Consider the following 57,671-nt stretch of genomic DNA (forward strand, 5'->3'; position numbering starts at 1 on the left):
ATAATACAATAAGACATATTTTTTTCATAATTCTTACACCCTTTTTTAGGTGTATGATTCCCAATCCCTCTTCAACTATCCTGCCACGTTAGTTTAAGTACAATCCTTCACAATCTTTTTCTTTCAACCAGTACCTGTAGGATACAACCATTGTGATTAATACAAAAAAAATGGAGACAAATTCAATCATTATGACTGTAATTCTCTCCATCATTTAAAGCAGTTGATTAATTAAGCATCAGTAACTGTTGGATCAACAAAACCAAAGGTAATCTTATTACTAAATCCACCTTGAAGTTCCTTCTTCTCAACAAAAGCACCGTTCGTTTTAGCAATATATTCCGATGCCTTTAATAGATCCTTAATATCAGCACCGGTATCCCTCATAATTTCTGTCCAAAACCGCTTTGTTTCCGTTATATCCGCAATGAATTCAACATCCAATTTTTCATTCCGCTCCTTAATATACTCCAAAACCTTAGCAGGCGGCTGGCGTTTACTTCGGCTGCATTCCCTTCGGCTTCGTAACCCGCTCTTAAATAACTCGCAGTGGCGTTGCCAGTCTCGATATAATAATCGGCAAATCTCTTTTGCTTAATATTTAACTCCCCCATTAGTAACACCACCCCAGTCGAATATCCAGAACGTATATTCCTAAAATTTTTATATCACACCATCACATAAAAAAATCTCTCTACACCGCAGACGTTTAAAGATAAAAAAATAAGCCTCCCTAAAATCAGGGAGACTGTTTTACACACGGCCACATTCATTTTATTCTTTCAATACTAGTAGTGAACAGCACTCCACATGTCTGGTCTGCTGAATGTAGAAAACAAAATTATTAATAGAAGTAGCTTTGTTCACCTTTAAATTACCAATATTTTGTGCAACTGCATTGCAATCATAACTAGAATCTCATCTTCCATTAATTTATGAATGTTATATCTGCTCCCAAAAGAAAGCCTTTTCCTCATATGAAAGACCTAAATGCTTACCTTCATTAATGGCAGCCTCTAATTCATCTCTAAATTTAATAAGCTCCTCAATTACCTTATAAACATCTTCATTGTCATTGCGGTTGTTGTATTTTTCATAGATTGCTTGGAATCGTTGTGAGAAGCTCTTGCTTATCGTACATATTTGTTTTCTTTATGCCATTTAGCTTTTCCTTCAGGACACGCATTAAAATATTAGTTGCAATATTTTTTTGAAGAATGGCTCTAAGTTTTCCTATATTCTCCTCATTTAATAGATCAAAGCTTTCAGATGATGTTGTTTCAGTTAGTACCATAACCTCATCCCCTAAAATTACATCTTTCAACATTTTGGGGATACGGTCATTAATTTCTTTTAAATCAGGAATACCTAGACGTTCAGATTTCAAAATAAATGAACGTACAGCTATAAAGTAAGCAATTTCTTCCTTTTGTCCTTCTGTAAGAAGTCCTGTAGAAATTTTATAAACATCCTTAAGCTTCTTTATCTCCGTCATAAACATTGACTTGCGCTTTTCTGTCACTTGAGCAATCTTCGCTCCATCACTTATTCCTACTCGGATGGGAAGTATGCAGGGATAATGGAACTTGGTGTTCCTTGTGAAGTAAGAAAGAAAGTGTACCAGATACCTAAAAAGGACGAGAATGATAAAAATATGTATTTATTGAACCCATATCGTGTTATGTAAAATATAGAAATATTACGAAAGCAGGTCTACTCAGACTCCCTACCTTTGTATCAATGAATGCATAATAGCCCTTTATTATTTAAGGGCTATTGGCCCTTTATTAGAGAGGATAGATCTCATATCGCATATTTGTCGCAACATTCCCTCTACCACATTCATTATTAATCCAGTACTTAGCTGCATCTGGACCGAGGATCTTCAAATCATAATCGTTAGGATATAGAACTGTATTGCTCCACCAAACACTTATAACGACCCCAGATTCGTCAATTTGATAGACAGCTTTTCTTAATTTTTTGGAACGTTCCATAAGGACCTCTTTAGGAGTCATTTGATTATATCGTGCTTTCGTATGGGTGGCATCAGCGATGATGGATTTACTCTTGATGATCTCTTTTTCAATCGCTATCTCTACAGTCTTATTGATAAGCATGTCCAGTAGGTTGACATCTTTGAGTCTGAGTTTCCGAAACTTGGTCAGAGTGCTCGGCTCAATCACTTCCTCTTCAGGGGCCATGTTTAGAAAATACTTGAAGGACATATCGTATTTTGAACGATCAACCACATCAACATCAGATAGGTCATAGATAGTTTTCAACAATAAATATTTGAACATACGAATCGGATCGATGGCGTTCCGACCATTATCCAAACAATATTTATCCTTTAGTTCTTCATAGACAAAGGAGAAGTCGACCAGACTATTAATTCTGCGTAACAGATTATCTTCTGGAACGATTAGATTATAGAGGTCCATATAGGGACTAAAAATCATTGTTTGTTGTTTTTGTATCACCTAAACCACCCACTTAAAATAGATACTTCAATTATAAAACAAAAAAGGGTAGAAACCCTCAATAATATGAGAGTTCTACCCTTTTTTGTTTTGTGGTACTTTTTCAGTGGCCTCAGTATTTCAACGGGCATTTTTTTATCATTACACCTTCATTATTTCCGACGTAAGAGTTCCTCCCTAAATTATTATAATTGAGTAGATTAACCCATAGATTTAATGAAATGAATACATTTATTAGGTAGAAGACCGTTTTATATAACGTTTATAAATAAAAAAGTGATCTTATTCTAAAGAATAGAATAAAACCACTTTTCGCTTTTCCTTTATGATAAATTCACACAAAATTCGGGAATGTCGATTTTTACTTCACTGCCCTGCTCTGCTGAACGTAATATCCCATCAATAATCGCTTGATTGATCACAATTTGTTCACCAGGAATTGGTGCAGGATTACCATTCTGAATCGCCAATACAAAGTCGCGCACCTTTTCATAAAAAATATTTAACTGATTATTTTGAACAGGAATGGCTGATTCTACATGGTGCCCTTTTATATCATGGAATAAGCTGATCGAGCCGATTCCCCCGTCCCACACACCACTCCATGGTCCGCTGCCCGCTGGCGTTAATTTCAAACCGGCATCCTTTCCAAGGAAGAGAGTTGGACCCAGAGAGTCCATATGCATCGCCCATGATATTTTAAAGTTTAATACAATACCGCCTTCTAAACGGATCATCGCCACACCAAAATCCTCGACTTCAAACTTATCCGCTTCCTTGTGGTATAGCGGATTTGTACCGAAATGATTAGACGTATAGGCGGATACGGTTAAGGGCTTAGGATAGCCCAGTGTATTTAAAGCTAGGTCTAATGAATAACAACCGATATCCGCCATCGCACCCGCACCTGCTAATTCTTTATTGATAAAGGTTCCTCCAGGCATTCCCCGCCGGCGTCCGCCACCTGTTTGAACATAATAGACATTCCCTAATTGACCCGATTGAACGATTTCTTTTACCGCTTTCATATTAGGATCATATCTTGGTTGAAATCCGACTGTCAGGATTTTATCTGCCTTTTTGGATGCTTCCACCATTTCAATCGCCTGTCCTAAGGTAACGGCCATCGGCTTTTCCACTAACACATGTTTGCCCTCTTTAAGGGAATCAATGCTTGTGTTATGATGGGCTACATTTGGCGTACAAATACTGACTCCATCGAGATCCATATGTAAAAGCTCGAGATGGTCATCAAAGGCTTTTGCCTCTTTTAATTCTAGCTGTTCAATAAATTGCTTAGCCCTACCTGGAATCACATCGGCAACAGCCACAATCCTTACATCTGGCATTTGCTTATAGGCTCTTGCATGGGCAGCTGCAATTCCGCCGCTGCCGATAATTCCGATATTGAGCGTATTTGCCATCTTTTTCCCTCCACCTTTTTATTTTCCGTTATTTACTGGAGTAATAGCTTGATAACCTGCCGCTTTATATATTCTTTCCGTAAGTGCGACGACTTCTTTAGCGAATTCGCCTCTCACCTTGACTTCGTGAACGCCTAAGATCGCATCGATAAAGCTTTTGTCCGAATTTGTTGTTTGCGAAGGAAGCTCAGGGACAATCGCTTCTTTTCCTAATAGGCGAAGAACAATCTTGCCATTGTCATAAAAAATCGCTCCATTTTCTCCGCAGAAAACGTAAGTTTCATGCCAGCATGGGGCATTCCCGACAATATTTAGACCTGCCACCACATTGTTTTCAAAGCGGATCGTTGTAAAGGAATCCTGCTCCACAGCCGTTTCATGCTGTTCTATTTTGGATTCCACTTCAAGCGGCTTTAATCCTGTCGTCCACAAAAGCACGTCGACAATGTGACTTCCAGAATCCATCAGCATTCCTCCGCCGGATAACGAAGGATTTTGCCGCCAGGTACCTGTGGTCAAGTGTTTCCAATCCTGGTATAAAGAAGCGGTGATCGATGTAAGCTTTCCAATTTTGCCGCTTGAAATCGCTTCCCGAATATAAAGAAAAGCCGGTTCAAAATGCCTTTGATAGGATACTTGAAGAACCTTATTTTCCTTTTTCGCCAAATCAATGAGCTGCTCTGCTTCTTCTAATGAACAAGCCATCGGTTTTTCGAGTAACACATGGCAATCATGATGAATGGAATCCACCACCTGTTGATAATGCAGGGTATGCGGCGAACAAATAAGCACCGCATCCATCGGGATCGTTTCCAGCATGTCTTGATGACGGTTAAATTCAACAATCTGCTCAAGGTTGAATTTTTCAATCAATTGTCTGCGATTTTCCTGACTTGGGTCAGCCACCGCAACAATCTGAGCATTCTTTATTTCCCTCAATTGTTGGACATGCAAATGAGAAATTCCGCCCGTTCCAATTATGCCCACTCTAACACTTTCCACTTCTTTCACCCCGCTTAACATCATTTACTATCTAAGCACACATTAATTCGTAACAAAGGAAGATTTCTCTTGAAAATAAACAGCTTTTCCTGTTTTAGCCGATTCATAGATTGCCTCTAAGATTTGCGTCACCACAAATGCTTGTTCCGGCTTTACCACAGGCCCTGTGTCATTGAGGATCGTATCAATCCAAAGCCTTGCTTCTAGATCGGCATCAGATTCTGAGTTTCCATCATAAAAGGCCACTCCCCCGGCACCAAGCTCAATATTGGTTGTATAAAGCTTTCCGAAATTTTCGCCGTTAATTCTAAGTCCATCCTTCATATCGGCTCCACCCTCAGTCCCGCTAAGTGAGCATTTTGCCTCGTCCTCATCGAGGGAGTTTAACGCCCAGCTTGTTTCGAGTACAATGGTAGCGCCATTTTCCATCGTAATAAAGCCAAAGGCAGAATCCTCAACGGTAAATTTTTCAGGGTCCCATGGTCCCCATGCATTGGCAGCATTTTTCTTTTGGCTTAATTTATGATACGTGTTACCCATAACGGATTTAGGTGTATAGTTATTCATCATCCATAACGTTAAATCAAGGGCATGGGTGCCGATATCAATTAGCGGGCCTCCGCCTTGCTTTTCTTCATCCAAAAACACACCCCATGTTGGAACGGCACGACGGCGAATGGCATGCGCCTTCGCAAAATAAACTTCCCCTAAATCCCCGCGTTCACATACTTGATGTAAATGCTGGCTATCTGGTCGGAAACGATTGTTATACCCGATTGTTAGTTTCTTACCAGAGCGTTTTGCCGCCTCAACCATGGTTCGTGCTTCAGCAGAAGTCTTCGCCATCGGTTTTTCACACATAACATGCTTTCCTGAATCCAGTGCAGCCACTGTTATTTCCGCATGGGAATCATTTGGAGTAAGGACATGGACCACCTCAATCGCTTCGTCCTGGATAAGCTCACGATAATCCTCATACACCTTTGCACCAGGAATTCCGTATTCCTCCGCCGCTTTTTCAGCTCTTTCAATCAGTACGTCACAAAAGGCCACTAATTCAACATGCTTCAGCTTAGATAAGCTTGGCATATGTTTTCCATTTGCGATTCCGCCACAACCAACAATCGCTACTTTCACAGTTCTTGTCATCTTCATTTCCTCCTCTGAATTTATTTAAAATATATAGCCAGATGTTCTTTAGCTTTGATAATTCCTTGCTGCTCCTTCTCTAAGGACCCCCAATAGCGATGATCTTCTAGTTCTATGCTGATTGGACCCTGATAACCGATCTTTTCTAAACGCACCGCTACCTTTGCCCAATCCACATCACCTTGTCCAGGGATGGTGTATCTCCATGGCCCTTCTGAAAAATCATAGTTTGCTCCAAAGGTAGCAGCAAGGTTACCGCATTCATATTGTTCATCATGTAAAATTTCTGTGTCTTTACCATGACAGTAATTAATTCTGTCACCAAATTCACTCAATACTCTTAAATGGTCAATCCCTAACCTTACTAAGTGGGAAGGATCATAATTGATCCCGAAATGTTTAGAAGGTACAACGTTGAACATCGCTTTTAGCATTTCAGGTGTGCATCCTAACGTTGGATAATAGGGAGCAGGCCCCGGCCACCCTTCTAAGGCAATATAAATGTTTTCTTGTTCAGCGTGCTTCACGATAGCAGGAAAGGTTTCTTTCCAGATTTCAAACGCCTTCTTTCTCGGCAAGGTTATATCATCCGGAACCAGACACATAAACATGACTTTCCCGCCAAGCTGAGAAATTTCTGTCATTTGCGTTTTTAGAGCAGTTACTGCTTCTTCACGACTTTTCTCATTTTCACTTAAGAGCTTTGTACTGCCAACGGCACCTACACCATCAATGGATCCGACTTCCAGCCCAGCATTTTCTAAAACGGCTTTCACCTCTTGGTTATAAACGGGAACATCGATGACATCCAAGCCAATACTAGCCGCGAATCTTGCCACAGACTCCATTCCCTCTGCACCGATTTTTGGTGATATTCTCATTCCTATTTTTTTATTCATATGAACAACCTCCTACTAGTTATAATTGATATTAATAGATTCCTATTTAATTCCACTGAAAGTGATTCCTTTAATAAATGTTTTTTGCAAAAAGAAGAATAGGATAACAACAGGAATCGTCATCATGGTCGATACAGCCATCATGAGTCCCCACTCAGAACCCTTCTGACTTTGGAATTGCTGCAAACCTAGAGATAAAGTGTATTGAACGGAATCCGTTAAATAGAGTAATGGTCCGATAAAGTCTGTCCAACTCGCCATAAATTGAAATAGTCCTACGGCCAATACCGCTGGTTTCGCTAGCGGAAGCATGATTTGCCAATAGATTCTGAATTCGCTGGCACCATCTATTTTCGCAGCCTCTCTTAAACTATCAGGTAAGCCCATAAAAAATTGCCTTAACAGGAAGATGTAAAAAGGGATTCCGAAAAATGCCGGGAGAATTAATGGATAGGGCGTACCTACCATCCCTAATTTTTCAAACAATAAAAATAATGGAATCATGGTCACTTGCCCTGGGATCATCATAACCCCAATGGTAATGATAAAAAGGATATTCCTCCCAGGCCACGTCAGTTTCGCGAAGCTATAAGCAACAATTGGACACGATAAAACAGCCCCAACGGTACTTAACACAGTAATAATGATGGTGTTTTTTAAATAAGTGAAAAACGGGATATAATTCATGGCATCAATATAATTGCTCCACTTGACTGGCTTTGGAATCCATTCAGGCGGAAACGTAAATACTTGTGTCAATGGTTTTAATGATGTTGATACCATCCAGATAAATGGAATCATAAAGAAAAATGATGCGATTATTAGGACAATATGTGCTGAAAAACGCGATACTTTCTTCTTCCTTGTTGCATCCATTTTTTCTCCTCCCTTATTTGCCCTGGTAGTGAACCCAGCGCTTGGATGTTATAAATACAAAGGCCGTTAAAGCCATAACAATCAAAAATAAAACCCATGCCATGGCAGAGGCATAGCCCATTTTAAAGAATTTGAAGCCGTTATCATATAAATACATCACATAAAATGTTAATGAATTGGCTGGTGTCCCTTTCCCTTGTGTCAATGTGTAAGGTAATGTGAATTGCTGGAAGGCCCCAATAATTCCCATGACCAAATTAAAAAAGATAACGGGTGTTAATAGAGGCAGGGTAATATGAAAGGTTTTTTGGAACCAGTTCGCTCCGTCTACATTTGCTGCATCATAATAATCTTCTGGAATATCTCCCAGCCCCGCTAAATAGATGACCACTGCCTGTCCTATTCCCCACAATGACATCAGGATTAATGAAGGCTTAGACCATGTCTCACTTCCAAGCCATGATGGCCCTTCAATACCGATCGTGCTTAAAATTCCGTTTACTAGCCCAAACCCTGGATTTAACAGCCACATCCATAAAACCGCTAGCGCTACATGCGGGACAAGAGTTGGCAGGAAGAAAATCGTTCGGTATACGGCCATCCCTTTTACCTTCATGTTCAGCATCATGGCCAGCGCCACACCAAAGATGATTCCTAATGGAACATAAAACACCGCAAAGTAAACGGTATTATAAACGGATTTCCAAAATAATTCATCATTCATTAATTCTTTATAATTCTGCAAACCTATGAATTCACCTGGCTGAAGAATGCTGTATGTAGTAAAGCTAAAATAAATGGATGAAACCAAGGGAATCGCATAAAAAACAAGTAAACCTATAATCCAAGGTGATGCAAATAAAAATCCGGTTTTGTATTTCCCCCAATTAGCCAGCCTTTTCTTAGCAGTGATGTTTATTTGATTGTTAGGCTCTGTTTTAGGAGAGTTCATATTTTCAGCCAATGGCATGTTACCTTTCACTTTAATCACCGCTCCTCCCGAACTTTGATTTTCCGGGAGGAGCAAAACTCCTCCCTTTCTTATCCAGTATGTTCTTATTTACTTAGTTCTTTATTTACTTTTTCATTCACTTTTGTTAAAAGCTCTTCTGGTGATCCATTTCCACGTGTTGCATTTTCTACCGCGCTCGCCAATTCATTCCAATATAAAGATCCTTGTGTCATAACAGGTCTATGGTGAGAAACAGGCAAGATCTTGACAAATTCTTTTAAGATTGGGTCTCCTTTATATCCTAGTTCTTCATTGACGGAATCAATGACGGAGAAGTCTCTTGCGATTCCACTAAAAACCTTTTGACCTTCTTCCCCGCCAAAGAACTTCATAAATTTCCATGCAGCGTCTTTATTTTCCGCACCTTTAGGGATCACAACTGACCATCCGCCTGACCATGTTGTATGATTTTCACCTGTTGGTGTTGGCAAAGGAAATACCCCATATTTCAAATCCGGTTTGAATTTCTTAATGGCGGAAACTTCCCATGGTCCGCTTACCTTCATGCTTAGCTGGCCAGTTAGGAATGGGTCCATTGCACCCTGGCCTTGTGAATCGGTAAAACCAGCGATATCCTCGACATTATATTTCTTTGCATAATCTGTAATCCATTGAAGAGCCTCCACAAGCTTTGGATCTTCGGCTGTTGCTTTATTTGTTTCAGGATTATAGAATTCTCCGCCGAACGACCAACCCCATCCATAAAACCAGCCTTGGCCAAACCATGGAATAAAGCCAATTCGTTCAAAGCGCTTTCCTTTTTTCTTAGTTAATTTTTCCGCCGCAGCTTCTAATTCAGCAATTGTTTTCGGAGGGTTCTCAGGGTCTAATCCCACTTCTTTGAAATGGTCTATATTAAAATACACGAGCCTTGAATCCGTAGTGGTAGGGATTCCGAATAGTTTACCTTGATAATTGGCCTCATCCCATGCAAAAGGATAATAGGTTTCCTTTGTAACGCCGCTGGATTCAGCTAATTGTGTCAAATCTTCCAATGATCCTTGCGCTGCCCAGGATCCAATCTCGAAACGGTCGAAGTAAGCGACATCAGGAGGATTTCCTCCGGAAATGGCCGTCATTAATTTTTCATTTTGTCCTTCACCTTGATTTGCTGTATAGACAGAATTGATTTTGATATCTGGATTTTGTTTCTCAAATTCCTTAATGACTGCATCCACCGCTTCACCCGTAACATCTGTCATTGGGTGCCAAAAAGTTACTGTCGTTTGATTTTTGTTTGCTTTCCCTGAAGAACTAGATTTCGAGGAGCAACCAGTGAGAATCATAGATAGAGTTAGCATGATCATTAATACTAAAGACCCAATTTTTTTTTGCTTTTGCTTCATGTTCATCCCCCTGCTTTTTTTAATATTTTTTTATTCCCCTTTTTATGTACTTCTGAGATGCTCCACTAATAAAAGCGCTTTCAATAGTTGTTAAAAAAATATCTCGTTAAAATGATATAACAACTATAACGTGTTGTTATTAATGGTATATTGATAGATTACCAACTGCACATAGACATGTCAACATACTTTTTGAAAATTCTTTCTTTTTATTTTTCGGGCATTTATAAATGCTGTTTTAGAGAGAAAAAAAAACAATCCTTACGCAAAGGATTGTTTTGGATTTATATTCGCTGATTTGGCACAGTCGATGTTCCTTCAATCAAAGTAAAATCTATCACAGTATGCTTGGGAATTGTTTCGCCCTTTAATTGCTTCATTAATAGATGAACGGCCTTTTTGCCCATTTCTTCCTCATGTTGATGAATATGAGTAAAGAGAGCCTGATTAAAACGGTCTTCTGGGCAGTCAAAACATACAACGGAATAATCTTCGGGAATTTTTTTCCCCAGCTTTATTAAAACATTCCTAAGTGTAAGGGCCAAATAATATTCACTCACAATAAAGGCTGTGACTTCAAGATTATTTTCAATAAAACCTTTGATTGCATGAAAGTCGGCTTGCATAGTATTTTCCGAGTGATCCGCGTAATTTTGCGGCAAGGAACTGATCAGCTCAATTAATAAAAATTCAGGATTCATTTTCAATCCTTGCTTTGAATAAGCAATATGAAACCCTTGGAGTCTCTCCTCTAACGTAGAATTCCCGCTTGGAGTCGGGGAAAGGAATGCGATTTCCTTATGACCTAACGTGAATAAATAATTCGTCAAGGTTTCAGAGGCTGTTTGATTATTTGTACAAACGGAGCTTGCGGGAATTCCCTTTAGGTAACGATCCACTAACACGATTGGAAAATCCTTTACTACTAGTTTTAAAATTTCTGTATTGTAATGTTCACCGTGGACGGGAAAGATGATGAGACCATCCACTCCACTATTTACAAGATCGATGATGGCATTTTCTTCTTCTTTGGTATTCCCTCCGGTACGCCGGATAATCAGGTTGCAATTATTTTCCATACAGACTTTTTCTATTGTTTTCACTAGATTCAACCCAAAAGCATTATCAAAGTCAGGTATGATTAGGGCGATTAATTTACTATTTGTAAGAGTGAAACGTTGCGTGTCATTTGGAGACCACTTCATATTTTCTTGCTGCTGTTGGGCGACAAATGAGCCTTTTCCTCTTATCCGCTCAATGATCTTATTTTGAGCAAGCAAATCTAAAGCTTTTTTTGATGTAATTCTGCTTACATCAAATTTTTCAACCAACTCCATTTCTGAAGGAACTCGATCTCCCTCCATTAAATGTCCTTGCTTAATTTGATCGATGATATAATCATATATTTTTTCATATAAGGGAGTACTCATTCGCTTCACCTTTTAAAGTTGATATATTTTTTATATACAAATATATCATCTTAAAGCTAAACAAGCAATATAGTTATTTATTACTAGTTAAAATGTTCTATTCTACCAATTGAGAATTAACTAAATTACTTGGCTCACTACTTCTACTTATCTAATTAATTGTTTCACTTTTATTGGCTTAATTTCCTTGCTTACTTTGATAATTTCCCCGATAATACAGATGGCAATTTCTTCTGTTGTTTCCGCGCCAATTTCCAATCCGATTGGAGAATGAACCTGCTCCAACTGTTCCTCCGATACTCCTTCACTTTTTAATTTTTCAAATATGGTTATGACCTTGCGCTTGCTGGCAACCATCCCAACATAGGCAATCGGAAATTGTAGTGCTGTTTTTAATACAATATCATCACAATCTTTTGTAACAATTACCACATATGACTTTTTATTTAAATTGGCTGCAAGTAAGGCCTTTCCAATATCCTCGTTCAAAAAAATGTTCGTCGCATTAGGAAAGCGTTCCTTCGTACAATAACCAACACGATCATCGACAATGCAATAAGGATATTCAAGGGAATCAGCAAGCTTTGCCAACGCATAGGCTAAATGACCGGCACCAGCCAGAACGAGTTCAGGCCTGCTTGTATAGACCTCAATAAACACCCTCAATGTTCCGCCACAACTCATTTGAATTCCATCTTTTGCATGTTTATTTAATTTGTATTCAACGATTTTCGATTGACCCATTTGGAGCGCCTTTACACTCTCTTCGATGACATAGTGCTCAGCCAAGCCCCCACCGACAGTGCCTTCAATCGTACCATCACGGAATACAATCATTTTTCCAACATGCCTGGGAGTCGAGCCCTTTGATTCTATAATCATGGCTAAAGCAAAGGTTTCGTTTTGACGATTCAGCATGGCGACTTTTTCCATCATTAGCATGAGAAGCTCCCTCCTTTTATATACATTGTTTGTCTTAAAAATTATGGTTGATTTTCTAACCCTGTTGATTGGAGCGGAAGACACGAGACTCCTGTGGGACTAGCAGGTAAGGGTGAGACCCCACAGGCGCGAATGCGCCGAGGAGGCTCACCGACCGCCCACGGAAAGCGAAGTGCCTGGAGCGGAAATAAACAGTCAAGTTTATCAGAGCCTTAACTTTAATTCGGTTGATATTGTTTCATGCTAAGAAAATAACGTAACAGATTTAATGCGACTGTTTTTCTGTATAAAGCAGTGGAGCGCTGATCGTCGATTGGTTTAATGATCTTATCGAAGGCTGCCACAATCTGAGCGATGTCTGCTGCGGCTAATGGTACGGTCTTTCCAAGCAACTTCTTCTCAATATCCATGGAACGAACCATTGTAGGTCCAACCGCGCCGAATGCAAAGCGAACATCATCGATTCGAGCACCATTTAACCGGATATAACCTGCAAACCCTACTTTGGCAATGGCATCTGCATTACGGTTGCCGACTTTCTCAAAAACGACATGGGAACCTCCTTCTAATATGGACGGCAAGATGATTTCAGCCAAAATTTCATTATGATCACGCTGCACCCGTCGTGGACCTTGAATAAAATCGCTAATCGCAACGATGCGATCACCTTTAACGGAGCGCAGCAATAGTTTTGCATTGTATATATATAATAATGGCAGTGTATCACCAGCCGGAGAAGCGTTGCAGATATTTCCTCCCAATGTCCCTCTGTTTCGAATGGCCGGTGCTGCAATCGTTTTGATTGCGTCTTTTAATGGGCTTGGAATGAACGGGTCTTCAAGTAATTCGCTATAGGTACAGCAGGCACCGATATGGAGATCCTTATCATTTTGATACACCCGCTTTAGCTCAGAAAGATGATCAATAAACACAATCGGTTTTGGGATTTTCGGGGGTACTCCCCTTCGACTTTTGTGAAGGACCATGACATCGGTGCCTCCGGCAATGATCACACAGTTTTCGTTATTCAATTGGCTCAACGTTTGGTCTAAGCGATCGAAACGATACGCGATTATTTTCTCTGCCATAAGCCGTCCCCTTTTTTAGCTGCCTTACTTATAGCATCAACAATCATATTGTAGCCCGTACATCGGCACAGATTTCCGGAAATACCTTCACGAATTTCAGCCTCGGAAGGATTAGGATTTTTGGTTAATAAAGCTGCACTTGCCATGACCATCCCAGGAATGCAGTAACCGCATTGCACTCCTCCGGCAATGGAATAGCTCTCATCTAAAATCTTAAATTGTTCTGTTTCCATGATTCCTTCTATCGTTACGATATCGGCACCCTCAATCGATCCAATTGGAATTAGGCAGCTGTTTTGCAGGAGGTTATTCACAAAAACACTGCAGGCTCCGCATTCTCCTTCTCCGCAGCCTTCCTTGGTTCCGATTAACAGGTGCTCCTCTCTTATTAAATCTAGTAATCTAGCTGTGGCAGGAGCATCTGTTTCTACTTTTCTTCCATTAAGTGTAAATTTAATCAACCTTCTTCACCTTCTCTCATCCAAAGACTCTCGATAATGACTTCAGGTGTAATCGGAATTTGCTGAAAAGAAGTTTGCAGTGCATCCTCGATTGCCGCTTGAACTGCCGGAGCGCCGCCGATTAATGTTAATTCCCCTGCACCCTTTGCCCCGTATGGACCATCCGCATAGGGATTATCAAAGACCTTGCTTTGAATTGTAACAACGTCCAATGAAGTCGGGGGTCCATAATCCGATATGCTTTTTTGTTGGATTTTGCCTTCTCTTGACGTCATTTTTTCAAGATACCCGTACGCTAATCCTTGGGCTAAACCACCGTCAATTTGGCCTTTCATAACCCGGTCATCAATGACCTTCCCCACTTCATAATTGGCGTATACTTTTTCAAGCTTTAGATTTCCTGTTAACGTATCAACTTCTACTTCAACGATATTGACGCCCCATGAATAAGCCGGGTAGGCATCTCCCGTGAAGGTTTTCTCGTCCCAAGGAATCATTTCACGGTGAACATAATGCTCAACTACTTCCTGTTCTACCCCTGATTGCCACTGATCCTTCAGTTTTTTTGCGGCCCGTTGAAGCAACTTGCCGACAATCATCGTCGTCCTGGAGGCTACGGTTGGACCGGAGTCGGGAACCTCTTTTGTATCGGGATCAGGGTACAAAACTTTTTCGTATAGGATGTCTAATTCCTTGGCGACAATTTTACTAAGAGTTGTATAAATGCCTTGTCCCATATCAGAATTTGAAATTTTTAATATAACCTTGCCGTCTTTTGATTTGACCAGTTTCACTGTTGCTTTTATATGATCTCTTTCGCCGCTGCCTGTAAATCCACAGCCGTGGAGAAACAGCGAAGTTCCAATGCCTTTTTTATAGCGTTGATTTTGCTGATTAAAAGTTTGAAACTCCACTTTTTTCTTTTTGTAATCGGACGCATTTAGCAAGTCCTCAATCATTTCTTCCATTAATATTGGGTCACGGAAATTTCCTTTGGTGATGGTGGGGTCTCCCTGTTTGACGAGGTATTTTCGTTTATATTCTATTGGGTCGATGTTTGCCAGTTTACTAAGATGGCCAATATGACTTTCGATTCCGGCAAAGCTTTGTGGAGCTCCAAAGCCTCTGAAGGCACCGTTCGGAACAGTATTGGTTTTTAAGACATAGCCTTTTGAATGAAAATGCGGAATTTTATAAACACCGGCACTGTTTATTAATGCCCGCTGTAGCACGACAGAACTCAATCCAACATTCGCTCCGCCATCAAGAAAAATCTCCACACACATGCTCAAAATATTTCCATCCTTATCAATCGCCGTTCGATACTTGAGTTTGGCCGGATGCCTTTTCGTCGTCACCACCATATCCTCAGAACGGTCAAACACGAGCATCACTGATTTTTTGACTGCTTTTGCCGCAACTGCTACGTGACACGCCATCATCGAAGGATAATCTTCTTTTCCGCCAAAACCTCCACCGGTAGGGCTTTGAACAACTCTGACGTCATCGTCACCACATGCTAAAGCGCTGAGCAATGCATTTTTTATATAATAAAGACATTGCATCGAACCCTGGACGACAATCTCATCTTCCTTATAAATGGCAAGCATTCCTTGTGGCTCAAGGTAAACATGCTCCTGATATCCCGTATCATATTCTTCTTCGATGATTTGATGGGCTTTCAGCTCAATAGCTGAAATGATTTCTAAGCTTTCCCCGAATTCATAGCTTGCCATATTAACCCCAGGTACTGATTTTTGTTTGATTGCTTTGTCTAATGTATAAATAGCCTGATGTTCTTCCAATTCAATCTTCACTTCATCTAACAAACTGTAAAGGATATTCAGATCTCCTCCAACGAGCATGAGAATCGGCTCACCAATATAATTGACCCAGTCATTGGCAAAAATCGGCTGATCTTCTTTGATAATTTTGACATAGTTCGGTCCGGGGATATCCTCTGCACCAACAGCTTCATATCCTTCAGGAAGGTTTGGTAATTGAATGGATATAATTTTCCCATAAGCAATGGGTGACCGATACAAAACCCCATAAACCATATTTTCCACTTTCACGTCACTAATATAAGCCAACTGACCAGATACTTTACCTTTATGGTCCTTTCTGGGCACTGAGGTGCTTATGTCTTTTAGATCCACATTCCAACAACACCCTTCGACTCATTTTTTATAGCGGACTCAATATTAATAGATGCCTCTTCCTACGATTTTATATATGAGAATGCTATTTTATGATTAATTTTTATTCATGAATGATAAAATAAACAACAATAAAAATGCAGCTTGATACGATCTGAAAGACTGATCGAATCAAGCTGCGTTAAAAAACGGAAAATTACATAGAAATTTAAGCTTTATTATAATAATCAACCGCTTTTCGGTATTCCTCCTGCGTATCAACATCCATGATTACTCCCGGGTCATCTACATTTATGTATTCCTTTTCGTAACCACCCAGGACCACACGCAAATTACTTTCCGGATTGGTTTCGAGAATTTTTTGTTTTACTTCACTTGATAATTTGATAGGGTGTCCACCTTTATAATGAAAGCTGGGAATAACTACGTTCCCTTCCTGTTCCGCTAGTAGCTGGATAGTCTCTTTTTTAACAAGCGGACAATCTCCGGGTGTTATTAAGAAGGTTGGGGCATTTACTTCGCTCACGCCCTTTTGAATGGAAGTAAACATTCCCTGATTAAAGCTTTCATTATAAACAAACTTTATCTGAAATGAAAAGGCATTTTTATTGCAGATTCTTACCATTTCCTCTTTGATGAGCTCCGCTTTAAACCCAGCTACGACGATGACCCTGCTGCATATTCCTTCAAATTTAGAAATCGTTTGCTCCAACACAGACATTTGCCCCAGTGGCAAAGTCATTTTAAATGCATTCGCTCTGATGGAATATCCAGCAGCTAGGACGATAGCTTCCATCTTTATCACCCCTTATCTGTCGTATAATCTTAATCATCTATTAGTCTTGTAACTTTATTTCCGTATCGTTTATATACACTATCCCGAGTAAATTTTAATGGCATTTTCGTTGAATATAATTATTAAATTAACGCTTTTGTAAAAAAAGTCTGTTTTGAAACCAACTATGAGTTTATGCTTCTCTATCATTCTCACCACTTTAGTCTCTTATCTGGTAGTAATTTTTAATATATTCATAATATTCTCATTATAACAATGGTCGATAACTGAAGTAAATACTAGATAATAATCTAACTATATTAATTTCGAAATATAAAGAATATATCGAATATTTTATTGAAATATTATACTATATTAATTTATACTTTAATTATCAGCTTGTTATACAACATCTTGAAAATGAAACCAAATTATACATAACAAAGGAGGAATACTTATGGTCGAGCAACTTGTTACTAGCATTAACGGTTATTTATGGAGCGCACCACTCATCATCTTTATTTGTGCAGTAGGGCTGTACTTTAGTGTGCGGACGAGATTTCTACAAATTCGTCATGTAAAAGAAATGATTCGTTTATTATTTTCTGGTAAAAGTTCCAATGAGGGTGTCTCTTCTTTTCAAGCATTGGCTATGTCTTTATCCGGCCGTATTGGAGTCGGGAATATTGCCGGAACGGCAACGGGGATTGCCTTTGGGGGGCCAGGAGCTGTATTTTGGATGTGGGTGATCACATTTATTGGTGCAGCATCTGCTTTTGTTGAGTCCACTCTTGCTCAAATCTATAAAGAAAAGCAAGATGGAGAATATCGAGGCGGTCCTGCCTTCTATATTGAAAAAGGACTTGGGTGGAAATGGTTCGCCGTTATTTTTGCCGTTGCAACTCTCCTCGCTATGGCTGTATTAATGCCAGGTATTCAGGCGAATTCAATTGCTGAGGGCGTAAGCAATGCTTTTGGCATTGAAAGTACGATTACTGGATTAGTAGTTGTTTTACTTATGGGACTTATTATCTTTGGCGGAGTTAAGCGTATTGCGAGAGTTGCGGAATTTCTTGTGCCTTTTATGGCCGCCGGATATTTACTCATTGCTATCGCGATCATTGCGGTTAATATTGACAGAATTCCAGAAGTATTTACTCTTATTTTTAAAAGTGCGTTCGGCGCTGAGGAAATGTTCGGTGGTATTCTCGGTTCAACCATTATGTGGGGTGTAAAACGTGGTCTATATGCGAATGAAGCAGGACAAGGGACAGGTGCTCACCCTGCAGCAGCCGCAGAAGTATCACACCCGGCAAAACAAGGACTAGTCCAAGCATTTTCTATTTATCTAGATGTGTTCTTAATCGTTACAGCGACTGCTTTCATGATTTTATTTACAAATTCCTACAATACAGTAAATGAAAAAACTGGGGAAGTCCTAGTTGAGAATCTTAAAGGAATAGAAACTGGTCCTGCTTACACTCAAGCGGCCGTTGATACCATCCTGCCAGGATTCGGATCAGGATTCATTGCGATAGCTCTATTCTGCTTTGCCTTTACAACGATTTTTGCATATTACTATATTGCAGAAACCAATCTTGCTTATTTAGTACAAGGCAAACACCGAAAATTAGCTATCACTTTGTTAAAATTTATCCTCTTAGGCTCCACTTTCTATGGAGCGGTAAAGGAAGCAGAGCTAGCGTGGGCAATGGGGGACATTGGACTTGGAATCATGGTATGGTTGAACTTGTTTGCAATTCTCTTATTATTCAAACCAGCGAATATCGCTTTAAAGGATTATGAAGAGCAATTGAAACAAGGTAAAGACCCTGAATTTAATTCTACTAAACTAGGTATTAAGAATGCGGAATTCTGGGCTAATGGTTATCAACAAGATGAACAAGATGAAAAAAAACGTGCTGCAAACTAATATTTGATCCATGTGTAAGGATCCGCAACTAGTTGCTTCAATTAGCAAAGGCTGATTCGTGGAGTAAAATAAAAGTGCCTGTCACCACCCCAAGATTTTCGAGGAGATTTCGACAATCTTAGGGTGGTGTCAGAGCACTTAGTTTAATTCCCGCATCGTTTACCTACTCTCAGATGTCACGTTATTCTACGGAAATGCCAGAACCATAGACAATGTAGCCTTTAGATGTAGACTTAATTAAAAGAGACCATAAAAATCAGATGTTCAAATGTTCATTGTTTCCATAGAAAAATCAGCAGGCGATTTATCACTACACAAATTCCATAAATCCATGCAAGCTGTGGTTTCCCTGCAGCATATAGTGCAATGGCAGGTATCCCAAATACAATGATTTCTATGAAAATATGCAATGTTATCGGGACCTCAATCATTGCTTTCGGTGATCCGAATACTCCCCATATCATCGCTAAGAAAATAGGAGCCCCAATTCCTAACACCCACTTCATCATTCCATTACCAGTTTGAAAACCCCAATATCCAACTGCTGCTAAAGCACATAATTCTAATAGGAATCTTACAGCTAAATTAAAATATTGTAGTATCATCATAAAAATCCCCCCTATGCCTTCTCCCATCTAACAGAGTGAAGTTAACCGATAGCCTATAATTTTTTAAAAATAGGACTCTCCAATTTCCTCCCTTACAACAATTATACAATTTTAAAAAACTGAGAATTAATAAGTGTTTGTAAATATATTCTTTAACAAAAAAAAGCTTCTTATTAATTATAGATCTTCTAGGAAAGCCCTCGTTAATGGAATAAAATTTTTATCATACATCGAAACGTTCCTTGCTTCTCATTAAACTTTATTTAATCTGTACACTAAATTTACAAGGCTTTAATATTCAGATGATATGATTGGTTTACCAACGAATGAGGAGGCAGTCAAGATGAATGTGCGTGCAATATTTATTGATATGGATGGTACACTACTAAAAGCGTCAAACACCATTTCCCGCCGAAATATGGAAGCCATTTATAGGCTCATTAATCAAGGAGTCAAAGTTTTTCTGGCTACTGGTCGACACTATGAAGTTACCACTCCCTACCATAAAGAAATTGGATTACGAACTCCTATGATTTGTTTGAACGGTGCCGCTATTCACGATGCAGAGACAGGAAAAGCTATGCAAATGAAAACAGTCAGACTGAATGAAGAACGATTCCATCATCTGACCGCTGAAAATCCTTGTAATGTTATTATCCATACAGCAAATGGGCTTTATTGTAAGGAAACAAATGAAGAAATCGATTATTGGACAAAAGTTGGGCAAATTCCACCAAGGTATATTGGAGATTTAAGACAGGCAAATTATCAAGATGTTCTTAAATATAGTGTTCGAACAGGAGTACCAAGTCCTGAAATATCCGCTTTGTTTAACAAGGAAGCAGAAGTCATCAATTGGAATGACGGGTTTGAACTGCTTGCTCCTAATGTTTCCAAATGGTCTGCCATAAAAAGCTTACTTCGCACATTTCGAATTAGTCCAAATGAAGTCGTAGCCATTGGAGACGGACCCAATGATATAGAAATGCTTCGTCATGTCGGTACTGGTGTGGCAATGGGGAACGCTAGCGAAGAGGTTAAAGCAGCAGCTGATTTTGTTACAGGACACAACGAAAATGATGGATTAGCTGAATTTATAGAACGTTATCTTCTTAAATCATATGAATCATATGTGATTTAGCAGAGCAAAGTGCCAGGCACCTTCCATATTATTGGATGGTGCCTGGCACTTTGTTTTGAAACTGCCCTAACATTTTGATGGTAAGTCTTTATGACCACTTTACTAGTGAATTAAGTAATAAACCCACGGCAAAAAGCATCAGCATGATATGTATGTAGTTTAACGAATTCTTTCGTTTATTTTGAAGAAACATCCATATCCAAAGAATAGCTAAAACGATATGAATAAAGTCCAATACATGTTCATCTCCTGCCATTAGCACCATCTCCTATGATCTTCGTTTACATGTTTTTCCGAAAATCCCCCGATACCAAATGATTATCTAAACAGGGCAATCACCTAATGAAATCAACTCATGCAAATACGATCGTTTTATTACCATGAACAAGTACTTTATCTTCAACATGCCAGGAAACGGCTTCGGCGAGAACTCTCTTTTCCACATGACGTCCCGCAGTCTTTAAATCGGCTACTGTATAGCGATGATTAATACGCTGGACATCTTGTTCAATAATTGGTCCTTCATCAAGATCATTCGTTACATAATGTGCAGTTGCTCCTATTAACTTCACCCCTCGGTTAAACGCTCTTACATAAGGATTTGCCCCAACAAAAGCTGGTAAGAAAGAGTGATGTATGTTAATGATTTGTTTAGGATAATGGGAAATGAAATTAGGTGAAAGAATTTGCATATACCTGGCCAGAACAATAAAATCTACTTTCCCTTTTAACAATTCTAAAACTTTCTGTTCGGCATCTTCTTTCGTTTCTTGAGACAGCGGGATATGATAAAAAGGGATGCCATAACCCTCAACCAATTCTTTTAAGTCAGGATGATTACTAATCACCATAGGGATTTCAACAGGAATTTCATTAGATTTCCACCGCCAAATAAGCTCAGTGAGACAGTGGTCCGCTTTGGAAACAAAGATTGCCATTCGCTTTCTTCTTTCTTTACTGCTCAACTGCCAATCCAAAGCATAATCCCGCGCCATCACATGTAGATCTTTTTCAAGTTTTTCATATGTAGAATCAAATTCTTCCAAATCAAACTCGATCCGCATAAAGAATATACCTGATTGTGGATCTGTTGTATGTTGGTCAAAATGTACTATATTCGCTTTGTGTTCTAATAAAAAATTCGTTACAGTCGAGATAATCCCTGGCTTTTCTGGACAAGAAATTAATAATTTTGCACGGTTCAGCTTTACCTTTTTATTCATTGATCTTCCACCATCCTTAGGTAATGATTTATGTTGTATTATGAATGTATTGCCTTTCCATCTACGGCAAGTGCGGCTTCACCAATTGCTTCAGCCAATGTCGGGTGAGGATGGATCGTATGAGCAATATCCATGGCGGTTGCGTTTAATACACGAGCGAGGCCTGCTTCTGTAATCATATCCGTTACATGCGGACCTACCATATGGGCTCCTAACAGCTTATTAGATCCTTCTTCAACAACCAGTTTGACAAAACCATCTGATTCACCAAAAACCAAAGCCTTTCCGATTGCACGGAATGAAAATTTACCAGTTTTTACTTGATACCCTTTTCCCCTTGCTTCTACTTCTGTGAGCCCAACACTTGCTACTTCTGGGCTGCTGTATACACATTTTGAAACAAGAGTCGAATCAAGTGGTACAGGATTTTTCCCTGCCATATGTTCAATCGCGATCATTCCTTCATGTGAAGCAACATGGGCAAGCTGCAGGCCGCCAATCACATCACCAATGGCGTATATGTTCGGTTCATTCGTTTGATAAAACTCATTTGTTTTAATAAAATCACGATCTAGATCAATCGTAGTATTTTCAAGCCCAATGCCTTCCGTATTTGGTAGTCGCCCTACCGATACTAAAAGTTTATCAGCAGAAAATGGCGTTTCTTTCCCTTTATGCTCCGCCTTAATCGAAACACCCTCACCTTTTTCAAGTGTCTCAGGCAACACCTTTGCACTAGTGACGATTTTTACACCTTTTTTCTTCATTAAACGCTGGATTTCCTTTGATACATCTTGATCTTCTGTTGGTAATATACGATCGGCATATTCAAGTACTGTTACTTGTAATCCGAAGTCCACGAGCATCGATGCCCATTCAATTCCAATCACTCCGCCCCCAACAATGATAATAGATTTTGGAAGCTTCTCCATTTTCAACGCTTCATCCGATGTCATCACATACTTTTCATCTACTTCAAGGCCATGGAGTGTCCTTGGACGAGATCCTGTTGCAATCAAAATATTCCGGGGGCTTAAAATGATTTCACCTTCATGATTGTTCAATTCCACTAAAACATCTTTTGACTGCAAGATGCTTCCTTTCCCTTCATAAACATCGATCTTTCCTTTTTTCATTAAATGTTGGACACCTTTAAATAACCGTTCCGTAATTTCATCTTTCCGAGCCTGTACTTTTGAGAAATCAAGTCCTACTTCTGGAGCAATGACACCATACTTATCTACATTTTTTGTTTGAGCATACACTTCTGCGCTTCTTAATAAAGCCTTACTAGGGATACAACCAGCATGAAGGCAAGTTCCACCGATTTTTCCTTTTTCAATAACCGCCGCTTTTAAACCTAATTGTGAAGCGCGAATGGCAGCAACGTACCCGCCTGTTCCACCGCCGATAATAACAATATCATATTCTTTTGTCATCTTCGTGTCCCCTTTTATAAAAATATGTAATCATATCTATAGGAAAACTTGAATTAATAGTCATAATACAGCTGTAAGCTCCATACATCCAGAGACATCAACCATGCTCCTATTAATCTATTTCAATTGCACATGCACTAGAGACAAAGCTTTCTCCAACTAGAAAACCGTGTTCGTCACTATAATCAATTTGTGTTCCTTCATCTATAAAACGTTTTGTAAAACGATCCAGCCTAATCTGAATCCCATCCATCTCAATGATAGAATCGTTTCGTCTTGGTTCATCAAATACAATTGAAAACTTAACAGTCATACCGCATCCGCCAGCAATTTCGGCGTCAATCCGGGGAGTCTGCTCTCCATTGACCACCATTTCCTTTAGCTTATTCATTGCGGATTCTGTCATTTTTATCATCATAGGATCTCACTCCCCTTATTCACCTATTTTAATTGATTACGCATTCGCTTTTGCTGCATTGACCTGTTCGTCAGCATGATAAGAGGAACGAACGAGCGGACCTGCTTCGCAGTGACTAAAGCCTTTTGACATGGCAATGATCTTTAGTTCTTCAAACTCTTGTGGACTCCAATATTTTTGGACTATTAAATGATGTTTGGTTGGCTGTAAATATTGACCGATGGTCATAATATCTACATGGTTAGCACGAAGATCCTCCATCGTTTCGATAATTTCTTCTTTTGTTTCTCCTAGACCAATCATAATGCTTGATTTTGTTGGAATAGCAGCATTCATTTGTTTTGCGCGTCTTAAAAATTCAAGGGAACGTTCGTATGTTGCACGTGCACGAATTTTCGGTGATAAACGTTTCACTGTCTCAATATTGTGATTTAAAATGTCTGGCCTTGCATCCATTAAAGTTTTTAAGTTGTCAAATTCACCCTTCATATCCGACGGGAGGACTTCAATGCTGCAAAATGGATTGCGGCGTCTTACTGCCCGTACTGTTTCTGCAAAAACCCCAGCTCCACCATCTTTTAAATCATCACGAGCAACAGCGGTAATCACGACATGCTTTAGTCCCATTTTTTCCACTGACTCCGCAACACGTTCTGGCTCATCCCAATCAAGCTCTGTCGGCAGCCCTGTTTGAACCGCACAGAAACGGCATGCACGAGTGCATATACTTCCTAAAATCATAAAGGTTGCGGTTTTGCGTACAGCCCAGCATTCATGAATGTTTGGGCATTTCGCTTCTTCGCAGACAGTATGAAGCTTTTTTTCACGCATCATTTTTTTTAAGCCCGTATACTCTTCATTCGTATTTAATTTTATTTTTAGCCATTCTGGTTTGCGAACATAATCAATCGACATATCTTCCACTCCTATGAACAGTCATGAAGCTTTTGGTTTATTTCAAACCACCAAGAATAACATAGTGAGAAGAAACATTTTCTCTTCATTCCTAGTGGTTTATGTTTAAACTTTGTTTTAAGACATTACGGTTTCTCTATTTACTGCTTTTTCTTTTGTATAACGCAAGATTGGTTGTCTAGCAGCCTGTACTTCATCTAATCGGCCAATTACCGTAGTATGTGGTGCATCTAATACGACAACAGGATTATCTTCAACTTCTTTTGCAATTTGAATCATTACATCCGCAAAAGCATCCAGTGTTTCTTTGGACTCTGTTTCTGTTGGTTCAATCATCAGGCATTCCTCGACATTTAGCGGGAAATAGATAGTAGGTGGATGGTAGCCAAAATCAAGCAGACGTTTGGCCATATCTAGTGTTCTTACACCAAGGCTTTTCTGTCTTGATCCAGATAACACAAATTCATGCTTACAAATTTGCGAATATGGTGCATCAAAATATGGTTCGAGCTTTTTGCGCAGATAATTTGCATGAAGTACTGCACTTTCCGATACTTGACGTAACCCCTCTGCCCCCATTGTGCGAATATAGGTGTAGGCCCGCAATAGAATACCGAAGTTTCCATGATACCCTTTAACACGACCAATAGAAAGCGGTTGGTTAAAGTCGAGCACATATACCTCATTTACTTTCTCAACACGCGGTACTGGTAAAAACGGAATCAATTTCTTTTTCACACCGACTGGACCTGCACCTGGGCCGCCACCGCCATGAGGTGTTGTAAATGTTTTATGAAGATTTAAATGCACGATGTCAAAGCCCATTTGGCCTGGAGTTGTTTTCCCTAAGATGGCATTCGCATTGGCTCCATCATAGTATAGTAAGCCGCCTGCTTCATGAACAACCTTAGCAATTTCTACTATTTCTTTTTCGAATAGGCCGAGAGTATTTGGATTTGTTAGCATCAATGCGGCTGTATTATCATCTACATGCTTCTTTAATTCTCCTAAGTCGACTAACCCATGCTCATTGGATGGAATCGTTATGGTATCAAAGCCGGCAACCGATGCACTTGCAGGGTTTGTTCCGTGTGCGGAGTCCGGAACAAGGACTTTCGTTCTCGCCTCTCCTTTTTGCTTATGGTAGGCCTTGACCATCATTAACCCGGTCCATTCTCCTTGAGCACCTGCTGAAGGCTGTAAAGTCACGGCATCCATTCCTGTGATGGCAGCTAACTCTTCCTGTAATTCATATAAAACCTCTAATGCGCCTTGTACAGTTTCAGTTGGCTGGTATGGATGAATGCGGCTAAACCCTTCCAAACGTGCTACGTCTTCATTTATTTTCGGATTATACTTCATCGTACAAGAACCAAGTGGATAGAAACCATTATCGATCCCATGGTTCTTATTCGAAAGCGCGGTGTAATGTCGAACAAGCTGTAACTCTGATACTTCCGGGAGTTCTGCTGGTAGATCACGAATCAAATGTTTTGGAAGTTTATCATTTATATCAACATGCTCAACGTCACTCGCTGGAAGGCTTGAACCAACACGTCCCTGACGACTGATTTCAAAAATTAAATTATTATAATCAACCATTTACAACTGCCTCCAATACCTCGATAAATTGGTCAATCTCTTCTTTTGTCCGCTGCTCGGTCACTGCTAGTAGCATTTGATTTTCTAAGCCATAATCCGTTCCTAAATCAAACCCACCTATGATACCAGCTTCAAGGAGTTTTGTATTGACTTCCTTTACTGGACGAGGAAGCTTGACAACAAATTCATTAAAGAATGGGGCTTTATTCATAATTGTAAAGCCTTTTTTAGCTAGAGATTTGGCCATGTAATCGGCTTTTTCAAAGTTTAGTTGAGCCATATGACGAATTCCTTGCTTTCCAAGAGCACTCATACAAACCGCAGAAGCAAGTGCATTTAATGCTTGGTTTGAACAAATATTGGATGATGCTTTATCACGGCGAATATGTTGCTCACGTGCTTGCAGGGTTAATACAAATCCACGTTGTCCTTTTTCATCTGTCGTTTGCCCTACAATTCGTCCAGGGATTTTTCGCATAAATTTTTTACTTACCGAAAAATAACCGCAGTGCGGGCCGCCGAAGGACATCGGGATTCCTAATGGCTGCATATCCCCGATCACAATGTCTGCTCCAAGTTTACCAGGAGCCTGTAAGAGTGCTAGTGCCAATGGATTGGCGCTTACAATTAAAAGCGCTCCTTTTGTATCAGCGATATTCTTAATTTCTGCTAGATCCTCAATGGAACCGAAAAAGTTTGGGTATTGAACAATAACAGCAGCAGTGTTTTTATCAATTTGTCCTTGAAGCTTCACTAAGCTTGTCTCATCATCAGTAAGATTGACGTCCTCAACTATATACCCTTGGCCATCTGCTACCGTATTTAAGATGGCACGTGATTCAGGATGAACTGCCTTTGAAACAAGTACTTTGGAACGTCGTGTTGATGCAACAGCAAGTGATGCAGCTTCTGCAAGAGATGTAAAGCCATCGTACATCGAAGAATTGGCGACATCCATTCCTGTCAGTTCACAAACCATGGTTTGAAATTCAAAAATCGCCTGTAATTCACCTTGGCTGATTTCCGGTTGGTATGGTGTATAGGCTGTGTAAAATTCCGACCGTGAAATCATATGATTGACCACACTTGGTATGTAGTGATCATAGGTTCCCGCACCAAGAAAGGTCGGGAAATGATTAGCATTTTTATTTTTAGAAGCAAGCTGATTCATTTTTTTCAAAAGAAGTGATTCAGGGACAGCCTTAGGGATATTTAGCTCTGATTTTAGTTGAATTTCTGCTGGAATATCTTCAAATAACTCATCCATCGAAGAAATTTTTAAAAAAGCGAGCATTTCCTCTTGATCTTGTTTCGTATCAGGGAGGTATCGATAAGTGGAAGTCATTTTATTCCTCTCCTCCATTAATAAATGCTTGGTACTCATCTTCATTTAAAAGTGATTCCAGGTCTTCTGGATTTGACATTTCCACTTCTACTAACCAACCTGCTTCAAATGGATGTTCATTTATCGTCTCAGGGGCATCTCCTAACTCTTCGTTTGCCGAAACAACCTTGCCTGATACAGGAGAGTATAGATCTGAAACTGCTTTTACTGATTCGATGGTTCCCATTGATTCGTTCGCTGTTACTTCATCATCCACCTCTGGGGTTTCAACGAAGACGATATCTCCTAATTGCTTTTGTGCAAAATCAGAAATTCCAATTCGTACGCGATTTCCGTCTAATTGTAATACCCACTCATGTTCTTTGCTATATAGTAAAGTTGCTATTGCTTTTGTCATAATTTATCTTCCTTTCGAATGTAAATTAAAGTTTGATCATCAGGTAATTATTTAAAGTAAATTTGCGTAACAGTCGGCATGCCTATCTCCTTATGCCAGTTAACCCTAGATCTCTATCAATCTATTATCCCTTTTTATAGAAAGGTGTTTTAACCACAACCGCATCAATCTGTTTATTACGGATTTCAACTTTTATTGGTGTTCCCACTTCTGCATGATCTGCTGCAATTAGTGCCAGGCCAATGCTTTTCTTTAAAGATGGTGATTGGGTTCCCGATGTAACTACACCAATAGCCTCTCCACCTTCTGAAACAACTTTATACCCATGACGCGGTATTCCCCGGCCTGTTACTTCAATCCCTACTAATTTTCGTTTTAATCCTGCTTCTTTTTGTGCTGATAGTGCGGATTTACCGATAAAATCACTTTCTTTTTTCGTTTTTACTGCAAAGCCAATTCCAGCTTCAAGGGGACTAATATCACTTAATAACTCTTGACCATAAAGTGCAAGACGTGCTTCTAGACGAAGAGTGTCACGTGCACCAAGTCCACATGGCTTTAAGCCATCATCACTGCCTACTTCTAAAAGCTTTACCCAAAGTGCTTCCGCTTGAGGAGCGGATAAATAAAGCTCAAAACCATCTTCTCCTGTATAACCTGTACGAGATACGAGAACATCTTTAATCTCGTCCAGGTTGACATGTTGAACAAATTTAAATGAGCCAATTTTTGATAAATCTGTTTCCGTTAACTTTTGTAAAACCTCTTCAGCTTTGGGACCTTGGATGGCAATCTGAGCAACGTCATTCGAAATATTTATTAGTGTCATATCTCCTTTTACATACTTCTTCATCCATTCGTAATCTTTTTCAATGTTAGCGGCATTAATGACGAGTAAATATTTTTCATTATCTAATTTGTACACTAATAAATCATCAACCGTTCCGCCGTCTGGATAGCACATTGCGGTATACTGTGCTTGATTGATGCTAAGCTTTGTTACATCGTTCGTGCAAAGGTAGTTGATGTAACTCTCTGCATCTTTTCCTTCTACAAGCACTTCACCCATATGAGAAACATCAAAAAGTCCTGCTTTTGTACGAACCACCTCATGCTCTTCTAAAATGCTGGAAAACTGTACAGGAAGTGCCCAGCCTCCAAAATCAATTACCTTCGCACCAAACTTTCCATAAACTTCAAAAAGTGGTGTTTGCTTTAATTCTGTTGCTATCCCCATTGATAGACCCCCTACTTAATATTTCCTACAAATAATGTCAAAACAACTCTGAAATTCCATCCACATGCCCCTTTCTTACACTGTGATTACCTGTTGAAATAACGGATAGGCACTACAAATCGCTTTGGTTGTTTCTTTTGCTTTCTCAAGAACGACTTTGTCCCCTTTGCTCTTCAGAACAGCTGCGATCACTTCCCCGATTTTCACCATTTCATCCTGCTTCATTCCACGTGTCGTTAAAGCCGCTGTTCCCATGCGGATCCCACTCGTAACAAACGGCTTTTCAGGATCATATGGAATCGTATTTTTATTAACAGTAATACCCGCTTCTTCTAACAATTTTTCTGCTTCTTTTCCAGTTAACTTCCACGGACGTAAATCTAAAAGGACAATATGATTATCTGTTCCACCAGAAACAAGGACTGCACCTTGATTTTTTAATGTTTTTCCTAATGTTGCTGCATTTTCAATGATTTGTTTCGCATAATCCTTAAAGCTTGGATGTAATGCTTCGTTGAATGCAACCGCCTTAGCTGCAATAATATGCATGAGCGGGCCGCCTTGAATCCCTGGGAACACTGATTTATTAATGGCTTTTATCATCTCTTCATCATTTGTTAAAATAATGCCGCCGCGCGGTCCTCGGAGCGTCTTATGCGTTGTGCTCGTTACAACATCTGCATATGGAACCGGTGATGGATGAAGACCAGCTGCAACAAGTCCTGCAATATGCGCCATATCTACCATGAATTTTGCGCCAACTTGATCAGCAATTTGTCTAAATCTTGCAAAATCAATCCTTCTAGGGTAAGCACTTGTACCTGCAATGATCAATTTCGGTTTTTCTTTTTTCGCGATCGCTTCCAGTTCATCATAATCAATTAATTGATTATCTTCTCTCACACCATATGACACTACCTCAAACCATTTTCCTGAAACACTAACAGGACTTCCGTGCGTTAAGTGTCCGCCATGTGAGAGGTTCATCCCCATCACTTTATCACCAGGTTGAAGCAGTGCGAAAAATACAGCAAAATTTGCTTGTGCACCTGAGTGAGGCTGAACATTGGCATATTTAGCACCAAACAGCTGAGTTAGGCGGTCAATTGCAACTTGTTCTGCCACATCGACAAATTCACATCCTCCGTAATAACGCTTCCCTGGATAGCCTTCTGCATATTTATTCGTCATCACACTTCCCATTGCTTCTAAAACATCTTCGCTTACAAAGTTTTCAGATGCGATCAGTTCCAATGTTTGATGCTGACGTTGCTGCTCTTTCCGGATTGCTTCAAAAATAGTTGAATCATTTTGTTGTAAACTCATCCCGTTTCCCCCTTGACTCTTTGTATTAGCTACCTCTATCTCTTTTTACCTCGAAGATTTTATCTGTTTATTCCCAAGATAAAATCTGAAGCGAAACCATACTTTTTTGCACGCAAAAAAGGACAGAAAAGGGTAGCACTAGGCTTTCTTCTACCCTTCTCTGTCCTTTTACCTGAGAGTTTAAGTTCGATTAAGAACCTTCCCCTTTGGTGGCATATAACTGTATACGCGCTCTCCAGAGTTGCGTCCAATTGTGGTTCCATCTACCTGAGAGATTTGTTCCAAGGGTCTTTTTGGAACTTGCTCCTTCGGTGGCGTGTTAACTTGCACTCTCCCACAACCATCTTCCGCTTATTAATTTTTATTATTTTCAGAATAATAGTAAAAGGAATCTAAGTCAAGCTTTTTTGAAAGCGGAAACATTATTTATCAATAAAGATTATATTTTTGAGTTGCCACTAAAATTTTCTACTATTTGTTGTTGATTCTCCTGATCCGCATAATCCACCTTCGTTATCAACATCTTATAAATCGCAATAAGCATGATAAACCAAACAGGTGTTACGAACAAGGCAACACGAGTGTCCTCCGCAAGTGCAAGTACGACAAGCACAAACGCTAGGAAAGCAAGAATTAAGTAATTGGAAAATGGATAAAGCGGCAATTTAAATTTGTTTACTTTCGCTAGATCTGGTCTGGTTTTCCGGTATTTCAAATGGCTGATGACAGTAATTCCCCAAAAATAGTCATCCCAGTTTTATTATCATTATAAATGGCAATACCACCAATAATAACGACAGGTATCAACATATATAACCAAATCATAATAAAACCTCCATTATATTCCTTATTATTAAGCATATCATTACTCTTACCATTTTTTACATTTTTTTCTAAAATCAATCTAAACTGTTTGGATGAGGTTGCACGGACTCCAAATTAAACATGATAATTATTTTGCTCAAGAGTTGATAAAATTTTGTCTTTCGAGACTTTTTGTTCGTCAAACTCAATTTTTACCTCACCATCATTCGTATCGACTAAAACTCGTTCTACCCCCTCTATTTGATTTAGAAGTTGTTCTATTTGTTGTATTTGCTTGTCACCGGTTGCTTCTTTTATAAAAATTGTTGCTTCACCCATAGAAGAATATGCTCCTTTTTAATATATTTTCTTCTATTGTTTCCAAGTTATGAACAACCATTCTAACTGTTCGTTCATTCTGCAAAAGTGGGTTCTTAACATTGATAAAAATTGAATAGTATCTATCAGAGTGGAATAGGAGTGTCTGCCAAATGAAACAACTGCTCAACCTTTCAAGACAAATCTTACCCAGAAAAATAAAAAACCACTCAGAGTGGTTTTTTAATCATTCATTGCTCCTGCCTCTCGGGAAGTCATCGCACCTTGTCCTTCGCTTACATCTTTTTGAATTTCTTGTTTTACTTTTTGTGTATCAGTTCCGGCAAATTCTGGCTTCATAATAGAACCCAAATTCTCTTTAGCTTGTTGACCCGGTTGCATACAAACCCTCCTCAATTAGTGTTTAACAATCTTATTATTTACAAAAAAACATTTGGTATATCCCAAGGATTTGAGCGAACAAAAACGCACGGTGAATTTCAATGCGAAATTACGTGCGTTTTCCTTTGTTATTTAATGGTTTGCACCTCTGAAGTAAACCCGTTATTTTCAGAAGGTAGTTTTTCTTATTATAAATATCCTCATTTAATGATTAGGGGTGACTAAATGGTTAGTAAAGAAGCAGAGATATCCAGCCTCTTCTTGTATTACTTATTAATCTTCACCTTTGGGTTTATGATTCTATATCGACTGTGTTGATCTCGGTTTCTTCATTAGATTCTTTCAAATATTCTAAAACTCGCTTGGCCATTAGTTTATAGCCACTTGTGTTTGGGTGAAATTCATCCTCCGCTAATAAATCTATGTTAGAATTACTAAATAGGTCTTTTGTTGGAACATACTTTACATTCTCATATTCTTCCGAAAGTGATTTTCCAGCATTATTCCAATTTTCAATGATCATTTCAAGTTCTTTTATTTCACCAAAATGCCGTTCAAATGGATTATAAAAACCTATTAAATAAATTTGGGAATCTGGATTCAGCTCATTAATTTTATTAAAAATGGCTGTTAATCGCTCTATATATTTCACCCTTTCCTCTTCGAAGGGTTCCATCGAAACGTTCATAAAATTGGATTTTAGTACTTTCATAATATCATTAGCACCAATCGTGATTAGGACGATATCAGCCTCTTTAATTGCAGAAGTAATATCTTCTTTATCCAGTCGTTTTAGTAATTGATCTGACCGGTTTCCTTTTTTCCCAAAATTTTCTACCGTAATATTTAGGTTATGGTCTTCAAACGTGTTATTAAGGATGCCGACATAACCTCCATTATCTGTTTCATCTCCAATACCTTCGGTTAAAGAGTCGCCGATTGAAACAATCTTCTGATCTTTTTTGAAAAAATCTAATGCAACTTCGACTACTTCCCTGACCTTAGCTTTTATATCTTCCCTTATTGATTTATCATTCTCTTTAACCAGTTCTATTTGTACCTTTTCTTCAGCTGGAGCATGTTCAGCTGCAGTATCTCCTATATTTTCTGTTTGTTCATGATTAACAGAAGCGATCGCCTTTACACTTTCCACCTTTGTATGTTCACGATCTGACAGAAGTAAAAATAGAAGAACACTCACTAATAGCAAACTACCAATAATAATTATCATCATCGTTGCTTTTTTTCTCTGCAAAATTCCATCACACCTATTACTATTGTAAAATCATAATCTAAGAAAATAACATGATATATAGTTTATTCATTTTATCATGCGGGGCAACAATCCGAAAGACAACAAATAAAAGAAATCAAAGGGACGGTTTTCATGCTTCGTTAACTAAACGAAGCATGAAAACCGCCCCCATATTTGTATTTTATGAAAATGGAGGTAACCATTTTCCGTGTTGGTACTTAAGTAATTTCATTAGCTTTAACTATATAGAATAAAAAAATAGCGTAGACCTAAGGAAGGCTACTCGACATATCCAAAAATTTAATATTTACCTGTATTAGAGTACATATTCTTAAACAGTGTTTATATATTTATAAACAAAATATTTTAATAGGATTCTTTATGATCAAAAAAACATCAATTCTTAATGGAATGGTATTTATGTTCTAATCCATCCCTAATCTGTCTTTTACTTGAGACGCCAAGGTGATGACATGAGTTCCAAAGATAATTTGAAGAGATTTTCCACTTCGTACTACCCCTTTGGCATCAAGGCCGTGAACCCATTGTTCATCTGTGTGTACTTTATTCTGATCTATTACATCCACACGTAATCTTGTAGCACAATTCGTAACATGTTTAATGTTTTCCTTTCCTCCTAATGCAGAAATTATACCTGCAATCTGGTCAGTATTGGATATTGTTATTACTTCCTCAGAAGCTGCAAGTTCTTTCTGTTGAAAATCTTTTTTTGTATAAAGTTTGATTTGACTTTCATTATCAGCCTCTTCTCGACCAGGTGTTTTTATATTAAACTTTAAAATGGCCCATCGGAAACTGTAATAATAAGCAGCAAAATATGCTGGAATTAATACCAGTAGTGACATAGCATGGACTTTATCAGGTTGCAGCAAGTTCGGGAACATATCACGGACCGCTGTTCCTATGATAGAAACATTAAGCATCTCCGTAAACACATAGGATAAACCAGACAATGGAACATGAATTAAGAAATATAGCAGCGGTTGAACAAATAAGAAGGTATACTCAATTGGTTCGGTCACACCAATCAATACAGCCGTTAAGATAGCTGGAATCAATAAACTTGCGACCTTTTTACGATTTTCTTTCTTCGCAGTAAAATAAATCGCTAGAGCAGCACCTGGCAGCCCACCGAAGTGGAACAATACACGTCCAGTTGTAAAGTTTCTAACAATGTATTCCGTTGCCTCAGAAGATCCCATCTGTGCCAACATAATGTTACGAACACCTTCATATAGTGTTCCATCTACTAACATCGTTCCACCTACGGACGTATACTCGATTGGAAACGCTATCAAATGGTGGATACCAATTGGCAGCAACGCACGGTCCATTGCTCCAAAAGCAAAAGTCCCAACTAAACCACTTGCTGTAATAAAATTACTTAGTTCCGCGAGTCCATTTCCAATAAACGGCCAAACATAATATAATAGAATCCCTACTGGTACAACAGCTACAAAATTTAAAATCTGAGCATATCTAGGACCAGAAAAGAAAGAAAGAGCATTTGGCAATTGTTTTTCACAAAATCTATTATGGACGATACTTGCCACAACACCTGCGATCAATCCAGAAAAAATCCCCATATTATAGCTGAAAATACCAAGGTTATGACCAAATAAAGAATTGTAATTTTTTGCGTCTAGTTCTGAGTATCCTGAAGCGATCAATGCTTCAACTGAAGTGGTTTCAGCATTTAAATGGTTGATACCCATCAACGTATTGATTACGGTATTAAGACCAAGAAAGAGAACAAGTCCTCCCAATGCTGACCATCCTTTTTCCTTCTTAGCCAAGCCAAAAGCTATACCTACTGCAAAAAATACTGGCAAGAATCTCATGACCATAAAACCTAGACTATTGATGATTACAAAGAAATCATGCAGAAAATTTCCTTCTTGTATTAACCACCCTAAATGAAGAGCCTCCACGTTTTCCATGTTAGCAAAGGCCGAACCTATCCCAATAAGAATACCAGCAACTACCAGGAGAATAACAGGTATCATCATCGAACCAGCAAACACTTGAATTTTCCCTTTCATTAATCGTCACACCCCTAAATGTATAGTTGTTTGCATCCAACTTTGTTTTAATAAAGGACCGTGATGTATTTGTCTAAGATGCCAATAAACGAATGGTTTCACAATAGATAATAATCGATTTAAATAATGTTTCTATTCGAATCCGTTCATTTGGCATATGTGTGTTTGATACATCTCCAGGAAATGTTGGACCGAAACATACGCCATTTTTTAGTACTCTTGCATAAGAAATTCCACCTTTTGTAATACCCTCAGCTTCAACTCCCGTAACCGATTTATAGGCTTGTTTCAGCTGTTTTATTAAAGGTGTATCTTTTTGGACATAATGCAGGTCCAATGACTTCTGAATGGATACGTTTAATCGCTGCTCTGAACTAAACTTTTGTAAAACGTCTAATGTAGAAGCTAATGTCTGTCCCTTAGGGAAACGGTAATCAAACGCGATTTCAATTGTTTCACCATCGTACGTTACATAAGGAACTGCCATCGTGGTTATACCAGTCTCGCTGTCATTATGAAACAGTCCTAACTTTTTGCCATAAACATCTTCTAAAAAATAGTTTTCTAGTAAGGTTAAAAACTTTTGACTATTTCCCAAATCCTTTTTAATTCTGATTAGATCCTTAGCGAAAAGGAAGATTGCATTTCTTCCTTTATGAGGGTTTCGTGATAAGGCTTTATCTCCAGTGTAAATAGCAGTAATTTTTTGATTGCATATGATAATTTCATCAGCGTCAGTTAGAAAATTTTTTAATAGTTCTGGGCTTTGACTCTCAAATACCACTTTTAATGTCTCACAAATAAACCCTCTTTGTTTCTCACTATGAATCTCAATTAATTTATGAGGAGGCTCTTTGTTTAACAACCTCTCAGTTTCAAAAGTGAACGTGCCTTGGATGACTCCTTTTTCACAATGCACAATTGGAAAATCTCCATCAGGGGTAAAAGCCAATTCAGGTTGAGGATTATGGTTGAAATAATGCTCCATACACTCCCAGGTTGTTTCCTCTGCTCCCCCAATAATCAATCTGACTTTCCTTTTTAAAGGAATCTTTAAATCTCTTACTATTTTCATTGCATAATAGGCTGCTAATAGTGGTGCTTTATCATCATTAACACCTCTACCATACAAGAATCCATTATGTTCTGTTAATGTAAAAGGATCAAATTTCCAGTCATTTTTATCACCTTCCGAAACAACATCTAAATGTGCTAATATTCCGAAAATTTCATCGCCACTTCCGTAATCAACATGAAGGGCGTACCCATCAAAATCAGCATAGGTAAAGGAATCACGATCGGCAATCTTCAGCATTTCATCAAAAGCATTTCGGACCCCTTTACCAAACGGAGCAGAATTAGATCTAGTATCTTCTGCACGTATCGAGGAAATCTGGATTAAGTTCGCTAAATCCGACATGAATTCTTCTTCATAGAATTGGAGTTTTTCATAATAAAGTTTATTGAAGCTGAACAACCTGATTCTCCTCCTTGGGACTCAGGATTCTTTTCATGTCAGCCTCAAACTGTTGTTTCCCGGAAAGTGTTAACGGGTGGTTGAAACTTTCTTCAATAAGCTTGAATGGTGCTGCGATATAATCAGCAAATAATGCAACATGGTCTAATTGATATTTAGTTCGGATACTTGCTGCGATAATATGGGTCGAATACCTTTTCTTTTCTATTACCTTCGCAACATTCTCTACGAAAGTAAGTCCATCTACACCCATTTCCTCATTTCTAGCAACAAAGAGGAATACATAATCCGCACCAGCATTTATGGCCAGCATTGCTTGGTTCATATCAAAAACTAAAGTGATGGCTGTTTTTATTCCTTTTTCCTTCAATATCTTTACAAGTTTTAAGCTGGATTGCGAGTAATTAAGTTTAATAATAATATCTTTTGTAATTTTCGTGATTTTTTCTACTTGGCGTATCAAATCAAAAAGATCATCACCAACTACTTCAGCCGTTAACATAATACCGAATGTACTATATTTTCTTAGAAAGTCATAAAAGTTTGTATTTTGTTTTTCATATAAAGAAGGATTTGCCGTTATTCCAGCAACAACACCAAGTTCAAGTAAATGGGTTATTTCTTCCACATTGGCTGAATCAATAAAGTACTTCACCTGTATTAACCTCCTTTTCTTGTTATTCTTTGTACACCATCCTTATAGAGTGGAAAAACTTACTATATCGATTGAGCTGCTATAACAGCAGCTCGATCAATTTCTTCCTTTTTTCACAAACTTTGAGACAAAATTTCTTTAAGTCTATCTGAATTGGTTAATGGGAGATTAAAGAAGAGCTTTTCTTGCAATTCCTTAATAAGCATGTCTTTATCTCCTTTGAAAGTGAAGGGCTGGGATAACCCGATTTTTTGTATAAAGTGTTTTATTGTCAACTCTGCTTGTTCATGTAAGGGTGCTTGCTCATCAGCTGGATTGTAATCTTTTAAAATCACTAACAACGTTTTCACCTTATTTGGAATAACTGAACTAACATACTTTAAATAGGAGGGATATGCATAGGCCAAAGTCTGCCCATGTGCTAGCTCTGGAAAATAACCGTTAATTGATTCAGCAATTGGATGTGGTGCTTCAGCTCCAGCATTAGAAAGACAAATACCGGATAAAGTGTCAGCATAGGCTAACTGTTCCCTCAGTTCTAAATTCGTTAAATCTTTCAATAAAAGTGGCAGGGACTCGGCAATAATCGAAATGGATTGTAATGAAAGTGTTTCAGTTAGTTTAGTAGCTCTTGGATTAAAGAAGCTTTCCATTGCATGACACATCGCATCAAATCCAGTTTCAGCAGTGACTTTTTCAGGGACCGTCAGCATTAATTCTGGATCAACGAGCGATACACGTGGAATTAAACAAGAATGAAAAAGGGTCAATTTTTCTTTTTTCTCCGATTCTGTTACAACAGCCGCCTGTGTAACATGGGAACCTGTACCAGAGGTTGTTGTGATGGCAACAATCGGTAAGGCTTTAACGGTCTTGTCTAGATCGTTAAATGGGTCAGAAAACTGGTTAAAGCTGTACTCCCATGTAAGATCCTGATTTGCCGCCATGATGGCGATAGCTTTGGCAGTATCCATGGAAGAACCGCCTCCATAGGCCAGAATAAAATCAACATTTTCATTCACAGCTATTTCTTTTCCCTTATTCACAATGTCGGTTGTTGGGTTTGGCTCCACTCCTTGAAAAACCACATATTGAATACCCTGATTATCAAGACTTTCTGTGATTTCGCTATAGTGCAGTTCACGTCTACTATCTCTGACTGGTGACCGAACAATCAGGCACTTGCTTCCATATTCCTCTACATATTGACCAATATTGTTTCGAACACCAGCCCCAAAGTAAATCCTTGCAGGTGAATAAAATGAAAAATTCATCCGTATGACCTCCTAGTTTTTCATTCTCCAAAATATTCAATACTTGCGGCATCAATCGCTGCACGGCAAGCTTTGACCCCAGCAGTAATGCCCTCTTCATACTTAAAGATCCCTGAAGAAAGGATGACAACATCCGGTTCCGCTTCAATCATCGGAGCTAAATTCTCAGCTCGTAATCCACCGTCAACGGCCAATTCACATTTTGGATTTTTTTCATTGATCAACTTTCTTGCTCTTTTTACAAGATCAAGGGAAGACCTTCTCCACCCCCAATTATCTTTTCCGTCAGTTTCATCGACACCATGAACAACGATATGCAAACGGTCGATGTCATAAATGGCTTCCTCAACAAAGGATAACGGGGTATAACAACCAATAGTCAGGCCAATTTTTATTCCAAACTCACGACAATAATTAATAATATAAGCAAGCGGTGCACCGATAAAATGTTCTACAGGGATAATTAACATATTTGCACCAGCAGCAGCAATTTTTTCAATAAACAGACGATCACATTCACGCGTATAAATATGACATTCGATTGGTTTATCAGTTACCGGTCGTATTCCTTCAATGACTTGATGACCGCCCATTAATTGCATGTTTCGTAAATCATACATATCAGCGGCGTCCGAATGAATATAATCCGCCCCAGCCTCACTTGCTTCCTTTACAATATCTGCCAGATGACCATAATCAACATGTGCTAACCCTGCGGCAATTTTTATGTACTTTTTCATTGTTTTTCCTCCTATTTGCTGTGAATGACTTTTGGATTTATATAAGTAGATAAGCCGAATCAAATCGTAATGAAGATAGTTCGGCTTATCTTAATCTATTAACCTTATACCGTTATGGCATTGGTCTGAGGCAAGAGTTCAAATCCTGCTGTAAAGTGCCGTAAGGATGTGATCGGTCCTTCATAGACCAATTTCATTCCTCTGTACGTATCTCTGTTTTGATAAATTTCTCCTAATGCATTGGCAATGACATCCATGTGGCTATTGGTATAAACCCTTCTTGAGATAGCGATTCTCATTGCTTCTACTTCTGGATAAATATCCTCACCCGTTAAAGGATCTTTTGAACCGAAAGCACAAGCACCTAGTTCAACGGCCCGAACCCCTGCTTCTTCATATAATGCGACAACCAGTCGTTGTGAAGGGAATTCACTTTGCGGGATATGGGAAAAAAATCTTCTTCCATCAACGTAAACCCCATGACCCCCTGTTGGTTCTATAATCGGAATGCCTTTTTCCTTTAAGCGGTCACCCAAATATTTTACTTGATTAATCCGATATTCCAGATACTGTTCATCCACACCCTCTTGCAAACCAACAGCTAGGGCTTCTAAATCACGTCCTGCCAATCCTCCATAGGTAATGAAACCCTCATGAACAATGGCTAATTGTTGCGCTACTTTTAGGACTTCTTCATTTCTAGTAACGAAAAGACCTCCGATATTCACGAGACCATCCTTTTTTGAACTCATTGTGGCTGTTTCGCAATAAGAAAACATTTCTTTCGTAATCTCTTTAATCGATTTATTTTCATAGCCTTCTTCTCTTTGTTTAATAAAGTAAGCGTTTTCTGCAAGCCTCGCTGCATCGATCACAACTGGAATGTTGTGATTTTTCGCTAAGGTACTTACTTCTCTTATGTTTTTCATCGAAACAGGCTGTCCACCATTGTTATTACATGTTACGGTAATGATGACCACGGAAATATTTTCAGGACCTTTTTCTGCAATCAGTTTTTCCATTTTCTTAATGTCAATATTCCCTTTAAACGGTTGTGGAGGGCTGGCTGTATCTTTCCCGATATCATTGACATAATCAACAGCCAATGCACCAATCACTTCTGCATTTCCTCTAAATGTATCAAAATGCATATTTCCAATTGCATATTTTCCAGGTTTTGCATAGATTTTTGCCATTATGTAATCCGCTGCTCTTCCTTGATGTGTAGGCTGCACAAATGGCATACCGAAGATATCTTGAACAGATTCTTCTAATTTATAAAAGCTTTTCGAACCAGCATACGATTCGTCGCCAAGCATGAGTGCAGACCATTGTTCACTGCTCATCGCGGAAGTCCCGCTATCGGTAATACAATCAATATAAACATTCTCAGCTTTAATTTGAAAGGCATTATATCTTGCTTCCGTTAACCATTGTTGCCGCTGTTCCTTCGTGGTTTTTTTAATTCTTTCCACCATTTTGATGCGAAATGGTTCTGCAGTCATAAAACGCATTTGAAATCATCCTTTCGAAGTGATAATTTTTTTACATCTTGTAAATATTTTATCACTAGGGAATTGTACTTACAATACTATTCAGAAAATTTTTATTTTTATAATTAATAATAAAAAAACCGTAGGTACAAAATACATACCTACGGGATTATTCGCGTTCTAAATAAACATTAAAGCTTGCTTATATATCGATAGATAGAGGTTTCTGAGGTTTGAAGAATCTTAGCCAACTCACTAATAGAGCCTTTCATCAAAAAAATACCTTTTTCATCCAATACACGAATAAGTTCCAACTTTTCTTCATGACTCAATCTTTCTGGAGGAACGTTAAAATTTTTTAATGCTTCTTGTATCGTTTTCGTCATTAAATCTTCAAACGAAAGATTATAGCTCTCATAAAAGTGATCTGTTTTATATTGGAAAGGTTCCGAACCACTAATCAAGCGATTTAGAAGGCCCCTAAGCTCAATTAACTCGTCTACTTTATAGTTAATAGTAAGCATACCAATTAATTGACCATTATCATTTTTAATAAAATGTGTTGCTGACCTTAGTTTATTTCTTGCATGTGAGAAAGCCCGATAGTTTACAATCGACTCTTCTTGAACATATAATTCTCTCTCTATAAACCTTTTTTCCATGTCAGGAATCGGGCTACCTACAACGGTTTCAGGGTTAAAGGCATTTTCAATTAACACTATTTCCATTTTATAGGTATCATATAAAATTACTTCTGCATCATTTCCAACAAATTGGGAAAAAAACTTAACCATCGGAAAATATGACTCAATTCCAGACATACTAATTTCTCCTCTATTTTATGTATTCTAATTGTAAGATTCTTTTCAATTTTAATTATAGCTGAAATTAAGGATACTTAAATAATTTTTTAGTCCGGGATTGGTATTTTTCCACAGTCTTAATTCAAAAAAATCCGGTTACGATGGAAGTAACCAGATTTTTTTTCTTATAAATGACAAACACCCATTTTTCCTCTTAACATAGGATAATTACAAAATGTCAGGAGGTAGTTATATGGAGAAGGAACAATCATCACTTTCGAAGTCCTCAAGATTAAAATGGCAGCTTTTTGAAGTGATTGGAATTTTGTTAGTGTTTGGATCATTGATTTTGCTTTTATTCGCTCCTAATTCACTGTCTTCCCTGTTTGATACGATTATTAAAGAAGTAAAACCAATTGTTGTAGATATTTTTCTGACGAGTGAAGTTGGAATCGCCATTATTGTAAGCGTTATCGTTGGACGCCTTTTGGAACGTTTAGGTTTTACTGATGGGCTAATTCGCTTATTTGTCCCCATCATGAAGTGGTTTAAGATCAATCCATCGGTTATCATTCCAAGCGTTTACAATATTCTTGGTGATATTAACGCAGCTGGAAAAATCTCTGGTCCGATTCTTGTCAAAGCAAATGCAACCAAAGCTGAGCAAAAAATTGCAGTAGCCACTATGATCCAATCCCCACAATCCTTTGCAACCTTTGTGTTGGGGCTCATCGCACTATCAGCATTCAGCATTAATGCCTTTCCACTTGTAATTCTTTCCATATTTGTCCCAATCATAGTCGTTCCCTTTATCTTATCAAGAACCATTTACCGAGATACAAAGAAAGTGGAGCTAGTGGAATTACCTCGTTTTACACCTACTACAAAATTTTTGCAAACGATATTCTCATCCGCTAAAGAAGGTGTCGAACTGCTGTTTTTGATTATTATTCCAGCAGTTGCTGCCGTCTTTTTCTTTATCGGAGCATTAAAATTCATTGGTGTTTGGGGTGTCATTGAATCCAGTTTATCCTCTATTCTTACCTACTTAAGTATTGAACCCGCAACCGGGATTGTGTCTATCCTTGCCGCTCCGACACTTGCGGTTGCGCAGCTTGCCGATCTCGCGAGTACCATTGATCCTCGCTTAATTGTTGGATCATTTGTTTTAGCCAATTCTGGGTTGCCATTGTCGGTCATCTTTGGCCAGGTACCCGTCACTTGGGCCGAAACATCTGGTCTTAATGAACGAGAAACAATAGAAGCCGCTATTATTGGAATAGTTCTCCGATTTATTACGGCTTGTATACTAGGGTACTTTTTAACTCCATTTTTGGTTTGATGAATGATGAATTACATGATTCGAGGAAAGAAAATCGTAACAGTCAGTCACCTAGGGACCTTGGAAAATGGCTCAATGGTTATTGAGAATGGAAAAATTGCCGATATTGGCAGTTGGGAGAGGATGAAAGAGCAATTCCCTGATTTGGATGTGATTGATTGTTCGAGTTATGTTATTACTCCTTCATTGGTCGATTGTCATACTCATTTACTAGAATTTGCTCCAACCTCTCTCTATCCCGTTACACCTGACACTCATTTTTTTGCTGGAAAAGCGATACTTTTTCATGCCTTGTCATCGGGTATCACGGCACTTGGTGAGCAAATCTGCGGTCATCCGCTTTGTGATTTTTCTAAAGAGGATTATCAAAAGTGCGTTCAGGATCTTCCTCTTGATGTTTCCTTTGCAACAACAAGTATTTCGATCGGTTTCGAAAATTTGGCTCATTTTACATCGATCACACAATCGCGGGGAGTTACACAATACGATTTATCCGACCCGGTTTTAGTGCAAATGATTGCACTTGAAAGTGACTATCCAGGTGAAAATATCTTTATAAATGCCACACCAGCAAATTTTACAGAAAAAGAAGTACCTCGAGCAGGAGAAATTATCTTCACCTTAGAGGAGTTAGAGAGGATTGTAAACATCTATCATCGATTAGGAAAACGAATGGGCGCCCATGTTGCTGGTGAGGAAGGAATCAAATTAGCCTTAGATGCCGGAGTTGATGTCTTGCACCACGCTCACGGAATTACAGATGATCAAATTGAAAAAGCTGCAAAACAAGGAGTGAAAATCGTTGCCACCCCAATGGGTGGTACTCATTTACAGCCTAACTCTCCAGAAGAAATTCTTAAATTCATTGAAAAGGACATTCCCGTATCAATCTCAACTGACTCCTATCTCCCACCCTATCAAGGAACTTCGTGGCTTCCCTTTAATGACCAAACATTAAAGGGACCTGATGTCTTAATGCTTATCGCAAATCCAGCTATGCAGCTATTAAAGAAACATCATTACAATGAAAATAAGATTCTGGCACTACTAACAGACAATCCTGCTAAGCTATTAGGAAAAGATGATGTGTTCGGACGACTAGAAGTAGGATTAGAAGCAAACTTTTTAGTATCTGAGGGTGTTCCTGGACTAGAAATAACAGAGATTAATAATATAAAGAACATTTTCTATAAAGGGGTTAAAGTAGTTGACCGGACTTAATAAATGTACGATTCAATAATCAAGAAATCAATTAAATGGCATAAACATTTTCAAAAAGTCGTTAAGCGTCTCACGGGAAATAGACCTTTGGGACTTAACCACACTTCCTTCCAATATGTATGTCGTTCTCTTTTGGAGAAGTAATAAGTTCAATTATGTAATAGGTTTCAAATATTTCATATCTTGTTCTTCAACTCTACTGACCGTTAGTTTAACAATCCAGTTTCAATAATTTTAACATAATCTTCCTATATTGGATTCCGTTATATTTCAGTAATATTAACATAAATATCCATTAAAAAATCACCTCACCTCTAAGAACTCAGAGGTGAGATGATTTTAATCAAATTTTACAAAATCCCCTTCTTTGATTTGATTCTTTTCAAACCATCCAAGATTGACTTCGATTGCATAATGATAAGAAAGTTCAGGATCATAAGTAGGACATTCATCCTCTTTACAAGGCACCATATCTAGTAATTTCAGAATTTTTCCATCTGAATCAAGAAAAGCAATAGATAAAGGAATTAAGGTGTTTTTCATCCAAAAACCGCCATATGTTTTTCCTGAAAACACAAATAGCATCCCCTCGTTTTCGGGTAATTTTCTAACAAACATTAAACCCTTTTCTCTTTTTCCTTGAGTATCTGCAACTTGAACGGTTAATTTGGTTGTCCTTTCTCCACTGGATACTTTAATCATTTTTGATTGAAGACTTTCTTTTTTTTCTTGACGAAAAAAAAAACCGATTTTTTTTTTTTCAACATATTCACTCACCTTGTCTTTTCCCTTTATAAAAATAGGAAGAAAGTTGGAGTTAAAACGAAAACAAGAAGAAAAAAACAACGAGGAAAACTCCTTTTCACTTCCAATACTTATTATATGGTTTTACATTTATTACTTTATTTTCAATAATCATAGCTACAATATTATTAGACAGGACCTTTACAGGAATATATTTAGAAAGGAAAAGCGATGCTTCTTTAAGCATCGCATCCGTTGGTGCAAAAAAGATGAGAATCATCCTTATTCTTTGGCTCCACCCTGTCAGAATCAACAACCATTATATTAATAATAAACATCCCTCAGTAACACTATCTAATGGGATGTTTTTATTCAATAGATAAAACAATCTAATCGGTATAGAATTCATTAATAATTTTTATGATTGAGTTATCCCCTTTTTAAACCAAAATACAAACTTTTTAACAATAAACATAGCAATTAAATTTACTATTACAGCAAGAAACCAATTCCATTTTTTGTAATCAATTAAAGAACTGTATCTCTCTAAAAAAAATGCGTAAGTAGGTAAAGCCATTCCATATATTAAATAGTAAATAATGATCCATTTCGGGGCTTTTTGGATAGGGTAGAGGAGAATAAAAAAAACAGCATAGGTTGGAAAAATAACATAATGTAAAGAAAAACTCATCTTTGTTGCATAATTAAATTCTCTAAAAGGAAATTCAAGTAACTCAAGTCTTACTTGAAAGTATTCAAAAAGCCATGAAAATGCCTGCCCAAATAAGAACGTAATATGAGCAACCCTCCTTTTATCCTTTGGTACATATTTCAACAAACATAGTACAGCTATAACCCAGGAAAAAACTAAAATGAGAATTTCTTTATTCACTGCTTCTCCACCTTAGTTAATTGTTTTTTAAACCATAAATAATACTGGTGATTAATATATAAGACTAAAAAAAGGCTGATTAATGTCCAATACCACTTCCATTGATGATACATTACTAAATTAGTGGTTTTTTGAAGAATTACTTCAATGACAGTGAATAACCCTGCGAAAAGTAAATAATATAAGATTTTCACTTTAATTTTATTACTTTTTGGAAAATATAGGCTAAAAATAATTGCAATCATTGGGAATAGAAAAAATTCAAAGGAAAAACTTGTTTTATTATATTTATTTGCATCGGGTAATAATTGTACTGGATACTCTATCCATCTCATTTCAACTGCGAATAAACCTGCTATCCAAGTGATTACTTGGAGTGATAAAAATAGCAACCATGCTTCTCTTGCTTTTTCTATAGGTACCATTTTCCAAATTATAATAATACATAACCCCAAAATTCCAATTAATATCCATCTATCAAGGTTCATTACATAGTCACCTTTTGTAAAATTATAAGTTTTATTGTTAACTAATAATTATATTTGTAGTCATTGTAGGTATAAATTTATTACTTAACATCTCTATATATTTTCACTTATGGAACTAACCTCCCCCTTTAACTGAAGAAGAAAATTGAAAAAAGAGCTGCCGCAGCAGCCCCATCTCTAACTCTTGCATCCGTTAGTTTGAATAAGAATAAGTGTAGTTGAATAAGAATAATTTCAACATAATCTCCATTTTACGTGCAAAAATCAGTGTGATTTTTCTTATGGGGGTCCTGCCGACAAAACGCGAATATTATACGTTAAGACATTTTTTGGAAGGTAAAACCCTGATTTTTCTACGCTATGAGGAGAATTCAGGGTTTTTAATCATTGTTCGTTTTTGAAAAAACAAATTGTTGCAAATAAATCTTACAATATTGATATTTGCATTAATTTTACTAGAGGTCTTTAAAATTGAATTTCAATCGTTGTCCCATGACCAACCACACTATCAATTCTAATCTCTCCATCATGTGCCCGAATGATATCGTTGGCTATGGCCATTCCAAGTCCAGAACCTTTGTGGGACTCTCCTGTATTCGTTCCTCGATAATAGCGATCAAAAATTCGATTGAGTTCTTCTTTCTTTATCCCTTTGCCATCATCTTTTATCGTAATATGTGTTCGGTCTTTCTTTTTAACACTCACAACTATTTTCACTTTGCTGTCATTATGGACGATTGCATTATATATTAAATTCGTTAGTGCTCTTCGTACCAGAATTTCATCAACATCCACTCGGATCATTTCTTGGTGTACCTGAAATTCAATATTTCGATTTGAGTATCTGGCATCATTTAAAATATCGATCACGATATTCCGTAATAGCGTTACAATGTTAATCGTTTTTTTGTTTAAAGTTAGTTCTTTATTTTTCAATCTCATTGTTAAGTTTAAATCTTCTAATACATCCTTCATATATAGCGACTTTCTTTCGATAATTTCTGCGTATTCTCTCATTTCATCTAATGAAAATTGATATTCTGGGTCCTTCATCATTTCCGCATAACCTTGAATAGAGGCAAGTGGTGTTTTCATATCATGGGAGATGTTTCCGATCCACTCCTCTTTCATTTGATCCAATTTCTTTCGTTCCCTTTCGTTTTCAGTTAGCTGATTGGATAAATAATTGACATTATAAAAAACATCTTTATAGATTCCTTTAGGTTCATAATTTATATTATAGTCCTTATTTGCTAGTCTTTTTATTCCATCAATTAATGTATGAAGTGGCTTTGTAAGTCGTTTGCTAAATAAATAGCCGATTAATAAAGCAATAAGACCATCTATGAGTAATATAAGAATACTCCCTATTTTAAAATTGTGTAAGAGATCACGGGAGTCATAGGATAATGTGATTTTTTCAATAGAAGGATTTTCAAATCCAATTAAGTAACTATAATTGTAGTTATCGATCTTTTTACCACTAACAAAAACAGTGGCATATATATCTTTCTCTACATATTTGTGAATATTGACAACTTCTAAAGGTGTGTACTTTTTCTTTATCCCTTCAGGTAGCCTATAACCGTATAGCTCCTTTCCATTTTCGTCTAAAATTTGGACCCATGCTTCATGCTTGATAAGTTCTTTTTTTCCTTGGTTGCTAATGGCTACTTCATTATTTGAAAACGTAATATGTTCCTGAAAACGCCTTGTAAAGGATTCTGCAGAAATGGTTTCTCTGTCTTGAAAAATCGGTACATTAAATGCAGATTGGGCAAAAAACAATGCCAAAAAGGTGAGAATATTTATGAAAATAACGAGGATGACAACTATAACGACAGATAGGAGAAATCTTCCTGTTAACCTCCATTTCATTTCCTATTCACCCTTTACGACAAGCTTGTAGCCTAACCCTTTTACAGTCATTAGATACTTGGGGTTTGAAGGCTGTTCTTCAATTTTTTCTCGCAATCTCCGGATATGTACCATGATCGTATTATCAAATCCGATAAAATCCTCTCCCCAGACGCTATCACAGAGCCTTTCTTTACTAATGACCAAATTAGGGTTTTGAAGAAAATATGTCATTAATCCGAGCTCTTTTCGTTTTAATTCTATGATTTCACCGTTCTTCGATAATTCTGCTTTTTGTTCATTTAACTCAAAGGGACCTGCTTTAATAATGGAATCCATCTTTTCTTCTGTCTGTGAAAAATCGGCTCTTCGTAATTGTGCTTTTACTCGATAGGCTAATTCCTTCGGGCTAAAGGGCTTTGTAATATAATCATCCCCACCAATGGCGAACCCTAAAATCCTGTCAATTTCTTCTGCTTTTGCGGATAAAAAGAGAATCGGCACATTAGAAATATTCCTTATTTGCTTACAGACATCATAGCCTTCCCCGTCTGGCAGCATGATATCGAGTAACACAAGATCAGGTTTTTTTTGTTGAAATTGAGTGAATCCGTCTTTCGCTGTAGTGGCGGTTATGACATTTTCGATACCTTCTTTCATTAATACCGTTTGAATAAGCCTTAAAATATCCTCTTCATCATCTATGATTAAAACCTTTTTATTCGTTAGCGACATTCCAATTACTACCTCCAAAATTGTTATAACTATTCCTTCATTATATAGAATTTGAGTCCCGGATTGAAATCAGGCTAAAAAGTGTCATTTTCAATCAGAAAGCTTCCTTTAATTCAAAAAAGAACCCTGTATCAAAAGGATTCTTCCCTGAAGTATTCTTTACTTTAACTTATCTTTTGCTTTTTCAGGTAGTTCTTCTTTTGTAACTTCCTGATATGATGTAATCCCTTTTCCATCCTTTACGAACAATCTTAAATAAGCTTTTTCGCGGAGTTGTTTAGTGGCAGTAAACGTAAGTGTTTTTTGCTTGCCCTCTTGATCATAAGCAGGTAATTCGTATTCATAACTGACATATTTCTGTCCATTGTCTGCTTTGTCTTCGATTTTCTTACCTTGCCCTTCAATCCGGGTATAGTATTCATCGGCACCTAATCTGTTAAGGTTTACGTTTTGAATAAACACCAACCCTCCTATTAAAATAGCTGCTATAACCGTACATGATATGATTAATTTCTTCATTATAATTCTCCTTTTTATTTTGATTTCGTTACAATTTTGTAGTAGGCATTCACGGTTAAGAAATAATAAACGATGTATATACAGGTATACACGCCCATGCATATCACAACCGGAATAACTAAGCTGGTTTGCATTAATCTCGATAAAGCCGTTAGGGCAACGAAACAATGAGCGATCCCTGCTATTAATGGCAGAGCAAAGACAAATAAAACTTGTTTAGCAATGGATCTCTTTACCTCTTTTTTGTTGACACCGATTTTGTGTAGAATTTCATAACGACCCTTGTCTGAGTTTGCTTCTGTTAGTTGTTTAAAGTAAATGATACTTCCTGTAGCAGCAAGGAAAACTAATCCTAAGAATCCACCCATAAAGATCATTAAGCCTGATGATTCCATTCCAGCAGAATAATCTGCATAAAAGCTTGAGAATCTTGCTTCGACTGGCAGAATCAATTGAATATCTTTTGTTAATTGCTTAGCTTCATCTTCATTAGTAATCTCGTAAACTTCCATTTTCACACTGTTTGTTTCTTTTCCTAATTGAGTAAACAACTGTTCACTTACCACAACGGTTGTACTAGCTGTATAATAATTGAGGGCATTATATTTTTTCAGACTCTTAAATGTAATATTCTCGACGCGATCGTTCACCTTCAAAGAAATCGTTGAACCTATATAGTTCGGTGACATTCCTTCATAGTACCCTGCATCCAGTGCAGCTGCTTCATTTCCTTTTAAGGAAAGCTTGTCGGTTCTTTTTTGTACTTTTGCTAGCTTATTAAAATCACTATCCGAAATTACGGTATACATCATTTCATTACTGAACAAATTATTTTTTAAGGTTGTGACATCTGCATTGATTTGCAGTGTTGGAATCGACTCATGATAAATAACGTCATGATTTTTATTGTTTGAAATAATATCTCTTACTTGATTCGTTACGTTCTTGTCTTGATCAATAAACATCATGCTATTTGGATTGGCGAGTCCTACATTACTTCTATTGTTGTAATACAAGCTGTAGGCTGTTCCAACAGCAGTTAATGTTGTCGCACTTAGCACAGCAATGATCGTTAACGTACGAGCATTCCCCTTTATGCGATAGAGGAGCTGGGATGTTCCGATTAAGTTAATCCCTTTCCAATAGGACCTTTTATTCTTTCTAGACATCTTTAATAAGTACACAGTTAATGTACTAAATAAGAAGTACGTCCCTAGAATGACCGTCGCTAAAATAACAAGGGGCGTTACCATGAAGCCCATTGCTTTCCATGCATTTGACTCCATTAAATTTTGAAGTGCGAGCCAATAACCGATTCCGACTAATATAACGGATAATAGTGCCATAATGAACGATGATTTCGGCTCTTGTTCCCCTTCTTTATCGGCTTGGAATAATTCGATTAATTTAAACCGATAAATTAATCGGTATCCTTGAAACGACGTAATGATGGTTATAAGAGAGAATACGATGATTGTGTTCACAATGGCTGCTAATGAGATGGTGAAATCTCCAATGGCCTCAAAGCCCATGACACCCATCAAAATCGATACAAAAAACTTCGATAAAACGGAACCGAGTAGAATTCCGATAATCTGAGCTAAAATCCCCATAATAAAGTTTTCGTAGAAAAGCATGCGACCAATTTGTTTCTTACGCACACCCAGTAAAGAATAGAGACCGACTTCTTTTTTCCGTTTCCTTGTAAAGAATGAGTTCGAATACCAAATAAAAATAGCCACAAAGACCATTAAGACGACTGCTGCCCCACTAAAAGCTGAGCTGATTTTAGGTGAAGCATCAGAAGTAGCTTGGAGCGTTTCATCATATTTTAATGAAACGAAGGTAAAGTAAATGACGATACTGAAAATCATTGAAGCAAAATATAGGAAATAGTTAGTAAAATTTTGACGAATATTTTTCCTAGCAATACTAAAGAGCGTCATTTAATACCCACCTCCAAGAGAAGCGAGGACATCTAAGATCTTTTGAAAGAAATCCTGACGAGATTGGTGATTTTTATGAATTTCTGTATAGGTCCTACCATCCTTAATAAAAAAAACCCGTTTACAGAAGCTTGCAGCGTAAGCATCATGAGTGACCATCATAATGGTGGATTGATTCTGTTCGTTTAATGCGTTTAAGCTTTCTAGTAGACTTGTAGCCGATTTGGAATCAAGTGCCCCTGTTGGCTCGTCTGCTAAGATTAAGCTTGGATTTCCGACAATGGCTCGTGATGCTGCTGTTCTTTGTTTCTGACCTCCGGATATATGATAAGGGTATTTATCTAGAATTTCCCGAATTCCAAATGTATCGGCGATTTCATTCACGCGTTTTTCAATCTCATTTGCCGGTACTTTTGATAGCGCAAGTGGAAGCAAAATATTTTCCTTTACCGTTAACGTATCAAGCAGGTTATAGTCTTGGAAAATAAAACCAAGCTTATTTCGGCGGAAGTCAGATAATTGTTCCTCATTCATTCTGACAATATTTTGATTGGTAATCATGATCTCTCCTGATGAAGGCGTATCAATCGTGGACAAAATATTTAGCAAAGTTGATTTACCAGCCCCAGAAGGTCCCATAATTCCAATAAATTCACCTTCTTTAATTTCCAAATCAATATCTTCTAACGCTTTATATAAATTTCCCTTAGTTCCAAATACTTTTTGAACATTTTTTGCTTGTAAGATGGTTTTCATAAGTAATCCTCCTTGTTTAACTACAAAGACGATTATATTCCCCCAACCTTACACCATTTTAATGTAAACCTTAAATAAACCTTAAAAAACAACAAACTCCGAAAAAGAATTTGCTGTTTAAAGGTTTTGTCATTGCTCGGGATTAACTTGGCAACATAGTCGAAGTAAAAGAGAAGACTCCCTTTTCTTAAAATAACCATCACGGCATGGATAAATAAAACCGCACCTCCTTCTGTTGATGAATACTTAGCAGAGAAAATGGATTCATTACATAATCGACTTGAATGGATTAAAGCTAATATCACAGAATTAGATGGGGTTAATTTTGAAGACGGACGGTTACGAATCAACAAAAGAAGTTTTTTACAGACAAAATGTCAACAGCCTCGCAGTGGCGTTTATATGAAGATGCCATGAATAAAGCACAAGCCGTTCTGGTAAATTTCCAGCATCAGTTGAGTTTGTCGTCGTATTGGGGAGATGGCACAACTTCTTCTTCAGAGGAATTACTTTCTCATATATCCCCATTGGGATGGGAACACGTTAACTTCTTAGGTGAATATGCTTTTAAACCTGAGATTTCGATCTCTATTCATTCCCTACGTCCACTTAGAACATAAGTAAAACCCTGATTTTTCTCCTTAGCGTAGAAAAATCAGGGTTTTAACCTCCAGAAAATGTCTTACCGTATAATATCCGCGTTTTGTCGGCAGGACCCCTTATGGAATCACACTGCTTTTATAGTTGTTTTTATATTTGCTTTTCCTATGCGGGTACCTCAAATAGAACGTCTTACCAATAATATTATTTAGAGTTTTTATATTAATCCTCTAAGTTGAGACTTTTCATTCGTTACTTAATTATTTCCCATTTCTTATGATTAGCTACTTCTAAAAGACGAGGCTCTGGGTTAACAGCAACAGGATTTCCTACTAATTCAAGAACATTTAAATCAGTGAAACTATCCCCATATGCAAAGCTATTTTGCCAATCAACCTTCATGTTAGATAGATGGGCATTAATAAATTCCGTTTTTCGTTCACCATAAATATAGTTGATAGAAGAGTTCTTCATCAGTTTTTCATCATTAAAGGGAATACTGCTTCCGATAATACAATCAAAGTTAACATTTTTCGTAACTGAGTTAAGGAGTGGCTCATAGGCTCCTGAGACAAGCATTGTATAATAGCCATCCATTCTGTGTTGTTCAAGTCTATGTAACATCGGTTCACTAAGATTTTGACTCATAATCCCGCCAATTTGTGAAAAAAACTGCTCAATTTCTGCTTTTGGAGAAGAACCAAAAGCAGCTATATAGGACCTCATTGAATACTCTTTCATTTTTTGTTCAGGATAAAGTTTACATTTGTATGCAAGGTAAACCGGTAAAATCCTAAGGAAGAAGTTCCGATACTTATGAAAATGTATAGGATGATTCTTCAAATGCCCCATCAAAAGCGGGAACGTCTCATTAGGAAATAAAGTTCCATCGAAATCAAAAATTGCAACCTTCATATTATCAGCCTTTCTTATCGTTTATTTACCACTCCTAAACTTCTAATCCTGCAATTCCGATACCGCCAGGTCCAGCATGAGTAGATATCATGGCGCCGGCTTGAATCCATTTTACATTTTTGAAACCAGTTTCTTTTGCGATTTTATCCATCCCTTGCTTGATCCCTTCATAAAGTCCGATCGAGTAAAGAAGATAAAGTTGTTCTCTATCAATGTCATATTGATCTAAATAATCTCGCATGAGTTTTACTGAAACTACATCCATATTTCCACGATATTTTTTTGTTGAAACTAGATTTCCATCAATTAATTCAATACGTGGCTTTATTTTTAACAAAGCTCCTCCGAGATAAGCTAGATTACTAACTCGTCCACCTGCTCTTAAAAATTCTAATCTGCCGGGAACGAAAGCCAGTCTTGATTTAGGAACTTTTGATTCAATCTTTTCTACTAAGCGAACAGGGTCAATCGAGGGTTCATTCTCTAATAAGGAAACCGCATACATCATAATAGCCGTTAATCCACCTGTAACGTTCAATGCGTCAATTAGAAAAATATCATCCAATTCTTCCGTTGCGATGATCGCATTTTGGAAGGAAGAAGATGCCTTTGACGTATAGCCTATATGTATGATGATGCAATCAGGATAATCATTTTTGATCTTCGCGAAAAATTCAAGATATTCATGGGAATTGGTGGACGTTGTTGAGGGTATTTTCTTCGTCCGTTCGTAATAATCATAAATATCCGTTACAGGTAACGAACCATCTAAATAATCCTTTCCATCCATGATCACGTGCATCGGGACCACTTGAACATTATGTTTATTAGCCAATTCTACTGGTAAATCCGCACCACTCTCTGTCGTTAAAATAATTCTTCTCATAAATATCCCCCAATTCTATATAAAAGCCATTACGATTCATTTGCATTTTTAAGTTCTACTCTACTATACATGAAAAAGGTGGATAGGCTAAACATATCCAGAAAGAAATATTAAGTACCTATACACCAACAATAGGTTACGCAAAGCCGATAAATGATATAATAGCAATATCACATGAATGAGGTGTTTAATAATTGAAAGTACTTGAAACAGATCGTTTAATTCTTCGATGGTTAACAACAGATGATGCAGCGTTTATACTCGAACTTTTAAATGACCCTTCTTGGATACACTATATTGGAGATAAAGGTGTACGAACGCTTGAAGATGCTAAGAACTATATTTTAACTGGCCCCTTAAATATGTATTCCCAACTGGGCTTTGGTCTTTATCTGGTAGAACGAAAGCAAGGAAAGAGCCCCATTGGCATTTGCGGTTTATTAAAAAGAGATACACTAGAAAATGCTGATATTGGCTTTGCTTTTCTATCTAGATATCAATCACAAGGTTATGGATTTGAGTCAGCCTCTGCGGCGCTTAAATATGGACATGAACAACTGCATCTTAAGAGAATCTTGGCCATAACATCTATGGACAATCATGGTTCCTCCAAGCTGCTTGAAAAAATCGGAATGAAATTTGAAAGGACGATTAGTTTTCCGAATGAAACGGAAGAGCTTAAATTGTTTGCATCTGAATTATAAAAATCTTCGGTTTATCCAATTTCCGTTTTCAATCCTGTCAGAATGAGACCGGTATTCGGACAGCTTTCCCCAATTTTGGGACTTGTTAGTCCGAATGAGACCGGTATTTGGACAGCTTTTCCTTTTTTAGGTCTCCCTTGTCCCAATCACTCTACATACGCTCAGTAAATGTCTTAGGCTCAATTTTTAGCAATGTTAGCACAATATTTACGAATTGAGCCTAAGAAAAAGAACTGCTGTAGGAATCAAAGAAAAAGAAACTTTAAAGTTCCGAGATACTTTTTAAATGATTAATAGCAAAGTAATATTTTTGGGTTCAGAACACAATTACTGTACCTCAGCCCATATATATAAATATAGACGGGCTCCAATTTCCTTTCTGAGTGTATTATATAGTGTAATGTCATAATAGCTCTCCATACATTCGAAAGGAAGTGTAAAAAATGGATAATAACTTACCATTTGTTGGTGGTGCTAATGTTCTTCCCCAGCCTCCATTGTCTTACGGCTATGCGGCTCCTGTTTATGGCGATTGTATTCCTGCTCGTGGGTGTGATAATTTTATAATCATAGTAGTGTTGTTTATTTTATTAATCATTATTGGTGCAGTTTGTTTCTGCGTTTAAAAGGCTGACCTGAGGAGTAGCTGGTGAGTATAAATCTTTGTCACTACCCTTGTCAGTTGGTAAGGGGAATGACGTACCGTAGTGTCAATGGTGTTCAAACATGAAGATTTTATCGAGTTAGATGATTAGCTTAGACTAAATCTATTAAATAATCCTCATCTTTACTCCGGATGAGGATTATTTTTCCTTAAATTTAATATTTTATCACCATTTATTATTTATTCTGGATTTTAAACATCGTCGATAATCAACTATTTGGCAATCTCAATTCGACTGGTGCTGCATAAAATAGTGGGGTTTAATGTCACCTCTTATTCCATAAATGTCCCGATTGATGAATAAAAACTAATTTATGGTTAACTGCTGTATCCTTTGAAACTTCCATCTTAAGAAACAAGTTTTAAACCTATTGCTGCACCTAAAACCATAGTAATAAAAATAATTCTTCGCCAGTCTTTTGACTCACCATAAAAAAGCATTCCTAATACTGCCCCTCCAGAAGCACCAATTCCTGTCCAGATTGCATATGCTGTCCCCATAGGTAGTGTTCTCATAGCGTAAGCTAGAAACAGAAAACTCGCTCCAAACCCTAAAAATAACTGAACTAAAGATTGCCAATTACGATCCTTATGCAATTTATTAATCATAGTAACGCCAAACATTTCAAATATTCCTGCTAAGATTAAAGATATCCACGCCATTAGAATTAAGCTCCTTCCTGAACATTGTCTTTTGTAACTAATTTCAAGCCAATTACACCTGCTAATAAAAATAAAATCAAAAGTATTTTGCTTACATTAAAAGGTTCTCCAAAGAAAATAATTTCAGAAATAACTGTTCCGGCTGTACCCATTCCTACAAAAACTGCATAAACCGTTCCCACTGGAAGTTTTCGTCCAGCCATAATCATTAAATAAAAGCTGATAATGATGGAAATAACTGTTCCAGTCCAAGTCCAAAAGTCGTTTGCGTGTTTTAACCCTATAACCCAAAAAACTTCAAAAAAAGCAGCAATAAAAACTTTAACCCAATTAGTATTCATTTAAATACAACCTCCAATTTTATTATTACCAAAAACAAAAAAAGCCTAAGAGATAACTGTTAACAGTTTCTCCCAGGCTTTTATCCTTCCGTGACACAGCATTGCTGTGAGTTTTCTCTCGGACCAGACCAACACTCATTGTTGCGGAACCCTAGAAAACATTTAATTTATATAATTACATTAAATTATACACACATTAATAATTAATACAAGAGTAAAATCCGCCGTTTTTTGTATTGAATTAGTGGTAATTAGAGTTTTACCGATGGCAATTCGTTAAAGAACGCTACATCTTCAATAGGAAGACGTGTAGTAGGATGTCCTGGTTTCGATGCTTTTCCGATAGCAATGAGCATAACCGGGACAAACTGTTCGGAAATTTCGAAAGCTTCCACGAACTTCGCTTTATCGTACCCTCCCATCGGAACAGTGTCGTAACCTTTGGATCGGGCGACAAGCATAAGCTGCATCGAAATAAGACCTC

Annotated in this window: 58 protein-coding genes, 3 pseudogenes and 2 riboswitches (1 of these 63 running past the window's edge); of the genes and pseudogenes, 7 read left to right on the plus strand and 54 right to left on the minus strand. The window is 37.7% G+C overall.

Annotation, left to right across the window (positions count from 1 at the left end; genetic code table 11):
* Positions 1–231 precede the first annotated feature (231 nt).
* From TR08_RS30145 to TR08_RS04290, 18 genes and pseudogenes are all read right to left on the minus strand, one after another.
* Positions 232–444 carry a hypothetical protein gene (locus TR08_RS30145; RefSeq protein ID WP_052427331.1) on the minus strand — a complete coding sequence of 71 codons (213 nt, stop codon included), beginning with the start codon at positions 442–444 and terminating at the stop codon, positions 232–234.
* Positions 417–614, minus strand: coding sequence for a terminase small subunit (locus TR08_RS30150; RefSeq protein WP_052427332.1), 198 nt, complete (start codon positions 612–614; stop codon positions 417–419). Before TR08_RS30150 ends, TR08_RS30145 begins: the two co-directional genes overlap by 28 nt.
* A gap of 328 nt (positions 615–942) precedes the next feature.
* Positions 943–1,143, minus strand: coding sequence for a type I restriction enzyme endonuclease domain-containing protein (locus tag TR08_RS33050; protein WP_370576273.1), 201 nt, complete (start codon positions 1,141–1,143; stop codon positions 943–945).
* Positions 1,094–1,522 carry a type I restriction enzyme endonuclease domain-containing protein gene (locus TR08_RS33055; RefSeq protein ID WP_045516019.1) on the minus strand — a complete coding sequence of 143 codons (429 nt, stop codon included), beginning with the start codon at positions 1,520–1,522 and terminating at the stop codon, positions 1,094–1,096. Before TR08_RS33055 ends, TR08_RS33050 begins: the two co-directional genes overlap by 50 nt.
* Before the next feature lie 424 nt (positions 1,523–1,946).
* Positions 1,947–2,483, minus strand: a pseudogene (locus tag TR08_RS04225) (transposase); the annotation flags it as partial.
* Positions 2,484–2,806: 323 nt separating this feature from the next.
* Positions 2,807–3,907, minus strand: coding sequence for a Gfo/Idh/MocA family protein (locus TR08_RS04230; protein WP_045516021.1), 1,101 nt, complete (start codon positions 3,905–3,907; stop codon positions 2,807–2,809).
* 18 nt (positions 3,908–3,925) lie between these two features.
* The gene (locus TR08_RS04235; protein WP_052427343.1) at positions 3,926–4,909 is read right to left on the minus strand and encodes a Gfo/Idh/MocA family protein; all 984 of its coding nucleotides are present in this window, start codon (positions 4,907–4,909) and stop codon (positions 3,926–3,928) included.
* Between the two features lie 42 nt (positions 4,910–4,951).
* A complete protein-coding gene (locus TR08_RS04240) occupies positions 4,952–6,058 on the minus strand; it encodes a Gfo/Idh/MocA family protein (protein WP_045516023.1) in 1,107 nt (368 codons plus the stop codon).
* 20 nt (positions 6,059–6,078) lie between these two features.
* Positions 6,079–6,957: a sugar phosphate isomerase/epimerase family protein gene (locus TR08_RS04245; RefSeq protein ID WP_045516024.1), complete on the minus strand. Its 879-nt coding sequence runs from the start codon at positions 6,955–6,957 to the stop codon at positions 6,079–6,081.
* A gap of 42 nt (positions 6,958–6,999) precedes the next feature.
* Entirely contained in the window at positions 7,000–7,833 is an 834-nt protein-coding gene (locus TR08_RS04250; protein WP_045516025.1) for a carbohydrate ABC transporter permease, read from the minus strand.
* A gap of 13 nt (positions 7,834–7,846) precedes the next feature.
* Positions 7,847–8,824, minus strand: coding sequence for a carbohydrate ABC transporter permease (locus TR08_RS04255; protein ID WP_238579076.1), 978 nt, complete (start codon positions 8,822–8,824; stop codon positions 7,847–7,849).
* Positions 8,825–8,889: 65 nt separating this feature from the next.
* Complete coding sequence (locus TR08_RS04260) at positions 8,890–10,191, minus strand: ABC transporter substrate-binding protein (protein ID WP_238579077.1); 1,302 nt, start codon at positions 10,189–10,191, stop codon at positions 8,890–8,892.
* Positions 10,192–10,475: 284 nt separating this feature from the next.
* The gene (locus TR08_RS04265) at positions 10,476–11,621 is read right to left on the minus strand and encodes a GntR family transcriptional regulator (protein WP_045516029.1); all 1,146 of its coding nucleotides are present in this window, start codon (positions 11,619–11,621) and stop codon (positions 10,476–10,478) included.
* A 147-nt stretch (positions 11,622–11,768) separates the two neighbouring features.
* Positions 11,769–12,563 (minus strand): XdhC family protein, encoded by a 795-nt coding sequence (locus TR08_RS04270; RefSeq protein ID WP_052427333.1) that lies wholly within the window; start codon positions 12,561–12,563, stop codon positions 11,769–11,771.
* A gap of 218 nt (positions 12,564–12,781) precedes the next feature.
* A complete protein-coding gene (locus TR08_RS04275; protein ID WP_045516031.1) occupies positions 12,782–13,651 on the minus strand; it encodes an FAD binding domain-containing protein in 870 nt (289 codons plus the stop codon).
* Positions 13,636–14,112, minus strand: a complete 477-nt coding sequence (locus TR08_RS04280; protein WP_045516033.1) for a (2Fe-2S)-binding protein — start codon at positions 14,110–14,112, stop codon at positions 13,636–13,638. Before TR08_RS04280 ends, TR08_RS04275 begins: the two co-directional genes overlap by 16 nt.
* Complete coding sequence (locus tag TR08_RS04285; protein WP_045516035.1) at positions 14,109–16,271, minus strand: xanthine dehydrogenase family protein molybdopterin-binding subunit; 2,163 nt, start codon at positions 16,269–16,271, stop codon at positions 14,109–14,111. Before TR08_RS04285 ends, TR08_RS04280 begins: the two co-directional genes overlap by 4 nt.
* Positions 16,272–16,479: 208 nt before the next feature.
* Positions 16,480–17,067: a nucleotidyltransferase family protein gene (locus tag TR08_RS04290; RefSeq protein ID WP_052427334.1), complete on the minus strand. Its 588-nt coding sequence runs from the start codon at positions 17,065–17,067 to the stop codon at positions 16,480–16,482.
* Between the two features lie 436 nt (positions 17,068–17,503).
* On the opposite strand from TR08_RS04290, the gene TR08_RS04295 reads away from it, so the two are divergent.
* Complete coding sequence (locus TR08_RS04295) at positions 17,504–18,979, plus strand: alanine/glycine:cation symporter family protein (protein ID WP_045516037.1); 1,476 nt, start codon at positions 17,504–17,506, stop codon at positions 18,977–18,979.
* 272 nt (positions 18,980–19,251) lie between these two features.
* On the opposite strand, the gene TR08_RS04300 is transcribed toward TR08_RS04295, so the two are convergent.
* On the minus strand, positions 19,252–19,587 hold the full coding sequence (locus tag TR08_RS04300; RefSeq protein ID WP_052427335.1) for a YrdB family protein: 336 nt from the start codon (positions 19,585–19,587) through the stop codon (positions 19,252–19,254).
* A 343-nt stretch (positions 19,588–19,930) separates the two neighbouring features.
* Here TR08_RS04300 and TR08_RS04305 point away from each other — a divergent pair, with 343 nt between their 5' ends.
* The gene (locus tag TR08_RS04305; RefSeq protein ID WP_045516039.1) at positions 19,931–20,728 is read left to right on the plus strand and encodes a Cof-type HAD-IIB family hydrolase; all 798 of its coding nucleotides are present in this window, start codon (positions 19,931–19,933) and stop codon (positions 20,726–20,728) included.
* Between the two features lie 88 nt (positions 20,729–20,816).
* On the opposite strand, the gene TR08_RS32370 is transcribed toward TR08_RS04305, so the two are convergent.
* From TR08_RS32370 to TR08_RS04405, 21 genes and pseudogenes are all read right to left on the minus strand, one after another.
* Positions 20,817–20,984 (minus strand): hypothetical protein, encoded by a 168-nt coding sequence (locus TR08_RS32370; RefSeq protein WP_193747669.1) that lies wholly within the window; start codon positions 20,982–20,984, stop codon positions 20,817–20,819.
* A 97-nt stretch (positions 20,985–21,081) separates the two neighbouring features.
* Complete coding sequence (purU, locus tag TR08_RS04310) at positions 21,082–21,951, minus strand: formyltetrahydrofolate deformylase (RefSeq protein ID WP_045516040.1); 870 nt, start codon at positions 21,949–21,951, stop codon at positions 21,082–21,084.
* Positions 21,952–21,989: 38 nt separating this feature from the next.
* The gene (lpdA, locus tag TR08_RS04315; protein WP_045516042.1) at positions 21,990–23,390 is read right to left on the minus strand and encodes a dihydrolipoyl dehydrogenase; all 1,401 of its coding nucleotides are present in this window, start codon (positions 23,388–23,390) and stop codon (positions 21,990–21,992) included.
* A 112-nt stretch (positions 23,391–23,502) separates the two neighbouring features.
* The gene (locus tag TR08_RS04320) at positions 23,503–23,808 is read right to left on the minus strand and encodes a HesB/IscA family protein (protein ID WP_045516044.1); all 306 of its coding nucleotides are present in this window, start codon (positions 23,806–23,808) and stop codon (positions 23,503–23,505) included.
* A gap of 36 nt (positions 23,809–23,844) precedes the next feature.
* Positions 23,845–24,723 carry a lipoyl synthase gene (gene lipA / locus TR08_RS04325; RefSeq protein WP_045516046.1) on the minus strand — a complete coding sequence of 293 codons (879 nt, stop codon included), beginning with the start codon at positions 24,721–24,723 and terminating at the stop codon, positions 23,845–23,847.
* A 117-nt stretch (positions 24,724–24,840) separates the two neighbouring features.
* The gene (gene gcvPB, locus TR08_RS04330; protein WP_045516047.1) at positions 24,841–26,325 is read right to left on the minus strand and encodes an aminomethyl-transferring glycine dehydrogenase subunit GcvPB; all 1,485 of its coding nucleotides are present in this window, start codon (positions 26,323–26,325) and stop codon (positions 24,841–24,843) included.
* Complete coding sequence (gcvPA, locus tag TR08_RS04335; protein ID WP_045516049.1) at positions 26,318–27,670, minus strand: aminomethyl-transferring glycine dehydrogenase subunit GcvPA; 1,353 nt, start codon at positions 27,668–27,670, stop codon at positions 26,318–26,320. The genes gcvPB and gcvPA overlap by 8 nt, the downstream gene beginning before the upstream one ends.
* Position 27,671: 1 nt before the next feature.
* Entirely contained in the window at positions 27,672–28,067 is a 396-nt protein-coding gene (gene gcvH, locus TR08_RS04340; protein ID WP_045516051.1) for a glycine cleavage system protein GcvH, read from the minus strand.
* A 124-nt stretch (positions 28,068–28,191) separates the two neighbouring features.
* Positions 28,192–29,304 (minus strand): glycine cleavage system aminomethyltransferase GcvT, encoded by a 1,113-nt coding sequence (gene gcvT, locus TR08_RS04345; protein WP_045516053.1) that lies wholly within the window; start codon positions 29,302–29,304, stop codon positions 28,192–28,194.
* A gap of 75 nt (positions 29,305–29,379) precedes the next feature.
* Positions 29,380–30,630, minus strand: coding sequence for a serine hydroxymethyltransferase (gene glyA, locus TR08_RS04350; protein WP_045516055.1), 1,251 nt, complete (start codon positions 30,628–30,630; stop codon positions 29,380–29,382).
* Positions 30,631–30,874: 244 nt separating this feature from the next.
* Positions 30,875–30,977: riboswitch (glycine riboswitch) on the minus strand.
* Between the two features lie 92 nt (positions 30,978–31,069).
* A pseudogene (locus tag TR08_RS04355) lies at positions 31,070–31,375 on the minus strand (amino acid permease); the annotation flags it as partial.
* Between the two features lie 194 nt (positions 31,376–31,569).
* Positions 31,570–31,773 carry a heavy-metal-associated domain-containing protein gene (locus TR08_RS04365; protein ID WP_045516060.1) on the minus strand — a complete coding sequence of 68 codons (204 nt, stop codon included), beginning with the start codon at positions 31,771–31,773 and terminating at the stop codon, positions 31,570–31,572.
* A gap of 222 nt (positions 31,774–31,995) precedes the next feature.
* Positions 31,996–32,154, minus strand: a complete 159-nt coding sequence (locus TR08_RS32375; protein WP_193747670.1) for a hypothetical protein — start codon at positions 32,152–32,154, stop codon at positions 31,996–31,998.
* 292 nt (positions 32,155–32,446) lie between these two features.
* A complete protein-coding gene (locus tag TR08_RS04370; RefSeq protein WP_045516061.1) occupies positions 32,447–33,409 on the minus strand; it encodes an SGNH/GDSL hydrolase family protein in 963 nt (320 codons plus the stop codon).
* Positions 33,410–33,834: 425 nt separating this feature from the next.
* Entirely contained in the window at positions 33,835–35,472 is a 1,638-nt protein-coding gene (locus tag TR08_RS04375; RefSeq protein ID WP_045516063.1) for a PTS transporter subunit EIIC, read from the minus strand.
* Between the two features lie 73 nt (positions 35,473–35,545).
* On the minus strand, positions 35,546–36,949 hold the full coding sequence (locus TR08_RS04380; protein ID WP_052427336.1) for a Sapep family Mn(2+)-dependent dipeptidase: 1,404 nt from the start codon (positions 36,947–36,949) through the stop codon (positions 35,546–35,548).
* Positions 36,933–37,604 (minus strand): transaldolase family protein, encoded by a 672-nt coding sequence (locus TR08_RS04385; RefSeq protein WP_045516065.1) that lies wholly within the window; start codon positions 37,602–37,604, stop codon positions 36,933–36,935. Before TR08_RS04385 ends, TR08_RS04380 begins: the two co-directional genes overlap by 17 nt.
* A 113-nt stretch (positions 37,605–37,717) precedes the next feature.
* Positions 37,718–38,878, minus strand: a complete 1,161-nt coding sequence (locus TR08_RS04390; protein ID WP_045516067.1) for an iron-containing alcohol dehydrogenase — start codon at positions 38,876–38,878, stop codon at positions 37,718–37,720.
* 20 nt (positions 38,879–38,898) lie between these two features.
* Entirely contained in the window at positions 38,899–39,618 is a 720-nt protein-coding gene (locus TR08_RS04395; protein ID WP_045516068.1) for a ribulose-phosphate 3-epimerase, read from the minus strand.
* Positions 39,619–39,722: 104 nt separating this feature from the next.
* The gene (locus tag TR08_RS04400; RefSeq protein WP_045516070.1) at positions 39,723–41,132 is read right to left on the minus strand and encodes a tryptophanase; all 1,410 of its coding nucleotides are present in this window, start codon (positions 41,130–41,132) and stop codon (positions 39,723–39,725) included.
* Between the two features lie 170 nt (positions 41,133–41,302).
* Complete coding sequence (locus TR08_RS04405) at positions 41,303–41,932, minus strand: helix-turn-helix transcriptional regulator (RefSeq protein ID WP_045516072.1); 630 nt, start codon at positions 41,930–41,932, stop codon at positions 41,303–41,305.
* Positions 41,933–42,167: 235 nt separating this feature from the next.
* On the opposite strand from TR08_RS04405, the gene TR08_RS04410 reads away from it, so the two are divergent.
* Together TR08_RS04410 and TR08_RS04415 are read left to right on the plus strand one after the other, a co-directional pair.
* The gene (locus TR08_RS04410; RefSeq protein WP_045516074.1) at positions 42,168–43,256 is read left to right on the plus strand and encodes a hypothetical protein; all 1,089 of its coding nucleotides are present in this window, start codon (positions 42,168–42,170) and stop codon (positions 43,254–43,256) included.
* 15 nt (positions 43,257–43,271) lie between these two features.
* Positions 43,272–44,477 carry an amidohydrolase family protein gene (locus TR08_RS04415; RefSeq protein ID WP_045516076.1) on the plus strand — a complete coding sequence of 402 codons (1,206 nt, stop codon included), beginning with the start codon at positions 43,272–43,274 and terminating at the stop codon, positions 44,475–44,477.
* 339 nt (positions 44,478–44,816) lie between these two features.
* On the opposite strand, the gene TR08_RS04420 is transcribed toward TR08_RS04415, so the two are convergent.
* From TR08_RS04420 to TR08_RS04455, 9 genes are all read right to left on the minus strand, one after another.
* Positions 44,817–45,323, minus strand: coding sequence for a DUF192 domain-containing protein (locus TR08_RS04420; RefSeq protein WP_052427338.1), 507 nt, complete (start codon positions 45,321–45,323; stop codon positions 44,817–44,819).
* A gap of 16 nt (positions 45,324–45,339) precedes the next feature.
* Entirely contained in the window at positions 45,340–45,501 is a 162-nt protein-coding gene (locus tag TR08_RS31760) for a hypothetical protein (protein WP_193747671.1), read from the minus strand.
* Between the two features lie 138 nt (positions 45,502–45,639).
* Positions 45,640–46,113 carry a CBO0543 family protein gene (locus tag TR08_RS04425; protein WP_045516077.1) on the minus strand — a complete coding sequence of 158 codons (474 nt, stop codon included), beginning with the start codon at positions 46,111–46,113 and terminating at the stop codon, positions 45,640–45,642.
* Positions 46,110–46,601, minus strand: a complete 492-nt coding sequence (locus tag TR08_RS04430; protein WP_045516079.1) for a CBO0543 family protein — start codon at positions 46,599–46,601, stop codon at positions 46,110–46,112. The genes TR08_RS04425 and TR08_RS04430 overlap by 4 nt, the downstream gene beginning before the upstream one ends.
* Positions 46,602–47,066: 465 nt before the next feature.
* Positions 47,067–48,479 (minus strand): sensor histidine kinase, encoded by a 1,413-nt coding sequence (locus TR08_RS04435; protein WP_045516081.1) that lies wholly within the window; start codon positions 48,477–48,479, stop codon positions 47,067–47,069.
* 3 nt (positions 48,480–48,482) lie between these two features.
* Positions 48,483–49,193, minus strand: a complete 711-nt coding sequence (locus TR08_RS04440) for a response regulator transcription factor (RefSeq protein ID WP_045516083.1) — start codon at positions 49,191–49,193, stop codon at positions 48,483–48,485.
* Between the two features lie 159 nt (positions 49,194–49,352).
* Positions 49,353–49,712 (minus strand): YxeA family protein, encoded by a 360-nt coding sequence (locus TR08_RS04445; protein ID WP_193747672.1) that lies wholly within the window; start codon positions 49,710–49,712, stop codon positions 49,353–49,355.
* 14 nt (positions 49,713–49,726) lie between these two features.
* Positions 49,727–51,658, minus strand: a complete 1,932-nt coding sequence (locus TR08_RS04450; protein ID WP_045516085.1) for an FtsX-like permease family protein — start codon at positions 51,656–51,658, stop codon at positions 49,727–49,729.
* A complete protein-coding gene (locus tag TR08_RS04455) occupies positions 51,659–52,414 on the minus strand; it encodes an ABC transporter ATP-binding protein (protein WP_045516087.1) in 756 nt (251 codons plus the stop codon).
* 383 nt (positions 52,415–52,797) lie between these two features.
* On the opposite strand from TR08_RS04455, the pseudogene TR08_RS33820 reads away from it, so the two are divergent.
* Positions 52,798–52,917, plus strand: a pseudogene (locus tag TR08_RS33820) (Tn3 family transposase); the annotation flags it as partial.
* A 349-nt stretch (positions 52,918–53,266) separates the two neighbouring features.
* On the opposite strand, the gene TR08_RS04460 reads toward TR08_RS33820, so the two are convergent.
* Together TR08_RS04460 and TR08_RS04465 are read right to left on the minus strand one after the other, a co-directional pair.
* Positions 53,267–53,929, minus strand: a complete 663-nt coding sequence (locus TR08_RS04460; protein WP_045516089.1) for an HAD family hydrolase — start codon at positions 53,927–53,929, stop codon at positions 53,267–53,269.
* Between the two features lie 34 nt (positions 53,930–53,963).
* Positions 53,964–54,815: a DegV family protein gene (locus tag TR08_RS04465; RefSeq protein ID WP_045516090.1), complete on the minus strand. Its 852-nt coding sequence runs from the start codon at positions 54,813–54,815 to the stop codon at positions 53,964–53,966.
* A gap of 194 nt (positions 54,816–55,009) precedes the next feature.
* Between TR08_RS04465 and TR08_RS04470 the strand changes: the two genes are divergently transcribed.
* On the plus strand, positions 55,010–55,519 hold the full coding sequence (locus TR08_RS04470; protein WP_045516091.1) for a GNAT family N-acetyltransferase: 510 nt from the start codon (positions 55,010–55,012) through the stop codon (positions 55,517–55,519).
* A 443-nt stretch (positions 55,520–55,962) separates the two neighbouring features.
* A complete protein-coding gene (locus TR08_RS33535; RefSeq protein WP_045516092.1) occupies positions 55,963–56,145 on the plus strand; it encodes a YjcZ family sporulation protein in 183 nt (60 codons plus the stop codon).
* Positions 56,146–56,531: 386 nt separating this feature from the next.
* Here the strand turns inward: TR08_RS33535 and TR08_RS04480 are convergent, their stop codons facing one another.
* The 3 genes from TR08_RS04480 to TR08_RS04490 all read right to left on the minus strand — a co-directional run.
* Positions 56,532–56,846, minus strand: coding sequence for a DMT family transporter (locus TR08_RS04480; protein ID WP_045516093.1), 315 nt, complete (start codon positions 56,844–56,846; stop codon positions 56,532–56,534).
* 5 nt (positions 56,847–56,851) lie between these two features.
* Positions 56,852–57,187, minus strand: coding sequence for a DMT family transporter (locus TR08_RS04485; RefSeq protein WP_045516094.1), 336 nt, complete (start codon positions 57,185–57,187; stop codon positions 56,852–56,854).
* A 67-nt stretch (positions 57,188–57,254) separates the two neighbouring features.
* Positions 57,255–57,353: riboswitch (guanidine-I (ykkC/yxkD leader) on the minus strand.
* A gap of 85 nt (positions 57,354–57,438) precedes the next feature.
* Positions 57,439–57,671: the end of a nitroreductase family protein gene (locus TR08_RS04490; protein ID WP_045516096.1), read on the minus strand. The gene runs 436 nt beyond the window's last position; 233 of the gene's 669 nt are visible here — the last part of the coding sequence; its start codon lies off the right edge, out of view; the stop codon is at positions 57,439–57,441.

The organism is Neobacillus niacini (genome assembly GCF_000759675.1).
Lineage (GTDB): Bacteria > Bacillota > Bacilli > Bacillales > Cytobacillaceae > Neobacillus > Neobacillus niacini_A.

Bases quoted from the DNA above. Each gene is read 5' to 3' on its own strand.
- TR08_RS04320 (WP_045516044.1), bottom strand. From the start codon at position 23,808: ATGATGATAAAAATGACAGAATCCGCAATGAATAAGCTAAAGGAAATG.
- TR08_RS04455 (WP_045516087.1), bottom strand. From the start codon at position 52,414: ATGAAAACCATCTTACAAGCAAAAAATGTTCAAAAAGTATTTGGAACT.
- TR08_RS04465 (WP_045516090.1), bottom strand. From the start codon at position 54,815: ATGAGAAGAATTATTTTAACGACAGAGAGTGGTGCGGATTTACCAGTA.
- lipA (WP_045516046.1), bottom strand. From the start codon at position 24,723: ATGTCGATTGATTATGTTCGCAAACCAGAATGGCTAAAAATAAAATTA.
- TR08_RS04300 (WP_052427335.1), bottom strand. From the start codon at position 19,587: ATGATGATACTACAATATTTTAATTTAGCTGTAAGATTCCTATTAGAA.
- TR08_RS04295 (WP_045516037.1), top strand. From the start codon at position 17,504: ATGGTCGAGCAACTTGTTACTAGCATTAACGGTTATTTATGGAGCGCA.
- TR08_RS04265 (WP_045516029.1), bottom strand. From the start codon at position 11,621: ATGAGTACTCCCTTATATGAAAAAATATATGATTATATCATCGATCAA.
- TR08_RS04405 (WP_045516072.1), bottom strand. From the start codon at position 41,932: ATGTCTGGAATTGAGTCATATTTTCCGATGGTTAAGTTTTTTTCCCAA.
- TR08_RS04435 (WP_045516081.1), bottom strand. From the start codon at position 48,479: ATGAAATGGAGGTTAACAGGAAGATTTCTCCTATCTGTCGTTATAGTT.
- TR08_RS04395 (WP_045516068.1), bottom strand. From the start codon at position 39,618: ATGAAAAAGTACATAAAAATTGCCGCAGGGTTAGCACATGTTGATTAT.
- TR08_RS33535 (WP_045516092.1), top strand. From the start codon at position 55,963: ATGGATAATAACTTACCATTTGTTGGTGGTGCTAATGTTCTTCCCCAG.
- TR08_RS04375 (WP_045516063.1), bottom strand. From the start codon at position 35,472: ATGAAAGGGAAAATTCAAGTGTTTGCTGGTTCGATGATGATACCTGTT.
- TR08_RS04485 (WP_045516094.1), bottom strand. From the start codon at position 57,187: ATGAATACTAATTGGGTTAAAGTTTTTATTGCTGCTTTTTTTGAAGTT.
- gcvT (WP_045516053.1), bottom strand. From the start codon at position 29,304: ATGGGGATAGCAACAGAATTAAAGCAAACACCACTTTTTGAAGTTTAT.
- TR08_RS04415 (WP_045516076.1), top strand. From the start codon at position 43,272: ATGATTCGAGGAAAGAAAATCGTAACAGTCAGTCACCTAGGGACCTTG.
- gcvPB (WP_045516047.1), bottom strand. From the start codon at position 26,325: ATGGTTGATTATAATAATTTAATTTTTGAAATCAGTCGTCAGGGACGT.
- glyA (WP_045516055.1), bottom strand. From the start codon at position 30,630: ATGAGTTTACAACAAAATGATTCAACTATTTTTGAAGCAATCCGGAAA.
- lpdA (WP_045516042.1), bottom strand. From the start codon at position 23,390: ATGACAAAAGAATATGATATTGTTATTATCGGCGGTGGAACAGGCGGG.
- TR08_RS04365 (WP_045516060.1), bottom strand. From the start codon at position 31,773: ATGGGTGAAGCAACAATTTTTATAAAAGAAGCAACCGGTGACAAGCAA.
- TR08_RS31760 (WP_193747671.1), bottom strand. From the start codon at position 45,501: ATGATTCTCATCTTTTTTGCACCAACGGATGCGATGCTTAAAGAAGCA.
- TR08_RS32375 (WP_193747670.1), bottom strand. From the start codon at position 32,154: ATGCAACCGGGTCAACAAGCTAAAGAGAATTTGGGTTCTATTATGAAG.
- TR08_RS04480 (WP_045516093.1), bottom strand. From the start codon at position 56,846: ATGGCGTGGATATCTTTAATCTTAGCAGGAATATTTGAAATGTTTGGC.
- TR08_RS04250 (WP_045516025.1), bottom strand. From the start codon at position 7,833: ATGGATGCAACAAGGAAGAAGAAAGTATCGCGTTTTTCAGCACATATT.
- TR08_RS04440 (WP_045516083.1), bottom strand. From the start codon at position 49,193: ATGTCGCTAACGAATAAAAAGGTTTTAATCATAGATGATGAAGAGGAT.
- TR08_RS04290 (WP_052427334.1), bottom strand. From the start codon at position 17,067: ATGGAAGCTATCGTCCTAGCTGCTGGATATTCCATCAGAGCGAATGCA.
- TR08_RS04305 (WP_045516039.1), top strand. From the start codon at position 19,931: ATGAATGTGCGTGCAATATTTATTGATATGGATGGTACACTACTAAAA.
- purU (WP_045516040.1), bottom strand. From the start codon at position 21,951: ATGAATAAAAAGGTAAAGCTGAACCGTGCAAAATTATTAATTTCTTGT.
- TR08_RS04450 (WP_045516085.1), bottom strand. From the start codon at position 51,658: ATGACGCTCTTTAGTATTGCTAGGAAAAATATTCGTCAAAATTTTACT.
- gcvH (WP_045516051.1), bottom strand. From the start codon at position 28,067: ATGACAAAAGCAATAGCAACTTTACTATATAGCAAAGAACATGAGTGG.
- TR08_RS04260 (WP_238579077.1), bottom strand. From the start codon at position 10,191: ATGAAGCAAAAGCAAAAAAAAATTGGGTCTTTAGTATTAATGATCATG.
- TR08_RS04430 (WP_045516079.1), bottom strand. From the start codon at position 46,601: ATGAACCTTGATAGATGGATATTAATTGGAATTTTGGGGTTATGTATT.
- TR08_RS04275 (WP_045516031.1), bottom strand. From the start codon at position 13,651: ATGGCAGAGAAAATAATCGCGTATCGTTTCGATCGCTTAGACCAAACG.
- TR08_RS04460 (WP_045516089.1), bottom strand. From the start codon at position 53,929: ATGAAGGTTGCAATTTTTGATTTCGATGGAACTTTATTTCCTAATGAG.
- TR08_RS04445 (WP_193747672.1), bottom strand. From the start codon at position 49,712: ATGAAGAAATTAATCATATCATGTACGGTTATAGCAGCTATTTTAATA.
- TR08_RS04390 (WP_045516067.1), bottom strand. From the start codon at position 38,878: ATGAATTTTTCATTTTATTCACCTGCAAGGATTTACTTTGGGGCTGGT.
- TR08_RS04245 (WP_045516024.1), bottom strand. From the start codon at position 6,957: ATGAATAAAAAAATAGGAATGAGAATATCACCAAAAATCGGTGCAGAG.
- TR08_RS04270 (WP_052427333.1), bottom strand. From the start codon at position 12,563: ATGCTAATGATGGAAAAAGTCGCCATGCTGAATCGTCAAAACGAAACC.
- TR08_RS04410 (WP_045516074.1), top strand. From the start codon at position 42,168: ATGGAGAAGGAACAATCATCACTTTCGAAGTCCTCAAGATTAAAATGG.
- TR08_RS30150 (WP_052427332.1), bottom strand. From the start codon at position 614: ATGGGGGAGTTAAATATTAAGCAAAAGAGATTTGCCGATTATTATATC.
- gcvPA (WP_045516049.1), bottom strand. From the start codon at position 27,670: ATGACTTCCACTTATCGATACCTCCCTGATACGAAACAAGATCAAGAG.
- TR08_RS04240 (WP_045516023.1), bottom strand. From the start codon at position 6,058: ATGACAAGAACTGTGAAAGTAGCGATTGTTGGTTGTGGCGGAATCGCA.
- TR08_RS32370 (WP_193747669.1), bottom strand. From the start codon at position 20,984: ATGGCAGGAGATGAACATGTATTGGACTTTATTCATATCGTTTTAGCT.
- TR08_RS04400 (WP_045516070.1), bottom strand. From the start codon at position 41,132: ATGCGTTTTATGACTGCAGAACCATTTCGCATCAAAATGGTGGAAAGA.
- TR08_RS04230 (WP_045516021.1), bottom strand. From the start codon at position 3,907: ATGGCAAATACGCTCAATATCGGAATTATCGGCAGCGGCGGAATTGCA.